The sequence below is a fragment of the Enterobacter sp. 22452 genome (assembly GCF_052045065.1).
Taxonomy (GTDB): domain Bacteria; phylum Pseudomonadota; class Gammaproteobacteria; order Enterobacterales; family Enterobacteriaceae; genus Enterobacter; species Enterobacter mori.
Window position 1 is genome coordinate 55531 of record NZ_JBQEOB010000002.1, and the last position, 56202, is coordinate 111732.

Genomic DNA, 56202 nt, shown 5'->3' on the forward strand with positions numbered 1-56202 from the left:
TTTCCGTTATGAACCAGCTTCATCGAAACCCCCTGACTGCCTATTTCGATAAGGTCTTCCTGATTAATAACCACCTGCGGTTCATCAGGTTTTTCCGGTTCCGAAAAGAATTCCGAGAGCGACAGCCCATAAACTTTCAGCAGCTTTTGCAGCGTACTGATGGCAGGACTGACTTTATCCTGCTCAATGGTGCTGATGGCACTGTGTGTTAACCCAGACAGTTCGGCGGCACGCCGCTGCGAGAGACCCAGCTGCTGGCGGATCTCTGACAGACGTTTCCCTGGCGCCAGTCCGTCATCGCTCATAGTTGCATTTCCTTTACGATAGTGGTCAAAGCCGTTGCTTCTCGGCAACGTGGCTTTGACAGGCGGTGATAAAACCTTCAAACAACATGCGTGACAGGGCGTACTCGCTGCTGTTCCATTCGGGGTGCCATTGCACGCCGAGGGCAAAAGGGTGGTCATGAACGCTAACCGCTTCGACCAGCCCGTCCGTCGAGCGGGCCTCCACGCGGAGCCGTGGTCCTAACGTTCGTGCACCTTGCCCGTGTAACGAGTTTACCCAAAATGTGTTACAGCCTGGTATTAATTGAGACAGCAGTCCTCCCTCCTGAACCTGAACCTCATGAGACGGGGCGTATTGTAGCTCAACCGGCAGTTCAGGATCTTCCCGGTGCTCAAGCAGGTCGTTCTGCTCGAACAGGCGACGATACAGCGTCCCTCCCGTTGCAACAACCAGTTCCTGCAGCCCCCGGCAGATGGCGAAAATGGGGATGCGCCTTTCGAGCGCGGCAGCAATCAGCGCCATGCTCAGAAGATCTCGCCCGGGATCGGCGTTAGGCTCATCGCCGTTTTCACCATACAGGTGCGGCTGCACGTTACTAGGGCTGCCCGGCAGGTAAATCCCGTCCAGAGTTGGCAGCAGAGCGGTAATGAGCTCTGGCTCTGCCAGCGCATGCGGTAAGGCAATAGGTAAGCCCCCCGCGTTAAAAATGGCGTTCAGGTACTTTTCTTGCAGGGTCTGGGTCTCATGACCCTTAAGCCTGTTTCTACACATCACCACGCCAATAACTGGCTTGTTCATTATATTTTCCATGATCGCCCTCACAAAGTGGACTAAATTTAGGCCATTCTCGCCTGTTAAACGGCCTTTTCGTTCAATATTTTCTCAATCTAGCAACGGGATCTGCCTTTTGCAAACTTAATTTAACATTTGACAAACAATTTGTTTGCATACAGATTCGATAGGGTGGACATTATATTTGACAGTCCAGAGCAGCGAACGCAAATCCAAAAACGGTGGTAAATCATGGAAACCAATATCGTAGAAGTTGAGAACTTTGTGCAGCACACGGATGAGAGGCGGGGCAGCGCCTTTACGCAGGAAGTGAAGCGCTATTTAGAAAAGTATCCTGACACCCAGTTTATTGATGTCCTCCTGACCGACCTGAACGGCTGTTTTCGCGGCAAACGCATCCCGGTTGCCGGACTGAGCAAGCTTGAAAAAGGCTGCTATTTCCCGGCATCGGTTTTCGCCATGGACATTTTGGGTAACGTCGTGGAAGAGGCGGGCCTGGGGCAGGAGCTCGGCGAGCCGGACTGTATCTGCGTGCCAGTGCCGGGCACCCTGACGCCGTCCGCCGCCGACCCGGAGTACATTGGTCAGGTGCAGCTCACCATGGTCGATGAAGATGGCGCTCCCTTTGACGTTGAGCCGCGGAACGTACTCAACCGACTCTGGCAGCAGCTGCGCCAGCGCGGTCTGTTCCCCGTGGTAGCGGTAGAGCTGGAGTTCTATTTGCTTGACCGTAAACGCGATGCCGAGGGCTATCTGCAGCCACCCTGCGCGCCGGGCACCGACGTGCGTAACACGCAGAGCCAGGTCTACTCGGTTGATAACCTGAACCACTTTGCTGACGTGCTGAATGACATTGACGAACTGGCGCAGCTGCAGTTGATCCCCGCCGACGGGGCAGTGGCTGAGGCCTCCCCGGGCCAGTTTGAGATTAACCTGCACCATACGGAAAACGTGCTTGATGCCTGCGATGATGCGCTGGCGCTGAAACGACTCGTCAGGCAGATGGCGGAAAAACATAAGATGCACGCCACGTTTATGGCAAAGCCGTATGAAGAGCATGCGGGCAGCGGGATGCATATCCACATCAGCATGCAGAACAACAGAGGCGAAAACGTGCTCGCAGACGCCAGCGGCGAGGATTCCGCGCTGCTGAAACGCGCGTTGGCTGGGATGATCGATCTGATGCCGGCGTCCATGGCGCTGCTGGCACCGAACGTCAACTCCTACCGCCGTTTCCAGCCGGGGATGTACGTGCCGACGCAAGCGTCATGGGGACACAACAATCGCACGGTTGCCCTGCGTATCCCCTGCGGCGATCGCCATAACCATCGGGTCGAGTACCGGGTGGCGGGAGCAGACGCGAATCCGTATCTGGTGATGGCGGCGATTTTTGCCGGCATTTTACATGGGCTGGATAACGATTTACCACTGCAGGAAGAAGTTGAAGGCAATGGTATGGAGCAGGACGGACTGCCATTCCCGATTCGCCAGAGCGATGCGCTGTGGGAATTTATGCAAAACGATCATCTTCGCGAGCGGCTGGGCGAACGTTTCTGCCACGTCTATCACGCCTGCAAGAATGATGAACTGCTGCAGTTTGAACGCCTGATTACCGAAACTGAAATTGAGTGGATGCTGAAAAACGCCTGATGACGTGCCCCGATAAGGGGCCGCTTTTTTTCATCGCATACGTATCACCAAACGGCCTGCGCGGAGCCTGGCCTAACTGTTCGCTGGCACGCCAGCTATCTCCCGGGAGTCGCGTTATGGAGCGCAGGCGGCACAGGGATTTTCTTAACGACACTGTGTGACGAGGTAGGAAATGATGCAGATGTTTAACTATCCGCAGGGCGAAGGGGGCCAGTCAGGCTCCTGCTGTGAGTGCGAGCCAGAGACGGTGCGCTGGTACGATAGCGTGTGTTCTTTACAACTTCCCCCTTTGCTAAGCAGGTTTGCGTTAAGGTCAACGCAAGTGCAAACCACGGTAAGCATGGGGGGGACGGTTTATGGCGACTAATACCTCTCTTGATTCGCCGGGCATGGCCGGAAGAACCCGGCTGCGCAGCTCCCTCAAGCTCTGGCAGGTAGTTATGATGGGGCTGGCTTACCTCACCCCCATGACCGTGTTTGATACCTTCGGCATTGTGTCCGGTATCAGCAATGGCCACGTGCCCGCCTCGTATCTCCTGGCGCTGGCTGGCGTCATGTTTACCGCCATCAGCTACGGCAAACTGGTGCGACAGTTCCCGGAAGCGGGCTCTGCATACACCTACACGCAGAAATCGATCGGACCCCACCTGGGTTTTATGGTCGGCTGGTCATCGCTGCTGGACTATCTCTTCCTGCCGATGATCAACGTGCTGCTGGCGAAGATCTACCTTTCCGCGTTGTTCCCTGAAGTCCCGCCGTGGGTCTGGGTGGTGGGGTTTGTGACGATCATGACGCTGGCGAACCTGAAGAGTGTTAACCTGGTCGCCAACTTTAACACCCTGTTTGTGCTGGTGCAGGTCGCCATCATGGTGGTGTTTGTCATACTCGTGGTGCATGGCCTGCACAAGGGGGAGGGCGTCGGCACGGTTTGGTCGCTCCAGCCGTTTATCAGCGAGAACGCACACCTGCTCCCTATTATTACCGGCGCGACTATCGTTTGCTTCTCTTTCCTCGGCTTTGACGCGGTTACCACGCTGTCGGAAGAGACGCCAAACGCGGCGCGAGTTATTCCCAAGGCCATTTTCCTGACCGCACTGTATGGCGGGCTGATATTCATTGTTGCCTCGTTTTTCATGCAGCTCTTTTTCCCGACAATCGCGCGCTTTAAGAACCCGGACGCCGCGCTGCCGGAAATTGCACTGTACGTGGGCGGCAAACTCTTCCAGTCGGTGTTTCTGTGTACCACGTTTGTGAATACGCTCGCTTCAGGCCTGGCCTCGCACGCCAGCGTCTCACGCTTGTTGTATGTGATGGGGCGTGACAACGTCTTTCCGGAGCGGGTGTTTGGCTACGTGCATCCGAAATGGCGTACTCCGGCCCTGAATGTCATTATGGTTGGGATAGTGGCGCTGTCGGCCCTGTACTTTGATCTCGTGACCGCGACGGCGTTGATCAACTTTGGCGCGCTGGTGGCGTTTACGTTTGTTAATCTCTCGGTGTACAACCATTTTTGGCGGCGTAAGGGGTTGAACAAAACGTGGAAAGATCGGTTCCACTATTTCCTGCTGCCAATCATTGGTGCCGTAACGGTCGGCGTGCTGTGGATAAATCTCGAAGCGACGTCCCTGACGCTTGGCCTCATCTGGGCAGCGCTGGGGATCCTTTACCTGACATGGCTAACGCGTCGTTTCCGAAAACCGCCTCCGCAGTTTAAAGCCGGTAAGATAGAGCAGGCCTGGGATTCCTGAACGTGAAACGGCACCAGTACGCTGGTGCCGTTTATCTGGAGCGCTCTTCTTACCGGGCATCAGCTCGCAAGCTTATTATCTCAAACGTTTGTGAAGACTTCCCCCCACCAGCAGCGCCGCGCACAGCATCAGCGCGATAAACCCGCCCACGCCGTTCCAGCCGTAGTTGTGCCAGAACACGCCGCCGAGCGTCCCGGCAATGCTTGATCCCAGGTAATAGCTAAACAGATACAGCGACGACGCCTGGCCCTTTGCGCGACGGGCGCGCGGGCCAATCCAGCTGCTGGCGACCGAGTGGGCGGCGAAAAAGCCTGCAGAGAAGAGCAGCATTCCGGCAAATATCAGCCACAGAGAGGAGAAGAGCGTCAGCAGAAGGCCGAGCAGCATCACCGACGTGAAGAACAGCATCACCGGGCCACGACCGTAGCGTGCGGTCATCGCTCCGGCTTTTGGCGAACTCCAGGTACCGGTGAGGTACGCGACGGAAAGCAGGCCGACCATCGCCTGGCTGAGATGCCACGGAGATAGCATCAGGCGATAGCCAATGTAATTAAACAGCGTGACAAACGAACCCATCAGCAGAAAACCCATCAGGAACAGGCGCGGCAGCCCTTTATCACGCCAGTGCAGGCGGAAGTTGATGAACAGCGTTTTGGGGCGCAGGGACGCCGGGCGGAAGTGACGTGATTCCGGCAGAATTTTCCAGAACATCAGCGCAGAGGCGAGCGCAAAGCAGCCAATCACCGCCAGCGCAATGCGCCAGTTAAAGAAATCCGTAAACACCCCGCTCAGCAGGCGTCCGCTCATCCCGCCGATGGAGTTCCCGCTGATGTACAGCCCCATAGAGAAGGCGACAAAGCTCGGGTGGATCTCCTCGCTGAGATAGGTCATCCCGACCGCCGCGACGCCGCTCAGCGATAGCCCGATCAGCGCACGCATTATCAGGATACCGTGCCAGCTGGTCATCATCGTCGAAAGCAGCGTACAGACGGAGGCCAGCATCAGTGCGGTGACCATGACCTGCTTTCGGCCAATCGCATCTGAGAGCGGCCCGGTGAACAGCAGACCGACCGCCAGCATACCGGTGGAGAGAGAAAGCGAAATACTGCTACTGGCAGGCGACACGCCAAACTCGTGGGACAACACGGGCAGGATCGGCTGAACGCAATAGAGCAGGGCAAAGGTTGCGAGACCCGCTGAGAAAAGCGCCAGCGTGATGCGCATAAACTGAGGGGTACCACGTTTAATAAACTGCACCGGCTGAGATGCTGCAGGTAAATCATCAATATCATTTGCCGGAGTGATATCAATGGTAGTTGTACGACTCACACATGTTCCTTGCTTAAACATCCCCGTGATTTCTGGTGACGGGTATGACCACAAGATCAGAGTAGGAAAATGTAAATATTCTGTCTAATATATTAATAATCTCAAATGATACTTTAAAAATATGAATATCGAACTGCGTCATTTACGCTACTTCGTGGCGGTAGCCGAGGAGCTGCATTTTGGCCGTGCGGCGGCGAGGCTGAACATCTCTCAACCACCGCTCAGCCAGCAAATTCAGATCCTCGAACAGCAGGTTGGGGCGCGTCTGCTGGCGCGTACGAACCGTAGCGTGAGCCTGACCGCCGCGGGCAAGCAGTTCCTGGCCGACAGCAGGCAAATTCTGAGCATGGTGGATGACGCCGCTGCCAGGGCGGAGCGGCTGTATCTGGGGGAGACCGGTGAACTGCGGATCGGCTTTACCTCGTCGGCGCCCTTCATTAGCGCCGTCTCAGAAACCCTCTCATCGTTCCGCCGCCATTTCCGGGACGTGCATATTCAGACCCGCGAAATAAACACCCGCGAGCAAATTTCGCCGCTCAACGAGGGGGCGCTCGACCTGGGGCTGATGCGTAATACCGCGCTACCGGATACTCTGGCGTGGCAGGTGATCCTGCGCGAACCCCTGATGGCGATGATCCCGCAGGATCACCCTCTGGCGTCGCAAGCTTCCGTGACGCTGGCAGAGCTGGCAAAAGAGCCCTTTGTCTTTTTTGACCCTCAGGTCGGCACCGGTCTGTATGACGATATTTTGGGCCTGATGCGTCGCCACGATCTCGCCCCGGTGATTACTCAGGAAGTGGGGGAGGCCATGACCATTATTGGTCTGGTTGCCGCCGGGCTTGGGGTTTCTATTCTCCCGGCGTCCTTTAAGCGGGTACAATTGCAGGAAATGCGCTGGGTGGCGATTGCCGAAAAAGAGGCGGTTTCCGAGATGTGGCTGGTCTGGTCAAAACATCGCGAACAGAGTCAGGCGGCGCAGCGGTTTAAAAAGCAGCTCATTACAGCCTCGGCAGGGCGATATTTATAGGGAAACTGGGGTAAAAATGTGCGGTAAATCACATGGCTAAGTAAATATTTGACGACGCCTGGTGAAGTGCTTCACCATAGCCAACAGTTTATTTCGAAGCTCGAAAATAAGGGAGTACGAGGTGGTTGCTGATAGCCAGCCAGGGCATATTGATCAGATTAAGCAGACCAATGCAGGCGCAGTGTATCGCCTGATTGATCAGCTCGGTCCGGTTTCGCGTATCGATCTTTCGCGCCTGGCACAACTGGCACCCGCCAGTATCACCAAGATAGTCCGCGAAATGCTGGAAGCCCACCTGGTCCAGGAGACGGAAATACAGGAGCCGGGCAGCCGTGGACGTCCTGCTGTCGGGCTGGTGGTAGAAACGGAAGCATGGCACTACCTGTCACTGCGCATCAGCCGGGGGGAGATCTTCCTTGCACTGCGCGATCTCAGCAGCAAGCTGGTGGTGGAAGACCGGCTGGAGCTCCCGCTCGATGCGGAACAACCGCTTCTTGACGCCATTCTGGCCCATATCGATCACTTCTTTATTCGTCATCAGCAGCGGCTTGAACGATTAACGGCGATTGCTATCACCATGCCGGGTATCATTGATACCGAGAATGGCATCGTGCACCGCATGCCGTTTTATGACAATGTCAAAGAGATGCCGCTGGGTGAGGTGCTGAAAAACCATACCGGCGTACCCGTCTATATTCAGCATGATATCAGCGCCTGGACCATGGCGGAGGCGCTGTTTGGCGCATCTCGCGGCGCGCGCGACGTTATTCAGGTGGTGATTGATCACAACGTGGGAGCGGGGGTGATTACCGACGGTCGCCTGCTGCACGCCGGAAGCAGCAGCCTGGTGGAAATCGGTCACACGCAGGTCGACCCGTACGGTAAACGCTGCTACTGCGGGAACCACGGCTGCCTGGAGACCATTGCCAGCGTCGAAAGCGTGCTGGAGCTGGCGCAGGTGAGGCTCAGCCAGTCGATGAGCTCCTCGCTTCACGGCCAGCCGCTTACCGTGGATTCTCTCTGCGCTGCAGCCCGACAGGGGGATTTACTGGCGAAAGATATCATCACGGGCGTCGGTAACAACGTGGGCCGCATTCTCGCCATTATGGTCAATCTGTTTAACCCACAAAAAATTCTGATTGGTTCACCGCTCAGCCAGGCGGCGGAGATTCTCTTTCCGGCGATTTCTGCCTGCATCAACCAGCAGGCGCTTCCTGCGTACAGTAAAAACATCGCGGTCGAAAGCACCCAATTTTCGAACCAGGGAACCATGGCCGGTGCCGCGCTGGTGAAAGATGCGATGTATAACGGCTCTTTACTGATCCGTTTGTTGCAGGGTTAACTCTTTTCCATAGATGTAAGAAATATTGCGCTATCTCAAGCCGGGTAGCGCACGCATCCCGTAGACTTCCCCCACTGAATTATTTACCTGGTTTATATTTTCGAAGCATACCCAAGAGGTGGAATGAGTCATGCTTAAGCGTTTCTTTGTTACTGGTACTGATACCTCTGTCGGCAAGACCGTCGTATCCCGCGCATTGCTGCAGTCTCTGGCAGCCAGCGGTAAACGCGTGGCAGGGTACAAACCGGTCGCAAAAGGCAGTAAAGAGACGCCAGACGGATTGCGTAATAAAGACGCCCTGGTGCTGCAAAGCGTTTCGTCCATTGAATTACCTTATCACGCGGTAAATCCTATCGCGCTGAGCGAGGATGAGAGCAGCGTGGCGCACAGCGGTCTGATCAACTACAGCCTGCTTTCCGACGGTCTGGCGAGCCTGAGCGAGAAAGTTGACCACGTTGTGGTTGAAGGTACCGGCGGCTGGCGCAGCCTGATGAATGATTTACGCCCGCTTTCCGAGTGGGTGGTGCAGGAACAGCTGCCCGTGGTGATGGTGGTCGGCATTCAGGAAGGGTGCATCAACCATGCCCTCCTGACGGCACAGGCCATTGCCAATGACGGCCTGCCGCTGGTGGGCTGGGTGGCTAACCGTATTAATCCGGGGCTTGCGCACTACGCTGAAATCATCGATGTGCTGAGCAAAAAACTCCCCGGGCCTTTAGTGGGTGAATTGCCCTACCTGCCGCGCGCCGAGCAGCGCGAATTAGCGCAGTACATCGACCTCTCTGCTTTCAGCAGTATGGGGTCCGTAGACAGAGTCGTGGCGTAACGTCCTCGACAGTACCGACGCGACGACGCACGCGACCAGCAAGCCGGGCAGTAAAAAATACTGCCCGGTCATTTCACAGACCATCAGTGCCGACATAATCGGCGCATGCGTCGTGGCAGCCAGCAGCGTTGCCATACCTGCCAGCCCCAGCAAAATTGCCGTCTCAGCACCTGGTAACCACAGCGCGGATAGCTGCGCAAACAGCATTCCTGTCGCCATGCCGACAAATAACGTCGGTGTGAACACCCCGCCAGGCGCGCCCGAGCCGCTGCTTGCCAGGACCGCCAGCAATTTACAGATAAACACGCCTGCAATCACCGACAGTAACGGCGGGGCGAGAAGAAAAGCCTGAACCACACTGTAGCCATTCCCCCACACCTTCGGCGTCAGCAGCGACAGCAGCCCGACGATCAGCCCGCCCAGCGCCAGCTGCCACGGCGGCGAAAGCTTAAGGCGCAGAAACAGAGCGTGGCTGTAGGCCATGAGCCACATCAGCAGCGGACCGCACAGCCCGGCCAGCAGTCCCATGCCGACAATCAGGGAATAATCTAGCGCGGTAAGGCTCTCGCTGAGGTGAACCAAATAAAGGGTGTTTGCGCCGGGGCTGAGCAGGCGTGTCGTAAGCAGCGCGACCACCGCAGCAATCACCACCGGGCCGAGCGAGGCCAGCATCAGCGTGCCAAACAGGATCTCAGCGATGAACAGGCTTCCGGCTAAGGGGGCGTGGTAGGCGCTGGCCATCCCGGCGGCGGCCCCGCAGGCAATCCACAATTTCCATTCTGATTTAGGGGTAAAACGCCGGGCGAACAGGGAAGCAGCGAGGGCGGCAAGCAGGATCATCGCCCCTTCACGCCCGATGGCGCTGCCGCTGGCGACCACCAGCAAAGAAGCGAGTGATTTCACCAGGCTAGCACCGTAATCAAACTGTCCGTCTTCGGTTTCCAGCGCTTCCATATAATCGGTTGGCGCGTGAGGCCGCTGCGCGGTAAAGCGTTGCCATCCCCAGAGCAGCAGCCCGGCAGCCAGACCGCCCAGCGCGGGCGTCAGCACCCGTCGCCAGGGCGATAATGCGGCGGCGGCGTTCACCAGGCTGCCGCTGTCGTTGCTTAGAAACAGCCACTCCAGCAGATACATGCTGTGGCGGAATACCGCAACGGCCAGCGCGGCCAACACGCCGGTGACGGAGGCAATCAGTAATCGGCGAAACATCGCGCGGATGTCGGGGTAGGCGTGAAGACGTTGCATGGGTCGCGATTAAACGGGGACGATACAATATTGTGGCGGGAAATCGTGGGGTTAGCAAAAGGTATGCGTGCGAAAAAGCCGGGCGATGCCCGGCCTGAAAGATTAACTCTCACTATGAATATTCAGCGCCCGGCGCGTACGCCCTGAACTCAGGTACTCGGCAATATAATCCTGAGAAATCTCGCCGTTGTAGCGCCCGTCCTCATCCACAATCGGCATCCAGCTGGTATTGCTCTCATACAGACGTGAAAGCACCACGCGCAGGTTGTCTTCCGCTTTGCCGGTCATGCGGAACGGATGCAGGATGTCGGCGCAGGTACCGCTGGCGTTACGCGCTTCGCGACGCTTCACAAAGCCCAGCGGTTTGCCGTGCTCATCGACCACGGTAATCGCGCGAATGTCATTATCATCCATGGTTGAAAAGGCTTCGGGAAGCGGGGTAGAGCCCCGCACCGTAATGGTCGGCTGCTGGTCGGTCACGTCTCCTGCGGATACCAGCAGCAGACGCTTCAGCGTACGGTCCTGACCGACAAACGAGCCGACAAACTCATTCGCCGGTTTTGCCAGCAGTTCATCCGGGCTGGCGCACTGCACGATTTTCCCCTGACGGAACACCGCAATACGGTCACCGAGCTTCAGGGCTTCGTCGATATCGTGGCTCACCAGCATGACGGTTTTTTTCAGCTTGCGCTGCATCTCCAGGAACTGGTTCTGGATCACCTCGCGGTTGATCGGGTCCACCGCGCCGAAGGGTTCATCCATCAGCAGTACCGGAGGATCCGCCGCCAGGGCGCGGATCACGCCGATACGCTGCTGCTGGCCGCCGGACATCTCGCGCGGGTAGCGGTTGAGGAACTTATGCGGATCCATCGCCACCATATCCATCAGCTCTTCGGCGCGGGTTTTGCAGCGCGCTTTATCCCAGCCCAGCATGCGTGGCACGACGGTGATGTTCTCTTCGATGGTCATGTTCGGAAACAGGCCAATCTGCTGGATCACGTAGCCAATGTTGCGGCGCAGGGTGACGGTGTCCATCCCGCTGGTGTCTTCACCGTTGATCAGGATTGTCCCGCTGCTCGGGGTGATGAGGCGGTTAATCATCTTCAGCGTGGTGGTTTTCCCACAGCCGGACGGGCCGAGCAGGACGCACATTTCCCCTTCGGGCACGTTCAGGTTGACGTTATCAACGGCCTTAAAGGTCTGGCCGTGCTTCTGTGAAAATTGTTTGGTGAGGTTTTCCAGTTTTATCATTATCGAATCCCCTTTGGAGTCAGTACCACCTGCAGACGGTGCAGCAGCCAGTCGAGCACAATCGCTAAAAGACAAATCATCAGCGCGCCCGCAATCAACATGCGAATATCGCTTCCGCCGATGCCATTGAGCAGCAGCAGCCCCAGACCGCCCGCGCCGATCACCGCGGCAATCGCCATCACGCCGATGTTCATCACCACGGCGGTGCGGATCCCGCCGAAAATCACCGGCAGCGCCATCGGGATCTCAACCCAGCGCAGGCGCTGCCAGAAGGTCATGCCGATGCCGCGCCCGGCTTCGCGCAGGCCAGGCGGCAGGCTGTCGAGCGCCGTATGGGTATTGCGCACAATCGGCAGCAATGAGTAGAGAAAAACAGCGGTGATTGCTGGCAGGGCACCGATACCCTGACCGATCAGCGAAAACAGCGGGATCATCAGGCCAAACAGGGCGATGGACGGAATGGTCAGCACGATGGTGGCTATCCCCAGCACCGGCGTTGCCAGCCACTTGTGGCGGACAATCAGAATGCCCAGCGGTACGCCGATGATGATGGCTAAACCTACGGCCAGCGCCACCAGCCACAGATGCTGCAGCGTCAGGGTCAGCAGGTAGTCCCAGTTATCGAGAATGTAGTGAATCGTCTCCATAGCGCCTCCTACAGCAGCTGTTTGCTACGCAGGAAATCGCGGGCGACCTGCTGCGGTGACTGATGGTCGATATCCACCTTCTTGTTCAGTTCGGTGATAACGTCGTTGTTGAGCTGGGCAGAGAGGGTGTTGAGCGCCTCTTCCAGGCCGGGGTTGGCCTCCAGCGTGTCTTTACGCACCACCGGCGTCACCGCGTAGCTCGGGAAGAAGCCTTTATCATCCTTCAGCACTTTCAGGTCGAAACCCTTCACGCGACCGTCCGTGGTGTAAATAAGACCGGCATCGACAAACCCGTCGCGTACGGCGTTGTATACCAGGCCCGGGTCCATCTGGCGGATCTGTGGGCGATCCAGCTCCATGTTGTAGGCCGCCTGTAGCGGCTTCATACCGTCGCTGCGCCCGGCAAACTCCAGGTCTAAGCCCAGCAGCCAGTTTTTGTCCGGGTTGGTTTTACGGATATGCTCAATCTTCGCCACCATCTCCGACATGGTGTTGATATGTTCTGCCTCGGCGCGCTTGCGCTGCATGGCAAAGGCATAGGTGTTGTTCATGTCGGCAGGCTTGAGCCAGACCAGACCGTGCTTCGCGTCCAGGCGTTTCACCGTCTCGTAAGACTCCTGCGGCGACATGCGCTTGTTGATGTGGTTAAAGATGATCAGCGACGTGCCGGTGTACTCCCAGGTCATGTCAATCTGCTTGTTGATCATCGCGTTGCGGGAGATCACCGTGGCAATGTTGGTTTGCGGCTGCACCTGAAAGCCTTTCTTTTGCAGGTACTGCACGGTCATTGCCGAGAGAATGTGCTGCTCGGTAAAGCTCTTGGTCGCCAGAATCAGCGGGGCCGCCATCGCCTGGCTGGTGAACAGCGCCGCGGCACACAGCGCCGTCAGGCCGGAAAACAGTCTCATAAAAGCTCCTTGTTATTGTTATCGAGCGAGATGGGGACTCATCACTCGACCCAGCGCCGCCAGCAGGGTATCGAGGATCAGGGCGAACAGGGCGGTGGCCGCCGCGCCGAGGATCAGGGTTGGGAAATCGTTCAGGTAAATACCGGGGAAAATCAGCTCGCCGTAGCTGCTGGCACCAATCAGGAACGCCAGCGGCGCGGTACCGACGTTAATGGCGGTGGCAATGCGGATCCCCGAAAGCATCACCGGCCAGGCGGCTGGCAGCTCAACCTGACGCAGACGCTGCCATTTGGTCATCCCGATGCCGTTTGCCGCTTCCAGCAGCGACGGCGGAACCGAGCACAGCCCGGCGTAGGTGTTACGCACTATCGGCAGCAGCGAGGCGAGGAACAGGGCGATGATGGCGGGCGTATCGCCAATGCCAATCACCACCATCGCCAGCGCCAGAACGGCCAGAGGCGGCAGCGTGTTGCCGACGTTGAAGATTTGCATGACGTATTCGGCGATACCTCGCGCCGCAGGGCGGCTCAGCAGGATCCCGCTCGGAATACCGACCAGCAGGGCAAAGAACATCGACGAGAAAACCAGAATCATGTGCTGTTGCCCGAGATAGACCAGGTCAACCTGGCGCGCCCTGATCGTCTCCAGCCCGATGCCCCAGACGAGCAGGGCGAGAACCACGATAATGGCGCCGACAAACAGCAGCGAACGTTTGAGTAATGGGTGCATTGCGGTGTGTCTCCCTGTGCGCATGCGTTATAGCAACCACCGGTTGCCTGTTGTTATGCCATGTTTCGGCAGGGGTATTTCACCTATAGCAAGCGTTTGGGAAGGGTTCCAGCGAAGGGGTAAAATCAGTAACCCTATGAAAACAGTGACAACCTCGGGTTAAGCCTTATGGCGTAAGGGCTGATCGTGGTGCAGGCAGAATAGTCCTAAAGCGCTTTTTTAAAAGTGACACCGTCACATTTAAAAAGCGCTTACACCGAATATCGATCATGATCTGCATTGAGAAGCACGGACCCGTCGAACCCGCGTCGAGACGGTGATAATTGAAACGATAGCGACCACGGCGAGCATCAACCCGAGCGCCAGCATGGCGTTAAACCCGATCCACCTGAACAGCAACAGTCCCGCGATACCGCCAGTAATAAACGAGAAAAGGGTGGTTAAGTGGGTTTTCAGCTGGCTTTTTTGTGCCGCCGTATCTTTGGAGTAATCCCTGCGGAGCATTGCCACCAGTACGGAGGCCAGGGATATCCCCGCGTCTGTTAGCGTCCCGGTAATGTGCGTCGATCTTACCCGTCCGCTGGACAGCTGCGTGGAAGTGGAATTATGAATGCCCATCAGGCCGCACAGAAAAAGAATAATTTCGCGGTTGCTCGTGAGGGTATGAAAAAACATTTCGTAGAAGGAGACGCAGGTCAGCAATATCCCTTCAACAAACAGGATCTGGCAAAAAACCAGCCGGACGTTATGGATAATGCCCCATATCACGATCGTGCGCGCAATAATGGCGCCTGCGACAAAGGAGAGAATAATCGACCCGAAGAAAATCATATCGCTCAGGTCGGTGGAAGAGACTTCGCTGGATAATTGTGAGGTGTTGCCGGTCATGTGTGAGGGGAAAAAACCAAATGCGCCGAGGGCAATGGCATTCAGTAAACCTGCCGAGGTCGCCAGCCAGAGAGCAAGCCGGCGATCCTCCTTATGCGTTCGTTCTTTCTTGAGTCTAATCAGCAAGAATACCTCCAGGTTGAGCGTTGCCTGAATTGTCAGGCTAGCAAAGCGGTGCAACGGGCTGTCCAGGATATGGCTTAATTATTATTCCCTCTGACACGTTTCAGGGTTTAGTAATTAAATAAAATATCCTTGCTCAACATGGGGGCGTAAATACTTTACATCATGCCGTTATTGCCGTGACGCAAAAACGCCGGGCGCTGGTTGAGACGTTCAAACCAGGCCTCAATCGCGGGCACGCCGGGCTTATCAAACGGCGTCATCTTCCAGCGATTCACCGACAGCCCAAGCACCACGTCCGCAAGGGTAAACGTCTCGCCCGCCGCAAAGGCGCCGGTGCGCTGCAGCTGGTTTTCCAGAATGGTGATGCAGTGGTTCCACTCTTTTATTCCCGCCGCAATGCGCTCAGGGTCGTTAAAGTCCGGGTTTTTACGCCCCAGCGCCGGGAAGACATAGCGCCAGGCGTTATTGAATTCGGTTGCCTGCCAGTCCATCCAGCGCTCAACGTTGGCGCAGGCCTGCGGCTCTGCGGGCAGCAGCTCGTGACGTCCGGCCTTGCGCACCAGATAACGGCAGATGGCGTTGGACTCCCACAGCACGAAATCACCGTCAATCAGGACCGGCACCATGGCGTTGGGGTTCAGCGCGCGGAAGGCATCCGTTTCCGTTGAGGCAAAACCGCTGCCGTAGTCTTCCTGTTGATACGCGAGGCCTGCTTCTTCGCAGGTCCAGAGCACTTTACGAACATTGATGGAGGTGGTTTTGCCGAGGATATTAATCATGTCGCCGCTTCTCTTCAGAGTGATGAATCGTTTAAAAACAATACACCAGCGGTGAAGAAAAGCGTCAACAAATCATCCGGCGAGTGATTTGTGAAGACGCGAAAGCAGAAGCGTCAACACAACCGCGCCCAGGAGCAATATTCCGCTCAATGCAAACGTGCTCTGCCAGCCGCTATGATCGAACACCATACCGCCCGCCGTTGAGCCGAGCGCAATGGCGAGCTGGATCACTGCGACCATTAACCCGCCACCGGCTTCGGCATCTTGCGGCAGCGTTCGCGCAATCCATGTCCACCATCCCGTGGGAGCCGCCGTCGCCAGCATCCCCCAGAAGCTTAACAGCAGGGCAACGATCCACAGGCTGTGACCGGTCAGTATCAACACGCTGGCAATGACGGCCATCAGCAGGGGAATGGCGATTAACGTCTGGTAAAACGCCGCGTTCAGAACCATGGCAACGAGCAGTGTGCCAACAAAACCCGCGACGCCGATGGTGAGTAAAATCAGCGATAAGCCAGAGGGACTGACCTGCGTGACGGTTTCAAGAAACGGCCGCACATAGGTAAACAGCGCAAACTGTCCCATAAAGAACAGGCCGCAGGCCAGCAGACCCACAGAGACCGCCCGCTGTCGGAACAAACGAAAAACGCTTCCACGCGAGGCATCGTACTGATTCCCTTTCATACCCGGCAGGCTAAAACACTGCCAGATGAAGGCGACTATCGCTACGGGAACCAGGCACAGGAAGGCACCGCGCCAGCCAATGGTGGCGCCGAGATAGCTCCCCAGTGGGGCTGCCACCACTGTCGCCAGCGCGTTCCCTCCGTTGAATATCGCCAGCGCGCGCGATACCTGATGCTGCGGAACAAGGCGAATGGCCGTTGCGGCAGACATGGACCAGAACCCACCTATTGCGATACCAATCAGCGCGCGGCCTGTCATGTAAACCAGATAGTTTGGGGCGAAAGCGATAATCATCCCCGAGAGCGCCATCAGGATCGTCATGCCCAGCAGAAGGTGTTTGCGGTTCATATTCCCGGCAAGCCGGGAAAGGAAGAGGCTGGTCAGAACCGCCAGCGTGCCGGAAATCGCGATCCCCTGGCCAGCGAGCCCCTCTGTAACGCCCAAATCTCTGGCCAGGGGCGTGAGCAGGCTGACGGGCATAAATTCCGAGGCAATCAGGACAAATACGCACAGGGTCATGGCAAAAATACCGCCCCAGTGCGCGCGTTCCTCATTCTGTGAGGTGGCAGGGTTCAGAGTGGACATAGTCATCTTTCACGAAGCACCGCCCGCTCAACACGGGCGGCGGAGAGGTTTATTTCAGGCTGGTTTTGAAGAACTGCTCAAACTGGCCAAACGGGATCTTCCCGGCAACGTTGTCGTACAGATCGACATGGTTTGCGCCCGGAACAATCACCAGTTCCTTCTGCTTGCTGCCGACCGCTTTAAACGCATCTTCAGCAAAGTAGCGGGAGTGTGCCTTTTCACCGGTTACGATAAGCGTCGGGATAGTAATTTCCCCGGCATAGCTCAGCAGCGGCATATTCATAAAGGATAATGGTGTGGTCGCGGTCCATGCGCCGGTGGAGTTGACGGAGCGCGCATGGAAGCCGCGCGGCATGCGGTAGTAGTCATAGAACTCCTTCAGTACCGGGTGCGGGTCTGCTGGCAACGCCTCTGGCAGAATACGCTCAGCCGCCGTCACCTTGCCGTTCTCATCGACATAAATGTCATGACCGCCGTGCGCGAAGGTCCCATTCTCAGCATCTTTCCAGCGCTGTGCGTTCAGATACTGCAGAACGGCACGGCGATCAGACGTTGAGTAGCGATCTTTCCCGTCGCCCACGCCGTGGCCCATCGCCCGGCTCATGTCGTACATCACGCTGGTGGCGACCGCTTTCACGCGGGTGTCCATGGAGGCCGCATTCAGCGCCATACCGCCCCAGCCGCAGATGCCGAGAATACCAATGCGGTTACGATCAACCTCTTTCTGCAACCCCAGGAAGTCCACCGCCGCGCTAAAGTCTTCGGTGTTGATATCCGGAGACGCGACGTTGCGCGGCTGGCCACCGCTTTCGCCCGTATAGGACGGATCGAACGCCAGGGTCACAAACCCATTCTCCGCCAGGGTCTGCGCATACAGTCCGCTGGACTGCTCTTTGACCGCGCCAAACGGCCCACTGACCGCAATCGCCGCCAGCTTGCGGTCGCCGCGGTTTTTGGGAAGATACAGATCGCCCACCAGGGTGATCCCGTATCGGTTCTGGAAGGACACCTTACGGTGATCGACTTTGTCACTTTCGGCGAAGGTTTTATCCCATGTCCTCACCATCGAAACAGGCGCGTTTGGGTTGGTGGTTTCTGCATAACTCATTGTTGTCACTCCACTTAATGATGCACATAGCAGCATCGCAACGGACAGTTTTTGGGTAAATGTTTTCATGGATATGAACCCTGGGTTGTTGTGTTGCGGTCATTATAGTTAGCAGAAAGAGTGCAGATTAGAGGGAGAAAGCTGCTAGGATTCATATCATATTGTTATAAATTGGTGGGTATGATGGCGAAACGGGAAAACTATAATGAGCTGTACCTGTTCATGCAGGTGGTACGGGAGGGGAGCTTCACGGCGGCCGCGCTTCGGCTTGGGCTGGCGCAATCCGGGATCAGCCGCTCGGTTCGCGAGCTGGAAGCGCGATTGGGCGTTCAACTTCTGGTCCGCACCACGCGCAAGCTCTCGCTCACCCATGCCGGGGAACAGCTTTATCAGACCGCCGAGTCTGCATTCGATACGCTCGATACGGGGCTGGCGACCCTGGCACACTATCGTCAGACGCCGTCCGGCACGGTGCGTATTAATGCCAGCCAGCATGCTATCGATAAATGTCTGCTGCCAAAGCTCGCCATTTTTAAACAGCGTTACCCGGACATCAGGCTGGAGCTGATGAATGAAAGCCGCTTCGTCGACATTATCGCCGAGCGGTTCGATGCGGGTGTCAGACTGGGGCCGGAAGTGGGGCAGGGAATGATTGCCGTGCGTATCACGCCTGATATGGAAATGGCCGCAGTGGCTGCCCCGGAACACTTCAGACGCTACGGTTTTCCGCAGACGCCAGCCGATTTAGTGGCGCATCCCTGCATTGCCTACCAGTTTGCCGACGGTAGTGACTATCAGTGGGAACTGGTGCAGGACGGGAAAAAAATCACCCATCGGCCAGAGGGGCAATGGGCGCTGTCTGACAGCTACATGGAAGCCGAAGCCGCCCGGCTGGGGCTTGGGCTGGCCTATGTTCCGGTGGAGCTGGTGGCTGACGATCTGGAGCGTGGCACGCTGATCCGGGTGTTGCAGCGATATAGCCTGCGCATGGACGGGTTGTATCTCTATTATCCGCACCGCAACGTGTCGCCTGCCCTGAGGGTGGTGATCGACACGCTGAAAATATAGGTTTATTTCAGGGATAAAGATAATGGCAGGAACACGCCTTCATTTATTTGGAAGATTTAAAGAGGGTATTGCAAGACGGACAGACAAGTTGAGAGCCTTTCTGAACGCGGCTAAAGCTGTGTTCTGAATCTTTTGCACAGCCTGGACATGTGCATTTCACTAAATAATTACGATGAGTTTGTGTTTTTTTACGTACTGACATAGGGAGCTCCTGCTATAAGGGGACAAAAACAATACACGTTTAAAATGATGATGACTTATTTTTTAAAAATATTTGAAGAGATTAAGACGTCAGGGAGTATAAATAAAAAACCCGCTCGGGGCGGGTTCATTTTATTATCAGTAGCACATAACTGCTCAGGCCAACGCCTTCATCGCTATCGTAAGCGCCACTGATAATGAGCACCTATTACAGTGCAGTGACGTTACCGGCCGCAGGGCCTTTAGCGCCATTTTCAATGGTGAAGGACACTTTCTGACCTTCATCCAGAGTTTTGAAGTTATCGCCCTGGATTGCAGAGAAATGCACGAATACATCTTTGCTGCCGTCGTCAGGAGTGATAAAGCCAAAACCTTTATCTGCGTTGAACCATTTTACTAAACCAGTCATTTTATTAGACATAGATAATTCCTTAATTTATGAGCCACATAGTGCGGCGATGATGGCCTGTATTGAGAGAGTTACTTATTTGGCACTTAGGAGAAGGCTCATGAAGAAGGGATATCTAAGGATAACACCTGAACTGAGGACTGCTTTACTAAAACTGCTTTCATAAGGTCTGTTTTCCAAACCGATGACGCTATTAAGACATAGAATATTTATTACCGCAATGTAAATATTATTTTATTTTAACCATTTAAACACCCGGATGGCTGAACGGCTGATAATATCCTGAATACCCTATTAGCTGCCGCGGCCTGGCGACAACCCAATATCCGCACCGTAGCGTGTCGTGTCGCCTGCGCTGGAGCGGTGATTGATACGCTTAAAATTGAGGGCAGCGTTGTCATTCTGGAAGGCGCCTCGCAAACCGCAAAGTAACCTTATGAAATTAAGTGTTATGTCTTTTTCTCAACGGGTCGCGGTCGTAAAGTGCCTGCGTTGCGGCACATCCGCAATCGGGCGTAGGAACCCGTCAACCATATAGTGACATTACGTATGTCGCAGCAGTGCCGATCTCGTTACAATAGCGGTGGCGCTGACGGAGCAGCCGTAAGGCTAGCCGTTTTTCTATATGGGCGGTATTCCTACCTCTGTCAGCGCTACCCCCCGAGCGTAGGAACTCAAAGGGTGGTTACATAAACTACATATAGAAGGATGCCTTGTATGGCTACTATCCCAACCCTGACTTATCTTCCGTCTGACGAAAACGTCATTCTGCAACTTATCTCCCGACCGCTTCCGGCTGATGCCGATCTATTTGACGTCGCCGACAACTGCGCCGCGCTGGTGAGCGTGCTGGTCGAAACCGATGATGTCACGAGCCGTACTGCGCTGTGCGAGCGTCTTCTTCAGGCCCTGCACAGGCTGCGTAAACTCTGCGATGTCGATCTTCCTCCACACCTGATAGAACAGTTGATCATGGGTGAGAAACTGAACTCCTGCGTGCCGGACTGCTGGCAGGACACCCTGACTCAGGTGGACTATGTTCTGGCGTTGACACAGGCGGTGATGGGTGGAACGCTGCCCGTTCACGTAGCGAAAGAGCTAACGGGCCTGCTGCACGATATGGTGTGGCTGCTGGCTGAGTTTGTTAAGGAGCCACGCATTACTGCGCATTAAGGACGCTGGCGGGGAGGGGCGGCAGCGCCCCTTTGAAATCACGTAATTAATGCGATCAGTTCCCGGTATCCAGAAGCGACGTGCCGTAGGAGTTGTCGATAGTACAAAGCCAGCGACCGTCGCTTTCCTGCCGAAAAACATAGGTCGCGCGACGCGACATTTCTGTGGTCCCACCCTTACCATCAGGAAAACGCAGCACGGTTTCCATGATAACGAGGGCATTGCCGCCACCTTCGATTACCTCCATCTCTCCTTGTTCGACAATCAGCTGGCCCTGAAAATAATCAGAAATGGCTATAAACGCTCTGCGGATATTGTCTTTGCCTTTCACGGTCATGCCGGGCTTGACCACCAGAGCCGCGTCGTCGGCGTAGCACTCCATCAGGGCGTCATAGTTTTTGGTAGTGATGGCGTGGTCACAGGACTCAATGATCTGGCGTAGCGGGTGTGGGGTCATGCGCGATTCCTCGTTAAGGGGTAAACACGTATTAACGTAACAGCCTGGTGCGTTTGTATAGCTACCAGGTTTTATGAAGGGACATTTCAGTTAAAAAACTAAGCATTTAGTCAATATAACTTCATTTTTGAGCGATATGCGAAAGTTCATAGTTATTCGCGTATCACATTAGAGGCAAACTTTATCAACCAACGGTGAGCAAACTTGTTTGTTGGGTTAGCAGTTCCCTTCAAAGGGGGGCGGGTTTAGTACAGTAGTTCCAGTGTGGAGTCGAACCTTGGCAGGCGTACCGAACAACCAAAATTTAGTGTAAGGATATCATAAGCAAAAAGCATGTAAATCTAGGGAGTAGATCAAAATTCGCGAAGATTCTAAGGGTATTTTATATGTCAATAGGCTATATACTTAAAATCGCAATTGGATGGGAATCGTCTCCGAATAGTAGATGCCCCAATTATGCGAATCTAAAGATATTAAGGGATCTCATGACAGCAGCTCCTCAACTTTTTCCACACACAGCCATTTCTACATGGAGTGGGTTTGTCTATCAAGGCAAGCTGGCGCTTTACCATTGTTTGAAGATGATGTTCGCAGATTATGAAGCTAACCGGGATTTGAGACTGCAATTAGAAAGTCAGGACGATTTTGCAATTTTTCGTCAACAGCAATGCATGTCAATGCATCAGGTCAAAGCGTATAAGGATACGCACTTCTCCGCCTATAGAGATGGTATCAGTGCTCAACGGGATAATGCGAGGCAGAGAGGAGTACACTTGGCCTATTTCCATGTGGCTCGAGCAGTAACGAACATCCCGGCAACATTTGAGACCGAATATGGACCAGTAAGGTTTTACACTTATCCTGTTTTGCAGGCTACAGAGGGGAATGGCACACAATCCTTTTGCCCACTGAATGAAGTAGATGCAATGATTCGAAATAAAATTTCCAACCTAATTTCTAACGTCGGAGCTTTCCCTGCATGGAAAATTAATGTTGTTGCAAATATCCAAAACACACTTGAGGCAATAGTTAATGCTAAAGTCATTTTAACTCATAATCTAATACACGATTCTTTGCGCAATCAGAGGGCAATTGCAGCAAACGAATTCATAGAGTTTTCTGAATTGTATGATGTAATTGAAGCAGATGATTATGCTCCGTTTGAAAATGAGTCTTTCTTCCTTAGTCGTTTGCAGATCGATATTGGCACATATTACCAAGAGTTTTGTGAGAGCCAAGATGGTCTTTCCCAAAGTGCATGTCAAAAATTGGATGACTATCTGGCAGCTATCAATGCCTTGGATGTTGAAGGAATGAAGGGATTCCTTCGAGCAACTATGCCGCATAAAACGGGGCGTTTTAAGACCCTTAATGAATTTAAGGATCAATCACTCGATCGTGATGCAATGCGACTAGGGATGTTTACAATTTTCTGGAAACTAATTCATGCTTCACAACAAGAAGGTTCTAGCGTGGCATTTTCTTGGCTTGACAACGGGCGTTTCTACTTTCCAACAGGCATCCATCATGCTACAGAGCATCAGGATACTATATGTCATGACATAATGAAGCAGGCAATTAGCGAAGATGTGGAATGTTTATTTGAGTGCGGTGTACTAATTACCAGTGCTATAGACAGACCCTCAATATCTGATGTGCTCGTAGGTATTGACGCAACTGAGGGAGTTGACACCGATGAAAACGAACTGATGAGGGAACACCGAATCGGAAATTATAAGAGGGTAGCAATGGTTTCTTTAAACAATGTACCTGAGAGTTTGAAAGATGCATAATCTGATTGAGCAATTATTTGAATCGCAAGGACTGACGCGAAAATTCCCCACAGATTTAGCGTTATATGAATATAGTATGTCAGGAAAGAAAAACTACTGGTTAGTAGTCTTTGGTGAACCGATAATTACACCTGAAATACAGGCAAAATGGTTGAATGAATGCAAAGCAATGACATCCGATCCTGCGCTTGAAAAAAATATCAATTTATTAATAGTATGGAACACTGACAGCCCAAATGTACTTTCTAGTAAAAGAATTCATCATGCGGAAGAAGATAGCTTCTTCTTCAAGAAACACGTACTCCCATATACTACTGCAGAGCTTGAAGCTTTATATCAACAGATTGATATTCAGAGAATTGCGGCGGTGTTTCAAGAGTTGATCACTTCACCTAACACATTTGTAGAATATAAATCTCATTACCTACAAGGTGGATGGCAAAGCCTACTATATAGAATTGCAATAAAACTCCCTTTTATCGCTGTTAATAGTTTCGATAACTCTAATTTGGCAAGTCTTGAACGTAGTATTGCTGAAAAAATTCAGCGAACAGATAATCCTTCTCTTGTAATAGCAATCGACAAGGGTATTGACGCTTTAGCTGATTATATTGTGTCGCAGGATGTATTACCAGAAGAGCTATTAGTTCTCTTGGATGACAAATTATCTGAGGCAGGTTATGAAATTGATTGTTAAGCGCTTGGAAGTACGAAATTTTAAAGTCTTTAAGAAATTAGATTTGACTCTTGAAAGTGAGCATCTAGTTGTTCTTGACGGTCCAAATGGTTTCGGGAAATCATCTTTTTTTGATGCTTTGGAGCTTTTGCTGACAGGAAAAATTCGGCGCTATATTGAACTCGAAGAACTTACAGTAGATAGACGCAGTTTGAAAACGGGTTGTCCTTGGCTATTCAAAGAAGCGAATGATGATGATTGGCTCTCAATCCGTGCCGAGATCTTGGTTGATGGGATAAGTTATTTTCTTGAGAGAGCTGTCAGCAAATCAGTGCTTGATGAACATAAAGGTGTTACTGATTTAAAGCTTCCTTTATATGAATTAGCCGACTTTAATTCGGAACGAGGAGAGGCAATTTCAAAAGAGGAATCATATCTCTCTATCTTACTAGGGGAGCAATATCAACGTGATTTTGAATTATTCCATTATGTTGAGCAAGAAGAAAATACTCGCTTACTAAAACAAAAAGAAAAAGATAGACAGGGCCAGATTGCTCATCTATTTGATATTGGCGATATTCAAGATAAAATTAATAACATTAATCTGGCTTCAACCAAGATAGGTAAGCTGTGTAATCCGCAGAGATATGCCGAGCTTGACCAGCTTAAAAATAAATGGGAACTAGCTAAACAACAAATGTTACCGGCAGGTAATTCGGTTGCATATGAAAGGATTATCACCATTACAGAACAACCATGGGACCGTGATGTTGTGGAGGTTGATATACAACAATTCGATCAGTGGTTATCTGCAGATGGAGAGTTATTCCGCATTCAACGTTTTATTGAAAATTTCGAACAATATGAAAATCAATTGTATAACAATACATTGGTGAAAAAGCTCCTTCCTAAAAAGGAGTTGCAACAAAGGTTTTTGATGTATTATCGAGTTCTTGAACAAAGGGAACAATGGCAGGATGATGTTGCTTGTTTTGAATCTGTTTTGACACTCAGTGATGCATTTAAAGATATTATCAAGGCTATTGGTGAAAATCGTTTGATACTCACTGCTCCGCTAGTCACACTCCTAACAGAAATCCTTTCACCGGATGATTTTCACCAACAGGTCGCCATGCTAAAGGCGCAGTTAACCAATTCAGATAAGGTTCAGGAGTGCTATGCGGCTATGCTGCAATCGCGTGAGCAAATGGTAAGTGCTTTCAGAGAGCATCAAGCTCACTATGATTTAACTAATATTTGCCCAACGTGTGGCCATTCTTGGCCAACGGCGGATGCTTTACTGGAAGGAATTGAAATCCAACGTATAACGCTTGAAAATTTAGCCGAACAACAGAATGATCAATTCTCACAAGCATTAACTAATTTCAGGCGTAATTGGCAAGCGCCGATTGAAATTATACTCCAGAAGTATCTTGAGCAAAATAAAGAAAGTATTGAGCGAAAACGTCAATTAATGAACCTGTCAGAGGAGCAAATTTATTGGTTAGAAAACTATCATAAATTATTGCGAGATGAAGGAATTGATTTTCAGGATTTACTATGCGAAAAATTTGAACCTTTAACTCAACAATCACAAGATGATTTCGCTCGACGTATTTATGAAAGATTTAGAGCAGTTGATGATAGTCTTATTCATGATGATTTTGAGAAGATTTATCGCGAAGTTTTCAATAACGATTCTAACGTGGTTAAATATATTTCCATTCCGAAATTTGAACAAAAAAAATTATATTTAACACAACAAAAATCAATTGCATCGTCTAAATATATTTTAGAGTGTGAAGATGCCTATAATAAGTCGGCCTTGTCTTTAAAAAAGGCAGAAAAACTAAGGGTGCATCTTAATAAAATTAAAAAAATTTATGAGGGTGAGAAGAGAGTATATCTTGAATCTATAGTTAAAGAGATTGAAATATTATTTCACATCTATTCCGGCCGCCTAATGCAAAGCTATCAGCAAGGGCTTGGTATCTTCATAGAGAATGATGGCAATTCAATCGCTTTCAATGAAAAACCTGGGCAAGAGCATGATGCCGTCTTTTCCATGAGTTCGGGTCAGCTTTCAGCACTGGTACTTTCCTTTACTCTAGCATTAAATCAGCGATATGCTAAACATTCTCTGTTGCTCATAGATGATCCTGTTCAAACTTTGGACGAAATTAATATAGCTGGCTTCATTGAGTTACTGCGAACAGAATTCGCAGGGCGTCAGATTATTATGTCAACGCATGAAGATCGTATGTCAGCTTATTTTCGTTATAAATACAAAAAATTTGGTATGTCGGCTGGAAGAATCAATTTTATGGAGGAGGCTCGGTCAGCTATTGTTAATAGATAACTGTAAAACGCCACCTTCATTGAAGGTGGTGCTAAATTATTCTCATCCCTACGGATTAATAAAGATTGTTCTGAGCGACATCAGTTCTATGGCAAAATTGGTTCTTCAGCTTTAGCTAATTAATTATGTTTTGGGCAGGAATTGACATAGTAGATGATATAAAAGGTTTTATATAGACAATCGTACTGTGCACTGATAGCGATCATATGTGGATCTCTACAGACCACCAAAAAAGCCGCAAGCAGATGTCTGCTTACGGCTACAGGATCGGTGATGATTTTTCTGACAATCAGGCCGCTTTTACAGCCCTGATTTTTTTCGTGTCAGCCGCATCGGATTCAGTTTTATCCGTTGCAGCTGGGGCAGTGAGATCGGGAAGTTTGCTGGTACGCAGAATATGCTGCACGGTCTCTTTCTGCTCGGCGAGATACAGGCCAAGATTTTCAGCCTGCGTTTCATCCATCTGCATTCCGCTTTGCAACAGCCAGTCGGTGAACGCGTCTGCCATATCAAGCAGCTTGTCGTGAGCGTCAGCTTCTTTCTTACTGGCAAAAGTCATTTTCTCTTCACCTTTTCTTACGACAACAAATTTTGTTTCAACAGCCATCGTGCACCTCGCTATACTGTATTTATATACAGTATAGCAGCTACAGATCGAAGTTGCAGCAAAATATGCATTACTGGCGAAGCTGCTGCGTTTCCGGGCCACCCATACTCCGCCGCCATGCCCCAGGCGCCTGACCATACTGACGCTTAAAGCTGCGGTTGAAGGACTGCTGGGAGTCAAAGCCCAGCGCGATCGCCACGTTCAAAATCGGCTCGTCGCTGTGGGTTAAGCGCTCAACCGATTTTCGCAGCTTTTGCGCGCGAATGTAACCGGCGAGGGGGTAGCCAGTATGTTCCTTAAACAGACGCTGAAGGTGCCATTTTGAGTAGCCGGAACGCCTGGCAACGGACTCAATATCCAGACGGCTATCCAGGTTGTTGTCGATCCAGTCGAGTAAATCTTGCATAAATGCGCCAGTGTTCATCTGGTTATCCTCATGCTGCCTGTATAAAAGTATCTTTATCTGTTGCATTTAAAGGTGGCGCGTTTTTATGTTAATTGCAAGTTTTATTATTGCATTTAAATCCCTGAGCGAAACAGGTGTTTTAACATCGACTCAAATAGCACATAAAGTGCAACAATTATTCTTGCACTTAATTAAGCGCCTTCCTACAATCGCCGGGAATAGTGTATTCGCAACTGTTACAGTTTTGTGGCGATGACCGACACAAATGGCCTTAAGCCAGCCACCGGACAAAGGAAGTGGCGCAGCGCCTCCCGCTGCGTCTTGCCCGGCGGCTACAATTACCGGAATAAAAATAATGAGCCTGCAAAAAAACTGGGGTAACTTTCATCTGAGCGCGCTGGGGGCGATGTTCGCCTCCGTGCTGCTCGTCGGGTGTGATAACAGCGTCGCGCAAAACGCCGCGCCACCTGCGCCCGCCGTCAGTGCCGCTAACGTGGTCGTGAAATCCATCAGCCAGTGGGATAGCTTTAACGGCCGGATCGAAGCGGTGGAGAGCGTTCAGCTACGTCCGCGCGTGTCCGGCTACATTGATAAAGTGAATTACACCGACGGCCAGGAAGTGAAGAAGGGCGAGGTGCTGTTCACCATTGATGACCGAACCTATCGCGCCGCGCTGGAACAGGCGCAGGCGAACCTGGCGAGAGCCAAAACGCAGGCCAGCCTGACGCAAAGTGAGGCTAACCGTACCGATAAGCTGATCAACACCCATCTGGTCTCACGGGAAGAGTGGGAGCAACGTCGCTCGGCCGCCGTTCAGGCGCAGGCCGACATTCGCGCCGCGCAGGCGGCGGTTGACGCGGCGCAGCTCAACCTGGACTTCACCAAAGTGACCGCGCCTATCGACGGCCGCGCCAGCCGGGCGTTGATCACCAGCGGGAATCTGGTCACCGCGGGCGACACTGCCAGCGTCCTCACCACGCTGGTCTCGCAGAAGACGGTTTACGTCTACTTTGACGTGGATGAGTCGACCTACCTTCACTATCAAAATCTGGCCCGCAGCGGGCAGGGGGCGTCCAGCAATCACACGGCGCTACCGGTTGAGATTGGCCTGACGGGCGAGGAGGGGTATCCCCATCAGGGCAAAGTGGATTTTCTGGATAATCAGCTAACGCCGAGTACCGGCACCATCCGCATGCGCGCGCTGTTGGATAACGCGCAGCGTCAGTTCACGCCGGGACTCTTTGCCCGCGTACGCCTGCCGGGCAGCGCGGAATTCAAAGCCACGCTTGTCGACGACAAAGCGGTGCTGACCGATCAGGATCGCAAGTATGTTTACGTGGTTGATAAAGAAGGCAAAGCACAGCGTCGCGATATCACACCGGGACGTCTGGCAGACGGGCTACGCATCGTGCAGCAGGGGCTGAACCCTGGCGATAAAGTCATCGTCGAGGGTTTACAAAAAGTATTTATGCCGGGTATGCCGGTTAACGCCAAAACCGTTGCCATGACCGCCACCAGCGCCCTCAACTGATCCCTTGACCTGAGAATCCAACCCATGGACTTTTCCCGTTTTTTCATCGACAGGCCGATTTTTGCCGCGGTGCTGTCGATTCTGATTTTTATCACAGGGCTAATCGCCATCCCGCTGCTGCCGGTGAGCGAATATCCTGACGTCGTGCCGCCAAGCGTGCAGGTGCGCGCGGAGTACCCGGGTGCCAACCCGAAAGTGATTGCCGAGACCGTGGCGACGCCGCTGGAAGAGGCGATCAACGGCGTTGAGAACATGATGTATATGAAGTCCGTTGCGGGCTCGGACGGTGTGCTGGTGACTACAGTGACCTTCCGTCCGGGGACTGATCCCGATCAGGCGCAGGTTCAGGTGCAAAACCGCGTCGCGCAGGCCGAAGCGCGTCTGCCGGAAGACGTGCGGCGTCTGGGCATTACCACCCAGAAACAGTCGCCGACGCTGACGCTGGTGGTGCATCTGTTTTCGCCCAACGGTAAGTACGACTCACTGTACATGCGTAACTACGCCACGCTGAAGGTGAAGGACGAGCTGGCGCGTCTGCCCGGCGTCGGCCAGATTCAGATCTTTGGCTCCGGCGAATACGCGATGCGCGTCTGGCTGGACCCAAACAAGGTGGCGGCGCGCGGGCTGACGGCCTCGGACGTGGTGACGGCGATGCAGGAGCAGAACGTGCAGGTATCCGCCGGGCAGCTTGGTGCCGAGCCGCTGCCGAAAGAGAGCGATTTCCTGATCTCCATTAACGCCCAGGGCCGTCTGCATACCGAAGAAGAGTTCGGCAATATTGTCCTGAAAACGACGCAGGACGGTACGGTCGTTCGCCTGCGCGACGTGGCGCGTATTGAAATGGGCTCCGGCAGCTATGCGCTGCGCTCCCAGCTCAACAATAAAGACGCGGTCGGGATTGGTATCTTCCAGTCACCGGGGGCGAACGCCATCGATTTGTCTAACGCGGTGCGCGCGAAAATGGACGAACTGTCGACCCGTTTCCCGGCGGATATGAAGTGGGCGGCACCTTACGATCCGACCGTTTTCGTGCGCGACTCCATCCGTGCCGTCGTGCAAACGCTGCTGGAAGCGGTGGTGCTGGTCGTGCTGGTGGTGATTCTGTTCCTGCAAACCTGGCGTGCGTCGATCATTCCGCTGATCGCGGTGCCGGTTTCGGTAGTGGGGACCTTCAGCATTCTCTATCTGCTGGGCTTCTCGCTGAATACCCTGAGTTTGTTCGGGCTAGTATTAGCCATTGGTATCGTGGTGGACGACGCCATCGTGGTGGTGGAAAACGTCGAGCGAAACATTGAAGAGGGGCTTGCTCCGCTCGCGGCGGCGCATCAGGCGATGCGGGAAGTGTCCGGGCCGATTATCGCGATTGCGCTGGTGCTGTGCGCGGTGTTTGTGCCGATGGCGTTCCTCTCGGGCGTGACCGGGCAGTTCTACAAGCAGTTTGCGGTGACGATCGCGATTTCCACGGTTATCTCCGCCATTAACTCGCTGACGCTCTCTCCGGCGCTGGCGGCACTGCTGTTAAAACCGCACGGCGCGCCGAAAGATTTCCCGACCCGGCTTATCGATCGTCTGTTCGGCTGGATTTTCCGTCCGTTTAACCGCTTTTTCCACCGTAGCTCGAACGGCTATCAGGGGCTGGTGGGCAAAACGCTCGGCCGACGCGGGGCGGTATTTGTGGTGTATCTGCTGCTGCTCTGTGCCGCAGGCGTCATGTTTAAAGCGGTACCCGGCGGGTTTATCCCGACGCAGGATAAGCTGTACCTGATTGGCGGCGTGAAGATGCCGGAAGGTTCATCGCTGGCGCGCACCGATGCGGTGATCCGCAAAATGAGCGAAATCGGGATGAATACCGAAGGCGTGGATTACGCGGTCGCGTTCCCGGGGCTGAACGCGCTGCAGTTCACCAACACGCCGAATACGGGGACGGTCTTCTTCGGCCTGAAGCCGTTCGACCAGCGTAAGCATACTGCGGCGGAAATTAACGCGGAGATCAACGCGAAAATCGCGCAAATCCAGCAGGGCTTTGGCTTCTCCATCCTGCCGCCGCCAATTTTAGGGCTGGGTCAGGGGTCGGGGTATTCCTTATACATTCAGGATCGCGGTGGTCTGGGCTATGGTGCGCTGCAAAACGCGGTAAACACCATGTCCGGTGCGATTATGCAGACGCCGGGAATGCACTTCCCGATCTCAACCTACCAGGCTAACGTTCCGCAGCTGGACGTGCAGGTTGACCGTGACAAGGCGAAAGCGCAGGGCGTGTCGCTGACCGATCTTTTCGGTACGCTGCAAACCTATCTGGGCTCGTCGTACGTGAATGACTTCAACCAGTTCGGGCGTACCTGGCGCGTAATGGCGCAGGCCGACGGGCAGTTCCGCGACAGCGTGGAAGACATTGCGAATCTGCGCACCCGCAATAGCCAGGGTGAAATGGTGCCGATTGGCAGCATGGTGAAAATCACGACCACCTACGGGCCGGATCCGGTGATTCGTTACAACGGTTACCCGGCGGCGGATCTGATTGGCGATGCCGACCCACGCGTACTTTCGTCCTCGCAGGCGATGGCGCAACTGGACGGAATGTCGAAGCAGATCCTGCCGAACGGGATGAACATTGAATGGACGGACCTGAGCTTCCAGCAGGCGACGCAGGGCAATACGGCGCTGATCGTCTTCCCGGTTGCGGTGCTGCTGGCGTTCCTGGTGCTGGCAGCGCTGTATGAAAGCTGGACGCTGCCGCTGGCGGTGATCCTTATCGTGCCGATGACGATGCTTTCCGCGCTGTTTGGCGTCTGGTTGACCGGTGGCGATAACAACGTGTTCGTGCAGGTAGGGCTGGTGGTGCTGATGGGGCTGGCGTGTAAAAACGCGATTCTTATCGTGGAGTTTGCCCGCGAGCTGGAAATTCAGGGCAAAGGGATTATGGAGGCCGCGCTGGAGGCGTGCCGCCTGCGTTTACGCCCGATTGTGATGACCTCCATCGCCTTTATTGCCGGGACCATTCCGCTGATCCTCGGCCACGGCGCGGGCGCAGAAGTGCGCGGCGTTACCGGGATCACAGTCTTCTCCGGGATGCTGGGCGTAACGCTGTTTGGTCTTTTCCTGACGCCGGTGTTTTACGTGACGCTGCGTAAGTTTGTGACGCGCGGCAAAAAAGCGGAAAGGGATGTTCTGCCCGCGTAGGGATGTTGCAGATAATAAAAAACCGCCTTCATAGCAAGGCGGTTTTTTTTGCACTCAAGGAAAGTTAAAGGGCTTCTTTATACTTGGCGATAAGTTCAGGCACCGGATCGCAGCCGCTGGTATCGGCTTTTTTCACTTCTTCCAGCGCGCTTGCCACGGTGTGGCGCGCCAGTACCTGTAACGAAGCCTGCTCCGCTTCTTCGGAGATAGACTTGAAGTACCAGCAGGCGTTAGCGCTGACTACGCAGCGGGCCGGTACGTCAGGACGTGATGCCCACAGCTTTTTATCTTCGATGACGGAAAGGTAGATATCGCGCAGGGTGATCTCTTCCGCCGGGCGTCCAAGATGAATAGAGCCGTTACGGCCAAGCGTGGAGACGATAATACCGTCACGCGTGAGAGGGACCATCAATTTGCGGATGAAGCTCGGGTTTGCTTCCAGACCGTAGGCCAGAATCGCACTCGTCGAACGTTCACCCAATTGCTCCGCCATTGCTACGCTGAGAACCATCTGCAAAGCTGTCGGGAAGCGGTAATCTAACATTTTTGTATCCTGGGTTGCGGTGAATCTTGTTCTTTTTGGCACCGCAGAGGTGAATAAGCAATAAACAACAATATAACAAATACGGTAATTTTTTTGAAGCAATCTGCGGCATTTGCGATCGAACACCCTGTTCCTGTTTAGCTATACGTGCGGTTCGGGAAGTCAACCGTCACCATCAGGCCAGCTTCTGCGGAAGTACTCAGGTTTACGCTGCTGTTGTGCTGCTGCGCCACCGCTTTAACGATGGCAAGCCCCAGTCCGCTCCCGCTTTGCAATTGATTGGGATCGCGGAAAAATCGGTCGAACACGCGCTCGCGCAATTCAACCGGAATACCGGGCCCTGCATCGGAAACGCGTAGCCGCGCGGAGCCATCGAATGTGCAGACATCGACCTGAATCCGCCCGCCTTCAGGACTGTACTTCACGGCGTTCTCAATGAGATTATCAATGAGCGACACCAGGCGCTCCCTTACGCCTGAGATCCAGATTTCATCCTCGGCGAAAAATTCCAGCTCAATCCTGCGCGCAGACGCCAGCGGTTCCAGTTCGGCCATTCGCTCTTGAATGAGCGTCGTTAGCGGTACGGGCTCCAGGTCCGTATCAAGGTGTGCTTCACTGTGCATCATCAGCAGCAACTGATTGACGAGACGCGCAGCACGACTATTGCTGCGAACAATCCCCGCAAGCAATTCCTGTTGGCTCTCGCTGAGTACATACGATTGCAACGCTTCCACGTTGATTCGCATCGCCGCCAGCGGCGTTCGCAGTTCGTGAGCCGCATCGGCAATAAAAACCCGCTCCCTTTCCGCGCTTTCTCGCACCCTGGCAAGAAAGTCGTTAATCGCGTCCACCATCTGGCGAAGCTCCCTGTGTTTTGGTACGGCTTTTAAGGGGGAGAGATCGTCTGGCGTGCGCAATGCAATTTCATTGACCACCTTGTGCCAGGGTCGCATGGCAATGCGGATTGACAGCCACGCGGGGAACAGAAGAAAAGGGAAACAGACCAGCAGCGGCATGACGTAGTAACCGCGCGAGTTGAGGTAGATAAAGAAGTTCCAGCCACCGGCCGGGGTGAAAAGGGTGACCTCCACATCGGAATGAGCGGATTTAAGGGTGCGGCTGGTCCAGGTACGACCGTCGCTCTGAACACGCTGCATTTCCCCAAACCGGGTGTTAGTTACCCCCGTTGGTGCATCAGGCGATGAAAAAATAACCGCATTATTTTTGCGCACGATGACGTTGATTGACAGGGCGGGATCTTCACCGCCGCCATAGCCCTCTCGTAACGCTTTGCTGAAGGCTGCCAGCACGGCGGTACGATCCTGCGGGTGTTCGTCCATCCGCTCGACCAGCGTAAAAAGCGTTTCATAGGTATAACTGCCCGTGAGGATGGGAGGGCTGCGCAGGTCCTCCCACAGAATGAAGGTTAAAAAGAGACACCACAGCAGGGTAAGCAGCAGCAACTGGGCGATGATAATTCGGCGTACCAGCGTCGGGCGCCTCAGGTGATACCACAGGTTTCGCATTACGTCGTCACCCTCTGAACAGCAACGGTATCAATAACATACCCGACACCACGCACCGTTCGCACATAGCCGTCGCCGATTTTTCTTCGCAAATTTCCCATATGCACGTCGAGCGCATTACTGAGGTTCTCTTTGTTGCCGAATATCCGTTCTTCCAGAAACCGTCGCGTAATCACGCGGTCCGCACGCAGCATCAGCGTTTCAAGCAGCGCGTATTCACTCGCCGTCAGGTCTATGTGGCGTGCGCTCACCGTCACGCGACGCGTCGGTACATGAAGAGATAAGCCTCGAATCTCTATCGCCTCATTCTCGAAACCGTAACTGCGCCGCGCAAGGGCTCTTACCCGCGCCAGCAGTTCGGCGAGAACAAAAGGTTTAACGAGATAGTCGTCTGCACCTGCATCCAGCCCGCACAGGCGATCCTGCAGCGTGCCTCGCGCCGTCAGGATGATGACCGGGATCCCCTTAAGCTGCTGGCGTAAGCGCGTCATGAGGCTCATGCCGTCGCCGTCGGGCAGCCCCAGGTCGAGCAAAATAAGTTCTGGCACGCAGACGTCAAGCTGATGCAGCGCATCCTCTTTACGGCGAACCCATATAACGTCAAATCCTTGATCGGCAAGGGCGATACGTACGCCATTGCCCAGATCCAGGTCGTCTTCGATGAGTAGAATTTTCACACTGGTAACTGTATCAACCGTGAATGAAGAACATCTTAAGAAAAAACGGTATCAGGAAATCTGTCCGGTTTACAGCACTCGCGCGCGCTTCAGTGTTTCTTCATTTTCGGCTCATAAGAACCTTAGGGTCAGTATTCAAAATGGGCGTTCTGGCGTTTAACCGCTTGCATCGTCACCATTTGAATCCAGAAGGACTTCTTTAATGAGAAACATCGAACTGCGTCATATGTCCCCACACTTGCTCTCGGGCCGCAGCCTGAAAAACATCGTGCCGGGCATCGTTCTGGCGTTACTGACCACGCCAGTACTGGCGGCAGAGCAGAGCCAGGGTAACGTTTTAACCCTGGGGGGCGGCGTGGACGTCGCGCCACGCTACTCGGGTTCGGATAAAAGCCGCGTCAGTGCGGCGCAGGTGGTGGATTACGCCATGGCAAACGGCTTCTTTATCAGCACCACGCGGGGCGTCGGTTATGGCAACAACATCGGCAATCTGGATTACAGCGCAGCTGTGAGCTATCGAACAGGCCGTAAAGATAAAGACGTGAGCAGCGATTCGATCAGCTCCGGCAGCGACTACCTGCGCGGTATGGGCGACATCAAAGGCTCGGCCATCGTTGTGCTTGGGCTGGGGTATAAGGTGACCGACTGGCTTCATCTGCAGCTGCAGGCCGAGGTTCCGGTTTCTGAAAGGGACAACGGTGAGGCGATGCATTTCGGTATTATCAGCCCGCTCTATACCTCACCAAAAAATGAGGTGACGCTGGCGCTGACCGGCAGCTGGGGATCCGACAAGTATATGCAAACGTACTATGGCGTCAGCGCCGCCCAGTCGGCCGCATCGGGGTTTGCCCGACATGACGCCGGTGCCGGAATTTATGCGTATTCGCTGAATCTTGACTGGACACACAGGCTCACCTCGCGCTGGAGCGTGCTTGCCTCAGCGGGCGCAACGCAGTTGGCGGGGGATGCGGCCGATAGCCCAATTGTTCAACGTAAAACATCGCCCACGGGGAGTTTGAAGGTGACGTACAGTTTTTGATGGTTGGTTACTTATGGAGATGAGCGCGGAATAGCGACGAATTCGAGCCGCCCCGTGAATATGATGGGGCGGCAGTGTTTGATGCCAGGAATAATCATTAGCTATCAAAATTCACTGTGCTGAAGAGGATCAGTTGATCCTTCACGGATGTATTTAGAACTCGTCTGTTCGTTAGACGGGTAAGATTTTGCGGGAAGATGGCGGACGGGGGGCGTAGGTCCGCTGTGAGCGAGGAGCGGACATTACACCCCCGATAAAACCACGAATCAATGTTGTCCCATTACTTGTTCCTGGATGATGTTTTTTCAAACAGGGTACTATATTCTGGTTGAACTCCCGTTGCAGGATATAACAATGATAACAGTAGAGAAATCAGACCCATTGTCTTCAGAATCTCATCGCTTAATCGAAGCGCTGTCAGCTGAACTTGCCGCTATTACTGGCGATAATGGCAAAACCAACTTCACCGTAGAAGCTATGAACAATGACAAAGCATTATGGGCATTGGCAAAAAATGCGCGTGGCGATGCGATAGGATGCGGAGCAATCCGCCCATTAACGCAAAACATTGCTGAGCTTAAAAGAATGTTTTCAGATCGAAGTGAGCCTGGCGTGGGTAGCGCATTACTTACTTTTTTGGAAACCTCTGCAAAGCAAATGGGATATCGAGAACTGAAACTGGAAACCCGACATATCAACCACCGGGCCGTCAGCTTTTATGAAAAAAATGGATATGTTCGTATTGATAATTATGGCCCATACATAGGAAGAGAAGAAGCCGTCTGTTTCTCAAAAAAATTGTTCTGATTGCATATATCGGACTGAACGTCCGCTTCTGGCACAAAGCGGATAGACTCGGCAGATCGGTAACAATTGTCCAACAAAAATGCCAGCAATCCGTTGCCCTGAAAAGTAATCCGATAACATCCGCTCCTTCGGATAAAGAAAATATCTGCTACCGGTTCACTTTTTGCTTTTCCTTCGCGGCTAAGCTTGCTCTCAGCACAAGATAAACGGGTGAGGGGGGCGGTCACTGCCGCAACACGCCACTGACCAACAGGGTGAAAACCTCAATCGCTTTGGGCAATGCCTGCTTAGGATCGTCACTCGCGGCCACCCACTGAGCGGCATTCAGTGCGGCACCATTTAATAACCAGGCGGTGGCATCAACGTCTACCGGTTTGATTACGCCACGTTCAATCAGGTCTGACAGGCTTTCGCGAGTGGCGTCGAGGCAGGTATTCTGACTTGGCCATTTTGTCGGATCCCCAAGAAAAGCTGGGCCATCAAGCAGAACGATACGCCGGACTTCTTCATCCAGCGCCATCTTGATATAAGCTATCCCTTCGGCCAGAAGCTTTTGCTGGTCATCACCGGACTGCGCCGCTGCATGTTTGGCGCCTTGCGCCATTTCAGAATCAATCTGAGTCACCACCGCGGCAAGTAACCCTTTTTTATCCCCAAAATTATGGTAGAGGGCGCCACGCGTCAGGCCGACGCTGGCGGTCAAATCATCCATCGAAGCTGCCGCAAACCCTTTTTCAGCGAAGGCTTTTCGTGCAGCCGCAATCAACTTTGTGCGGGTTTCTTCCATCGTTTCGGCGCGGCGTTTGGCTGCCATACGGGTTCCTTATCCTGTACGCCGCGCATGATGTTTGACATACGCGGCGTATGTGTGATTAAGTTGACATACGCTGCGTATCTTAATTCATTTATGGATGCCACGCATCCGCTGTTGCACATCCAAAGAAAGGATATGTTATGAACCAACCGAAACCTGTTTTCCCTGCAAATCGCCACGCACTCTATGAACAGCATGGTTATTCCGCAGCGATCCGCTCTGGTGATTTACTGTTTGTTTCCGGACAGGTGGGTAGCCGGGAGGACGGTACACCCGAGCCCGACTTTACTACGCAGGTAGAGCGTGCTTTCGAGAATCTCAAGGCTACGCTTGCCGCCGCGGGATGCACGTTTGACGATCTTATCGATGTGACCACCTTTCATACCGATCCGGAGAATCAATTTCCAGCCATTATGCAGGTGAAAAGCAGCATTTTCCCGAAGCCCCCGTATCCGAACTGGACAGCTGTGGGGGTTAACTGGCTTGCAGGATTTGATTTTGAGATAAAGGTTATCGCCCGCATTCCAGAACATTAAGAAGGCAAACGATGCACAGAGATATCAAGAGAAACGATATCTCACCGATCCGTAATGGCTACTCTTAACTGTTTTTGGATTCAGTCATTAGCAGCCTGACAATTCTGTCTATCATAAAAGGCGCGGCCTGATTAAGCTCACGATCGCTTAATAGCTTCGCGGCAACGCTTAATGCGAAACAGCGAACGGCATCATTGTTCTCTACGCACGCCGTGCGGCCGCGATCGTCATTCGCGTGAATGACGTTGGATAATTCGCGAATGTTACGCACTGGGGCCGCTGGGCTGTGCCTGTCCGGAAAAGGGATAACTGCCATACACTCTCCACTACAGGGATATGTTTTGAAGTGAAACCATCCTAGTAGTAGGATGGGGTGGTGTCAATGATATCAGGCGGCTTTTTCCCGTTGGCCCTTTGCGGGCCCGGCTATTTGACATTCCTGTTGCCGCTCAGTAGGTTGTCCCGGCGGGACGCGCCTGTCACAGACAGCACATTTTTTCACTGGATTGAACACTGGAGCGTGAAATGATCGAACGTTCGCCGAAAGCGCGCGAAATTATGGCAAATACGAGGCAGTTGCTCACAACGGGTGGGTACAAAAGCTTTAGCTATGCCGATCTTGCGGAGCGCGTGGGTATCCGCAAAGCCAGTATCCACCATCATTTTCCGGGCAAAGAAGATTTAGTCAAAGCTGTAGTGCAGGAATACCGTGCAGAAGCACGGAGTGGCATGGAAGCGATGGATCGCCAAACCAACGATCCCCTGATCAAAGTGAAAGGCTATGCTGATTTCTGGTCGGCCTGTATTAAAGAGGGGGCTTCACCATTTTGTATCTGTGTGATGCTGGCCGTTGAACTTCCGACATTACCTGCGGATATTGCCGCAGAAGTGACCGGCCATTTTAACGATCTCTCTGACTGGCTGACCGCATTACTGAGTGCTGGCGAAGCGCAAGGCGTTTTCACTCTCAGCGAAAGTGCCGAAGTCGAAGCCAGGGCTCTCATGGCGGGCATGCATGGTGCCATGCTGGCAGCGCGGGCGTTTAATAATCCGCACGTCTTTGAGCAGATTGCCTATCCACTGATCGATAAGGTTCTCACCGCAGCCTGAAGGACGCCCGGTTATTGACCGGGCTGTGCCTGTTTTCAAAACGTCTTTCACTTTCCCGCGCCTTGACGATCCTTTTGTAACGGTTAGCGTAAAACATATTGATCTTTTATCTACCTACTAGTAGGTTTGTTGTCGGGTGAGGCATGCTACGCTGCTTCGTTTGTTAAATATGCCAGGTTAAGAGGTCTATATGTCCGACACTATCCACCACGGGAATCAGCAGAACTGGCTACAACAGTATTATTTTATCCGGACGGCTTTCTCCGTTTTATGGGTTATTGCCGTGTTCACCGCTGGCCTGTCTTCGCCTGTTGGCGCATCGATTTTGCTCATTCTTTACCCCGCATGGGATGCAATGGCGAATTATATTGATGCAAGAAAAAGCGGGGGATTTGGCCGCAACCGGATGCAGACCGTTAATATTATCGTTAGCGTTATAACAACGCTGGCCGTCGTGTTGGCTCTTAAAAGCAATATAAATGATGTCATTCGGGTATTCGGCTGCTGGGCGATATTATCCGGTCTGCTGCAGCTGGGCGCGGCAACACAGCGCTGGAAACATTATGGTGCGCAATGGAGCATGATATTAAGTGGCGCACAGTCTGCACTTGCAGGCGCGTTTTTTATCTATCAGGCCCGGACGCCAGAGCCGCCGTCAATAGCAAATATCGCGGGGTATGCTGCGTTTGGTGCCATCTATTTTTGCCTGTCAGCCCTGACGTTAACATTCCGACAAAAAAGAGAAGCGAAACGGTCATGCTGATTTCAGGCACGACGCGTCATCACCCCCTGCACGTTTCGTTTTGAAATATCGTGAGCAGAATGAGTTAACAATATGAAAAATAAAGTACATTTAAAAAGACAAACGGTTGTACGTCTGGCGCTGGTCGGAATTATTCCCCTGATCCTTTTTTTATTATTCCTGTGGACTGGCGGTTGGCTGACGCCTCAACGTCTGACGTCGGATAAGCTCGTTGATGTATTACAGCAGTCGGGTGGAGTACATAAAGGCTATCGCCGTAATCATGCTAAAGGCATGTGTGTGCTGGGCTCGTTTATCTCAAACGGGAATGCCAGTGTGCTTTCACGTGCCTCCCTGTTCAGCAAAGGTGAAACCGCTGTCACAGGACGTTTTGCCATTGCGGGCGGGGATCCGGCTGCACCGGATTATGCCGTGCCCGTTCGGAGTATGGCGCTCTCCTTTAAGCAGTCGAATGGTGAGCAGTGGCGCACCGGTATGAACGCCATGCCATTTTTCCCCGTCAGTTCCGTTGAGAGTTTCTATGAACTCCAGACGGCCACTCTGCCGGATGCCGCAACCGGTAAACCGAACCCGGAAAAATTACGTTCCTTTGTCATGAACCATCCGGAAATAAAACCGTTTTTTGCGTGGGCAAAGCAATACACACCCTCCTCAAGCTGGGCCAGCGATCGCTTTAACAGCCTGAATGCTTTTCGCCTGATTGATAAGGCAGGCCATGAACAACTGGTACGCTGGAGCATGGTGCCTCATGCCGGATTTACTCCCATAAGCGACGCCAATAAACAGAACAGCGATTTCCTGCAACAGGATCTTCAGCATCGTCTGGCGCAGGGCGCGCTGAAATGGGATTTAGTGTTCACGCTTGCTCAGGCAGGTGATAAAGGTGACGACGCCACCAGGGCATGGCCAGCCGACAGGAAAACGATTAATGCCGGAACGTTAGTCTTAAACAAGGCTATCCCTCAACAGGAGGGACCCTGTAATGACATCAACTATGACCCGTTGATTTTACCCGACGGTATGGCACCGTCCGCTGACCCGATACTTAACGCACGCTCATCAGCGTATGCCAAATCCTATAACCTGCGCACCCATGAACAGGCGCAACAGAAGGGAGAGACGTTATGAAACAGGCCGTCTATTTTCATCCGGCTCTGCGCGTCCTGCACTGGCTGATGGCCGCAGCCATTCTCATGATGTTGTTTATCGGTGTTGCGATGGTCTCGACCGTCTCCTCCGCGCACAGCCTGCTGGTGTCGATCCACAAGCCTCTCGGGGTGATGATATTGCTTCTGGTCATCGTGCGATTATGGCTGCGATTCACGACGGCCAAGCCCGCGTTGCCAGCGTCCATTCCGGCCTGGCAGCGCGGTATGGCCCATCTCTCGCACTGGATGCTCTATCTGATGATGGTGGCCCAGCCGCTGATAGGCTGGGCAATGCTCTCAGCAGCAGGGTATCCCGTCACGCTGGGTAACGGCATCGTTCTGCCGCCGATCATGGACATCAGTAATGATCGGTATGCGATACTGCGGCCGCTTCATACCTGGGTTGCCCTGGCGTTATTCGCGATGATAATGCTTCACCTTGCCGCTGCGCTGCTTCACGCTTTCGTGCTGCGTGACGGTGTCTTCAGCAGTATGACTGGCCACCGTAAATCCTAGGCTCATGCTGTCGCCGTGGCGGGGTCGGCAAGCATCGTATCGGCGATATCCATCATGACCCGCAGGCGATCCATATGCCGGAGGTCGGAGTGATACCCTACCCAGATATCTTTGGACGGCGGTGGCTCCGGCATGCTAATGGCCTGCAACCCGGTGATGGCATCACCCAGTGGACGCGGTAATACGGCAATGCCCATCCCCCGACTGCACATCTGCGCCTGCACGGCCCGGCTGGTGCTGGTGAAGACGCACGGGGAATGTGGGAACCTGTCCAGCAGCCAGGCCACGTCAGAAAAGTGGGATTGGGCCGTATTCATCAGAATCAGGCCCACTGCGGCCGGGTCGTGTCGGGCGATATCGGCGATGTCTGGCGTCCCGTAAAGCGCATAGGGAATGCGCATCAGGCGGCGCTGGACTATATCGGGTTCGGTAAAGGGCACGATGCGAAACGCAATGTCGGCATCACGTCGCGACAGATTGAGTAAGCGGTAGCTCGCGATAAGTTCAGGGACAATCGCCGGATGACGACGCGTCAGCTCGCTAAGGACAGGTGCCAGAACATAGTTAGCAAACCACTCTGCTGACGATATCCGTAAGAGGCCTTCAAGACGGTCGTGATTTCCTGCCAGGCGTCGTTCCATCGCCATCGCGGAGTTTTCCACCGCTTCTGCCAGCTTCAGAACCCTGTCGCCCGCGTCGGTCAGGACCAGGCCCTCCTTGGTCCGGCGAAAGAGGGCTTGCTGCGCCTCATCCTCAAGCGCCTTTATGCGGCGACCCACCGTAGGATGGCTCACGCCAAGGCTTCGGGCCGCTTCGCCGAAAGAGCGCTTACGCATAACTGCCAAAAATACCCGGACATCACCCCATTCCATGTCAGTTTCTCACCGTACAAAAATGAACATTGAATATACAAAAGTGGCAGTTCTAAAACAACTTTGTCGATATCAATATGACCTTCTCAACCACACCGCCACGGGCGGCAAATCAGGAAGCTGAAGACATGAACAAATTAAAAGACAAAGTTGCCATCGTCACCGGTGGCTCCAAAGGTATCGGAGCAGGTATTGCTCGTCAGCTGGCGGCTGACGGCGCGAAGGTCATTGTTAATTACGCCTCAAGCAGAAGCGATGCGGATAAGGTCGTTGCCGATATCAAAGCCGCGGGTGGGAAGGCCATGGCGGTCGCAGCGGACATCACCAGCCAGAGCGAGGTTGAGGCGCTGATCAACGCGGCTGTAAGCCATTACGGGCGGCTGGACATTGTGGTGAACAATGCAGGCGTTTATGCCTTCGCGAGGATTGAAGAGAGCACCGAGGCGCTGTTTCGCAGGCAGTTTGATATCAATGTGCTGGGCCCGTTGCTGGTGGCTGGTGCGGCTGCGCCGCATCTGACAAAAGGCAGCAGCATCATCAATATCAGCTCATTCGTCACCCGCGTCTTTATTCCTGAGAGCGCCATCTACAGCGGCACCAAGGGCGCGATTGACGCCATTACCGGCGTGCTCTCACGCGAACTCGGCTCGCGCGGCATTCGCGTCAACGCGGTCAATCCCGGCCTTATCGAAACGGAAGGTAGTCATAGCGCGGGCGCGATGAACTCGGATTTCCAGACATGGAATGAAAGCCAGACGCCGCTTGGCCGCATCGGCCAGGTGCAAGATGTGGCCCCGATTGTTTCATTTCTCGCTTCAGACGATGCGGCCTGGGTGACCGGCGAGGTGATTCTGGCCTCTGGCGGCATGCGTTGAGCTAAGCCACGCATGCCGCCCACAATCCACAATAATGTATCTTAACGGGGCACGGAACCGTTTTCTATGGAGTGTTCTATGTCGACACATACCCTCACGCAAGCCGAGCCCCGTCGCTGGGCAATGTTTATTATCCTGCTGGTTGGCGCATTTTTGCCTCCGCTCGATTTTTTTATTGTCAATGTGGCACTGCCTGCAATTCAGGGCGAACTGAGCGCCACGTCCTCTGCTGAACAGCTCGTCATTTCGTCCTATGCTGCCGTTTACTCGGTAACGTTAATCACCGGCGGACGGCTGGGGGATATTTACGGTCGCGGGAAGATGTTTTTTCTGGGGCTCATCGGTTTTGCTGCGGCATCGCTGTTGTGCGGTTTAGCCTGGTCACCGTGGGTTCTGATAACCGGACGCATATTACAGGGCGCCACGGCCGCGATTATGGCTCCCCAGGCGCTGGCTTCCGTTCAGGCTATTTTTCCGGAGGCGGAAAAACCGCTCGCGCTGAGTATCTATGGCGCGGTGTTTGGTCTGGCTTCCGTTATCGGGCAGGTATTGGGCGGAGCCCTGCTTTCAGCGGATCTGTTTCACCTGGGATGGCGGGTTATTTTTCTGGTTAACCTGCCGGTGGCGATGCTGGTCATTCTTTTTGGACTGCCGCTGCTAAAAGAGACGCGCGCGCAATCTGCACAGCGTCTGGATCCCGTCGGTATGCTGCTGGCAACCGTCACGCTGAGTGCGCTGATTGTACCATTAATTGAAGGCCGCGAGGCGGGATGGCCCTGGTGGACGTGGCTGTCATTTCTTGCTGTGCCTCTGCTGGCCTGGCTGCTGTGGCGTTATGAGCGGCATCTTAGCCAGAGCGGTGGTTCACCGCTACTCGATCCTTCCATGCTCCGCGCGCCGGGGCTGGGGCGGGGGCTCACAGTCGTTTTGCTGTTTTATTCGATTGGTGCCTTCTTTCTGTTATTTTCTGTTTATCTCCAGGATGCGTTGCATATAAACGCCCTGACGGCGGGACTGATTTTTCTGCCCTTTGGCATCGGCTTTCTGATCGGACCGTTGCTGACGCCGTACCTGAGGCGTTTTGTCGGAAATTACTTAAGCGCCATCGGGATGGGCTGCGAGACGGTGGGGCTGGCAGGCCTTGCGTGGCTGATTGCCCACACGCTGACAGGGCGCCCGCCAGCCATGTTGCCGCTCGCGGCACTGCTTTTTGTTACCGGTCTTGGACAGGGGCTGGCGATGCCGACGCTGGTTCGCATGGTGACAGGCCGCGTGGCGCCCGCGTTCTCAGGCACGATCGCCGGCGTGACCAGCTCGACTCTGCAAATCAGCACCGCGCTGAGCGTTGCCATCATCGGCGGCATTTTTTACAGCATGTTAGACGCTGGAAAAAGTGAAGCCACTATCACGCATGCCTTTATCGTCTCCCTTTTGACAATGGCGGTATGCCTTGCCATAGGCGCAGGACTCAGCGTCCGGCTTATCAGGTATGCTTCGTGGGGACATTTTCCTGAGCATAAATCAACGTGTTAAAAGAGACATCATCATGAAAAAATCGATAGTTCCTGACGCATTCCAGCATTACTTCGATGACTGGCACTTTTCCCCCGTCATCGAAGCCGATGGCACAGTCTATCTCTCAGGAGTGACCGCAGCGCGCAGGGACAAACCCATAAGCAAGGAGCCGGAAGAACAGTTTCATGATGCCTTCTATAAGCTTGGTGTGTATCTGAAAGCCGCTGGCTTAGGCTATGAAAACATTCTGGAGATGACCACTTTTCATATTGATCTCAAGAAACATATCGCTGTTTTTTCTAAAGTGAAGGATGAGTATGTCAAGGCGCCATACCCGGCATGGTCTGCCATCGGTGTATCAGAGTTCATTCCGGAAAATGCCCTGGTGGAAATGCGGATCGTGGCAAAAAGATAGTTTCGGTCGTATGGGCTAAGAAGGCTTGCTCGCCATCCACGAGCAAGCCACTTCCTTAGCGGTACAGCGTCTTTTCCGCAACCGGAATAAGTAACGCAGAACGCCAGTCTGCGAGCGTCAGCTGCGCGAGCTGACCCAGTGCGGTATAAAACGGATGCCCTGCGTTGTCGATAAAGACTGACAGGAAGCGGGTGCTCCACGGCAGCAGGTGCCACGCCAGAAGCCGATCGCACTCCGCTTCGCGGCCATTCTCGGCCAGCCACGCCGCCAGCAGCAGCAAGGTGCCGAAATGGTCTTCCGGTTCATTTTGCTGCATCTCAAAAGCGATATTATTATCACGCATCCACTGGCGCAGCGAGAGCGTCGAGTCGCCAAACAGCACGGATTCGCGGTCAAGCCAGACGGAACCCCACGGCGGTGCGGGCAGGGCATAAGGGCCAATAAACAGCCGTTGCCACGCGTCCGTCAGCGTCTCATCGGAAGAGGAGGCAAAGGTATCGGCAACGGGCTGCAGCATTTCCGATGGCAGGGGCCAGTCCTGAACCCATTCGCCAGCGGTAAGCACCCGCACCAGCGGCGCAGCCTGCTCGCTGTTGGGAGAAAAATAAAACAGTGCGCCCAATACCCGAGCACTAAACGCGAACGATTCACGAGGTGAGACATCTTTCATTACAACCTTCCTTTCTCGCGCGGAAGATGTCCGCGCGACTGTGTTAACCGATAATACTGACCATAGAATAACCCACGGTCTTGCGTTTCACCCTCTACACCTTCTCGATCTGCACCAGATTGGTGTGCTGCGGGTTGCCTTTTGCCAACGGTGACGGGCGGTGCGTGGTCAGCGTGTTGATGCATGAACCGTGGTCGATACGATCGCCACTCATATTGGCATCGTGCCACGCTCCCTGGCCCATGGCGCTCACGCCGGGCATGATGCGTGGCGTCACTTTCGCTTCAATTCGCACCTCACCGCGACGATTAAAGACGCGCACCGTATCGCCGTTCTTGATGCCGCGTTTTTCGGCATCGACAGGATTAAGCCAGACCTCCTGGCGGCAGGCCGCTTTCAGCACGTCGACGTTGCCGTAGCTCGAGTGGGTACGGGCTTTGAAGTGGAAGCCAAACAGCTGCAGCGGGAACTGCGCGCGCTCGGGGGCATCCCATCCGTCAAAGGTCGATGCGTAGACGGGAAGGGGGCTGATGGTCTCATCCTTTTCCAGCTCCCAGGTGGCGGCAATGTCTGCCAGCTTGCTGGAGTAGATTTCAATCTTGCCCGATGGCGTTTTCAGCGGATTGGCCTCCGGGTTCTCGCGGAATTTTTTATAGGCCACAAAGTGTCCGTTCGGATCGTTGCGTTTATAAATGCCCATTTTTTTCAGCTCGTCATAGGACGGAAGCTTGGGGTCTTTCTCAAGCATTTTGGCATACAGATACTGCAGCCACTGTTCCTGCGTACGTCCTTCGGTGAATTTCTGATGGATGTCCGGCCCGAGGCGTTTTGCCACTTCGCTCATGATCCAGTAGATAGGCTTACGCTCAAACTTCGGCGCGGTCACGGGCTGGAGGAAAATCAGGTAGCCCATGTTGCCTGCATAATCGTTAGGAATAATGTCTTCCTGCTCGACGGTCATCAGGTCCGGCAGCACGATATCGGCGTACTTCGCTGACGAGGTCATGAAGTTGTCGATGACGACAATCATTTCGCACTTGCTTTCGTCCTGCAGGATCTCGTGAGTTTTATTGATATCAGAGTGCTGGTTAATAATGGTGTTGCCCGCGTAGTTCCAGATGAACTTAATCGGCACGTCCAGTTTATCCTTACCGCGCACGCCGTCGCGCAGGGCGGTCATCTCCGGCCCGCGGGCGATGGCGTCCGTCCAGCTGAAGCAGGAGATTTGCGTTTTGACCGGGTTTTCCGGGAGCGGCATACGTTCGATGGTGATGGTGTAGGTCGACTCACGCGCGCCGCTATTACCGCCGTTAATCCCCACGTTTCCGGTGAGGATTGGCAGCATCGCGATGGCGCGGGACGTCAGCTCGCCGTTCGCCTGGCGCTGTGGTCCCCAGCCCTGACAGATATACGCCGGTTTTACGGAGCCGATTTCGCGGGCAAGCTTAACGATGCGATCCGCTGGAATGCCGGTAATACGGGAAGCCCACTCAGGGGTTTTCGCCGTGTGGTCATCACCCTGGCCGAGAATATAGGCTTTGTAGTGACCGTTAGCAGGAGCGCCTTCCGGCAGCGTTTTTTCGTCATAGCCGACGCAATATTTATCCAGGAACGGCTGGTCCACCAGGTTTTCGTCGATCAATACCCACGCGATGCCCGCAACCAGGGCGGCATCGGTACCCGGACGAATAGGGATCCACTCGTCTTCACGTCCGGCGGCGGTGTCCGTGTAGCGCGGATCGATGACGATCATGCGCGCGTTGGAGCGCTCGCGCGCCTGCTCCAGATACCAGGTAATCCCGCCGCCGCTCATGCGCGTTTCCGCCGGATTATTGCCGAACATCACCACCAGTTTGGTGTTTTCAATGTCAGAGGTGCTGTTCCCGTCGTTGCTGCCGTAGGTGTAAGGCATCGCGCAGGCGATTTGCGCCGTGCTGTAGGTGCCGTAGTGGCTCAGGAAACCGCCGTAGCAGTTCATCAGACGCGCCACCAGCGAAGCGTAAGGGGAGGAGCGGGTGATATTGCCGCCGACAATGCCGGAGGAGTAGTTAATGTAAACCGCTTCGTTGCCGTATTTGTCGACCACGTCTTTCAGGCTGGCGGTGATGGCGTTCAGCGCTTCGTCCCATGTGATGCGCTCAAACTTGCCTTCGCCGCGTTTGCCCACGCGTTTCATCGGGTAGTTCAGACGATCGGGGTGATTGATACGACGGCGAATAGAACGTCCGCGCAGGCAGGCACGCACCTGATGGTTACCGTAAATATCCTCGCCGGTGTTGTCCGTTTCGACCCAGTAGACTTCATCGTCGCGAACGTGCAGGCGCAGTGCGCAGCGGCTGCCGCAGTTGACCGAACAGGCTCCCCACACCACTTTATCTTCCGCAGGCTGAACGGCGTTTTGCACTGCAGCAGCGGCAGTTTTCAAACCAAACGGTAATGAGAGTCCACCCGCGGCAAGCGCCAGTGAACCCATCGCTGTAGATTTAACAAGCGTTCGGCGGCTAATACCGCCGTGATGATCGACCTCAGACATGGCTCACCCCAACATTGAGATTACGTATTATTTTTACCCGTGATTACAACCGGGCTAATGATGGGGTGAGTGTTACTTATTTTGAGGTACTAAATGTTAATCCTTATCAAATCAATGGACATTGAGCGGGAAGTTACTGAGGTTCACTCGGTGCATTGTCCTGGCTGCCAGAGGCAGCGCCACTTCCTGTGCGGGTGTATAAAATTTTAAAGGTGTCGTTGGCACAATGTCCAACCACCTGCGCATCCGGCTGATCTGCCTGATCGTTTGGCACGATGTTCAGCGTAAAGCCAGACTCAGGCACGCCGTTGTTGACGATCTTCTGCTGAATGTCGCTTTTCACGCGCTCGCAGGAATCCGGTGCCGCCAGCGCGGCCGTTGAAGCACTCATTAACAGCAGGGCGGTAATCCAGGGTAACCGTTTCATCTGTAGCTCCTTTCTCTGTGTATTGATTAATTTTAGCAGGGTTCGTGTAAACATCTGTATTTGCTAATATGATTGGGAATAATCTCTCTGAAACGGTAATAAATGTGAAGAAATACGCAGCGATAACGCTACTGGCAGCAACACTGGTGGGGTGCGACAACAACTCCGCGCCGCTGTCGTATACGCCTGAGATGGCGAGCTTTTCTAATGAATTCGACTTCGACCCGCTGCGCGGTCCGGTGAAAGACTTTACCCAGACACTGTTTAACGACAAGGGCGAAGTGTCAAAGCGCGTGACCGGTACCCTGTCGACAGAAGGGTGCTTTGATACGCTGGAACTGCACGATCTTGAGAACAACACCGGCGTGGCGCTGGTGCTGGATGCAAATTACTACCTGGATGCCGAAACCCAACAGCAGAAGGTGAAGCTGCAGGGGAAATGTCAGTTGGCGGAATTACCCTCTGCCGGGGTGACGTGGGAGACCGACGATAATGGATTCGTCGTCGCGGCGCACGGCAAGGAGATGGAAGTGAAGTACCGCTACGATGCGGATGGCTATCCGCTGGGCAAAACCACCGTCTCTGGGGACCAGCACTTATCCGTACAGTCGACACCATCGAAGGATCTGCGCAAAAGAATGGATTTCTCGGCCGTGAGTTTGTTGAATGACAAGCCGCTCGGCAATGTGAAGCAGAGCTGCGACTACGATAGACATAATAACCCGGTGAGTTGCGATCTGACGATCACCGATGACAGCGTTAAGCCCGCCGTTGAGCGCAAGTACACCATTCAGAACAGCATCGACTACTACTGAGCGGTCAGAGCGCTGACAACATGCATTTTGTGCGTTTCGCCCGGCGGCGCTACGCTTGCACGGGCCTACAATGAAACGTGCAATCTATTGATATTTTTGCACTATGTAGGCCGGGTAAGCATAGCGCCACCCGGCAAGAAAGACAATTCAACTGCCTATAACAGGGTTTGTCATTAATATCATTGCGCGGTAGGTTTCAGCAGGCTGGCGCCTGACGGCTTGTGTCCGGCCAGGTGCTGGTGCTGGAAGATGCACATGCGGATGGTGTTGCGGTATTCGCCATTGATAAAGAACTCGTGGATCAGTTCACCTTCCACCATAAAGCCCAGCTTGCGGTAGATATGGATCGCTTTCTCGTTCTCTTTATCCACGATGAGATAAAGCTTGTAGAGGTTAAGGACGTTGAATCCGTAATCCATCGCCAGCTTTGCCGCCCGTGAGGCAAGACCTTTCCCCTGGTGCTCAGGCGAAATGATGATCTGAAACTCCGCCCGGCGGTGAACGTGGTTGATCTCCACCAGCTCGACCAAACCGGCTTTTTCACCTTCACACTCCACCACAAAACGGCGTTCGCTCTGATCGTGAATGTGCTTATCGTAAAGATCCGACAGCTCGACGAAGGCCTCGTAAGGCTCTTCGAACCAGTAGCGCATTACGCTGGCATTGTTGTCGAGCTGGTGGACGAAACGGAGATCTTCACGCTCCAGCGGGCGAAGCTTAATGTCATACAGTGCAGGCATCAGGGTGCAACCGTGCGGCCAGTGCGGCGATCCAGGCAGCGCAAGGTGTTTGGCTCCCAGTAGGCGTTGACGTTGGCACTTTGCTGGCACTTATCACGCGCGTCGAAAGCGACATCTTCTTTGTCCCACTCTTTCTCCACACGTGTGTTCACCTTCTGACGAAGGCTGCGAGTGTCATTCCATTGTTCTTTGTCCATCGCCGCGTTCTGACGGCTTTGTGCGCTATCGCCGGATTCAATAATCAGCTTGCTGGTTTCGGCGGTCGCCGTCGCGGTGAAAGCGAGCGTTGACAGCGCCAGCGCGGCGGTCAGACAAAGGCGTTTGCTTAATGTAGTCATAGCGTTTCCTTTTTAATGGGGGCAGATAATCACGTTACCCTGTTCAGATTCTACACCAAAGCGAGATAGCGTCATACCCGCGGTTATCATCGGATAAGATGGTTAAATCAATCCTCACCAGAAGAGAATTATGTTCAAAACCACGCTGCTTTTTTTTGCCACCGCGCTCTGCGGGATGTTGATCATCATGGCGGGATGGGGGCGCACCTGAGCGCCCTGATTTTGTGATCTCTCGCTGATATTATGATCAATATACTTGTATGGTAGTTGCGTAATTGCGTAAATTTCCTGCATCACAACATGCGATGTAAGGAAATGGATTATGAAGATTGTCGGGGCTGAAGTCTTTGTCACCTGCCCAGGGCGTAACTTTGTCACCCTCAAAATCACCACTGATGAGGGGATCGTGGGTCTTGGCGACGCCACCCTGAACGGACGCGAACTCTCTGTAGCGTCCTATTTGAAAGATCACCTGTGTCCCCAGCTGATTGGCCGTGATGCCCACCGCATCGAAGACATCTGGCAGTTTTTCTATAAAGGGGCTTACTGGCGTCGCGGCCCGGTCACCATGTCGGCCATCTCCGCCGTTGATATGGCGCTCTGGGATATCAAAGCGAAAGCGGCCAACATGCCGCTCTATCAGCTGCTGGGCGGCGCATCCCGTGAAGGGGTAATGGTCTACTGTCACACCACCGGGCACACCATTGACGACGTGCTGGAAGATTACGCCCGTCATAAAGAGATGGGCTTTAAGGCGATCCGCGTGCAGTGCGGCGTGCCGGGCATGAAAACCACTTACGGCATGTCCAAAGGGAAAGGCCTTGCCTACGAGCCTGCCACCAAAGGCGACTGGCCAGAAGAGCAGCTCTGGTCCACTGAGAAATACCTCGATTTCACACCAAAGCTGTTCGACGCGGTGCGCAGTCAATTCGGTTTCAACGAACATCTCCTGCACGACATGCACCATCGGCTGACGCCAATCGAAGCGGCGCGCTTCGGCAAGAGCATTGAAGAGTTCCGCATGTTCTGGATGGAAGACCCAACGCCTGCGGAAAATCAGGAATGCTTCCGCCTGATCCGCCAGCATACCGTCACGCCAATTGCGGTGGGTGAGGTGTTCAACAGCATCTGGGACTGCAAGCAGCTGATTGAAGAGCAGCTTATCGACTATATCCGCACCACCATCACTCACGCGGGCGGGATCACCGGGATGCGCCGCATTGCAGACTTCGCCTCGCTCTACCAGGTGCGCACCGGCTCGCACGGACCGTCCGATCTGTCGCCAATATGTCACGCCGCCGCGCTGCATTTCGACCTGTGGGTGCCGAATTTCGGCGTGCAGGAATACATGGGCTACTCCGAACAGATGCTGGACGTCTTCCCGCACAGCTGGCGCTTTGATAATGGCTACATGCATCCGGGCGACAAACCGGGGCTGGGCATTGAGTTTGATGAAAAACTGGCCGCGAAATACCCCTATGACCCGGCCTATCTGCCGGTGGCCCGTCTTGAAGACGGCACGCTGTGGAACTGGTAACCGAGGAACGAACGATGAAAAGCGTAGTGATTCAACAGCCGAACCAGCTGGTGATTGAAGAGCGTCCACGCCCGGAGCCAGGCGCAGGGGAAGTCCGCGTCAAAATCACGCTGGCAGGGATTTGCGGTTCAGACAGCCACATCTACCGTGGACATAATCCGTTTGCGAAATATCCGCGCGTGATCGGCCACGAATTCTTCGGCGTGATTGACGCTGTGGGCGTGGGCGTCGACAGCACGCGACTGGGTCAGCGCGTCTCGGTTGATCCGGTGATCAGCTGCGGACACTGCTACCCGTGTTCCGTCGGGAAACCGAACGTCTGCACCTCACTGGTGGTACTGGGCGTCCACCGCGACGGCGGCTTCAGCGAATATGCGGCTGTGCCCGCTAAAAATGCCTGGCCCATTCCGGATGCGATCCCGGATAAACACGCCGTCATGGTTGAACCCTTCACCATTGCCGCCAACGTGACGGGGCAGGCGAACCCCACCGAACAGGATGTTGCGCTGATTTACGGCGCGGGCCCGATGGGGCTGGTCACCGTGCAGGCGCTGAAGGGCGTTTATAAGGTGAAGCAGGTTATCGTCGTCGACCGCATTGATGAGCGGCTGGCAATGGCTCAGCGCAGCGGCGCGGACTGGGTCTTTAACAACGGCGAGCAGTCGTTGCAGGCCGTACTGGAAGAAAGGGGCATCAAACCGACGTTAATCATTGATGCCGCCTGTCATCCATCGATTTTACAGGAAGCCATTACCCTGGCCTCCCCGGCGGCGCGCATCGTGCTGATGGGCTTCTCCAGCGAGCCGAGCCAGGTTGTGCAGCAGGGCATCACCGGCAAAGAACTGGCGATCTTCTCTTCGCGCCTCAACGCCAACAAATTCCCGGTCGTGATTGACTGGCTGGAAAAGGGGCTGATCGACCCGGAAAAACTGATCACCCATACCTTTGACTATCACCACGTAACAGACGCCATCGAACTGTTTGAAAAAGACCAGCGGCAGTGCTGCAAAGTCTTGCTCACGTTCGGTCAATTATAAAACACACGGTTAAGAGCCTGCGCAGACAGGCTCTATGTGGTACGCATCTTACCCTTTAGAGATAGCCATTATGACTCAAGCACAACCTCAAAGAACCACCTCCGATCTGGTGAAAGCCGCGGTTTCCGGCTGGCTGGGCACCGCGCTGGAGTTTATGGATTTCCAGCTTTATTCGCTGGGCGCCGCCCTGGTATTCCACGAAATCTTCTTCCCGGAACAGTCTGCCGCGATGGCGCTGATTCTGGCGATGGGGACCTACGGCGCGGGCTATATCGCGCGTATCGTCGGGGCTTTCATCTTCGGCAGAATGGGTGACAGCATTGGCCGTAAAAAGGTGCTGTTCATTACCATCACCATGATGGGGATCTGCACCACGCTGATTGGCGTGCTGCCGACCTACGCGCAGATTGGGATTTTCGCGCCGGTCCTGCTGGTGACGCTGCGCATTATTCAGGGGCTGGGCGCTGGCGCGGAGATATCTGGCGCTGGCACGATGCTCGCGGAATACGCCCCGAAGGGGAAACGCGGTATTATCTCCTCGCTGGTGGCGATGGGGACCAACTGCGGGACGCTGAGCGCAACGGCCATCTGGGCGGTTATGTTCTTTGCCCTCGACCGTGAAGAACTTGTCGCCTGGGGCTGGCGCGTACCCTTCCTCGCCAGCGTCGTGGTGATGATTTTCGCCATCTGGCTGCGTATGAATCTCAAGGAAAGCCCGGTCTTTGAGAAAGTGAACGACGCAGAAACTGTCGCGCCGGTGGCTGCCCAGGAAACCTCCCTGGGGGCGATGTTCAAAAGCAAATCCTTCTGGCTGGCAACCGGGCTGCGCTTCGGGCAGGCGGGTAACTCGGGTCTGATCCAGACGTTCCTTGCGGGCTATCTGGTACAGACGCTGCTGTTCGATAAGGCAATTCCCACCGATGCACTGATGATTAGCTCTGTCCTCGGGTTCATCACCATTCCTCTGCTGGGCTGGCTGTCTGACAAGGTAGGGCGTCGGCTGCCGTACATCATCGTTAACACCTCCGCCATTCTTTTGGCATACCCCATGCTGTCGATTATCGTCGATAAGAGCTACGCGCCGGGGACGATCATGCTTTCCATTATCGTCATTCATAACATTTCGGTACTGGGGCTGTTTGCGCTGGAAAACATCACCATGGCAGAGATGTTTGGCTCACGTAATCGCTTTACCCGCATGGCTATCTCCAAAGAGGCGGGCGGGCTGGTGGCGGTGGGCTTTGGTCCGGTACTGGCGGGGATCTTCTGCAACATGACCGGATCCTGGTGGCCGATTGTCGCCATGCTGGTGGCCTATTCCGTGATTGGGCTGGTCTCGGCAATCCTGATGCCGGAAGTGCGTGACCGTGACTTGAGCGCGGCAGAAGATGCGGCGGAAGCGCCCCGGCGCGAATCAGTTAGCTATGGCGCACTCTCGTCACGACGTTAATGGTTTATATCCTGAGTGACTTATCACACAACTTTTCGATCGTGTCACACCACATGGACAAAAGTTAATATAAATCAATATCTGAAATTGAAGTATCAGTATGGTTGATGGCAGTTATTTTTTTACCCCAACTGCCATTCTAGTTGGTGTAGTCAGCAGGCGCTGCCGCTTCACAAGGAGAGCGGCAGCGGATCGCAGCTTTCATTAATTAACGAGTCTCAATCATGGAAAACCGGTTATTACAGGCGAAAGCGACGCTGCCTCAGTACGATCGCGGCAGCCTCAAGGCGCGCATTGTTCATTTAGGGTTTGGCGCATTTCACCGTGCGCATCAGGCAGTTTATACCGATATTCTTGCGGCTGAACACGGCAGCGACTGGGGATACTGCGAAGTGAATCTGATTGGTGGCGAACAGCAAATTGCCGATCTCAATAGGCAGGATAACCTCTACACCGTCGCGGAGATGTCTGCCGATGCATGGACATCGCGCGTCGTCGGCGTGGTCAAAAAAGCACTGCACGCGCAGGTTGACGGGCTGGAAGCCGTGCTGGCGGCGATGTGTGAACCTCAGGTCGCCATTGTCTCCCTGACCATCACCGAGAAAGGCTACTGCCACTCCCCGGCGACCGGACAACTGATGCTCGATCATCCGTTAATCGCCGCCGACCTGGAAAACCCGCTTCAGCCGAAATCTGCCCCTGGCGTCGTGGTTGAAGCGCTGGCGCGTCGTAAAGCGGCAGGTCTGCCTGCTTTCAGCGTAATGTCCTGCGACAACATGCCGGAGAATGGTCACGTCATGCGTAACGTAACCTGCGCCTACGCGCGCGCCGTAGACGGCGAACTGGCGGACTGGATAGAAGCTAACGTCACCTTCCCGTCAACGATGGTGGATCGCATTGTGCCTGCAGTAACCGCCGATACGTTGGATAAAATCGAGCAGTTGACCGGCGTGCGCGATCCGGCGGGCGTGGCCTGCGAGCCGTTCCGCCAGTGGGTAATCGAAGACAACTTTGTTACTGGCCGTCCGCAGTGGGAAAAAGCAGGTGCCGAGCTGGTTGCAGATGTCATCCCGTTCGAAGAGATGAAGCTGCGTATGCTCAACGGCAGCCACTCGTTCCTGGCCTATCTCGGCTATCTGGCAGGGTATCAGCACATCAACGACTGCATGGAAGACGAAAACTACCGTGTAGCCGCGCACGCGCTGATGCTAAAAGAGCAGGCTCCCACGCTGAAAGTGAAAGGCGTTGATTTAGGCCACTATGCTGACCTGCTGATTGCGCGCTACAGCAACCCGGCACTGCGTCACCGCACCTGGCAGATCGCGATGGACGGCAGCCAGAAGCTCCCGCAGCGTATGCTGGACTCCGTGCGCTGGCATCTGGTGCACCAGAAGCCTTTCCCGCTGTTGGCGCTGGGCGTGGCTGGCTGGATGCGTTACGTCGGCGGTGTGGACGAGCAGGGTAATGCCATTGAGGTGAGCGACCCGCAGTTGGCGGTGATTCAGGCGGCTGTAAAGGGAAGCGCGGAGGGGCAAAGTCGCGTTAAGGCACTGCTGGGCATTGAAGCCATTTTTGGAAACGAACTGCCGCAGGATGCCGTGTTTGTTAATGCGGTGATGGAGGCCTATCAGACGCTGCTGCAGAAGGGGGCGAAAGCCACAGTGGCGCACTACGCGGTACAACCGTAAT

General features: G+C 54.0%; 55 protein-coding genes (1 of these 55 only partly in view). 28 read left to right on the forward strand and 27 right to left on the reverse strand.

Features of this window, described 5'->3' with window-relative positions; genetic code table 11:
• Both puuR and puuD read right to left on the reverse strand, forming a co-directional pair.
• Window positions 1-305: the 5' portion of an HTH-type transcriptional regulator PuuR gene (puuR, locus tag ACTJJA_RS05535; RefSeq protein ID WP_221549863.1), read on the reverse strand. Its footprint begins 253 nt before the window's first position; the window shows 305 of its 558 coding nt (coding positions 1-305); its start codon is at window positions 303-305; the stop codon falls past the left edge of the window.
• A 25-nt stretch (window positions 306-330) separates the two neighbouring features.
• Window positions 331-1095 (reverse strand): gamma-glutamyl-gamma-aminobutyrate hydrolase, encoded by a 765-nt coding sequence (gene puuD / locus ACTJJA_RS05540; RefSeq protein ID WP_440666648.1) that lies wholly within the window; start codon window positions 1093-1095, stop codon window positions 331-333.
• Window positions 1096-1308: 213 nt separating this feature from the next.
• Between puuD and ACTJJA_RS05545 the strand changes: the two genes are divergently transcribed.
• The 3 genes from ACTJJA_RS05545 (at window position 1309) to ACTJJA_RS05555 (ending at window position 4475) form a co-directional block, all read left to right on the forward strand.
• On the forward strand, window positions 1309-2727 hold the full coding sequence (locus tag ACTJJA_RS05545; RefSeq protein WP_440666650.1) for a glutamine synthetase family protein: 1419 nt from the start codon (window positions 1309-1311) through the stop codon (window positions 2725-2727).
• Between the two features lie 181 nt (window positions 2728-2908).
• Complete coding sequence (locus ACTJJA_RS05550; RefSeq protein ID WP_440667698.1) at window positions 2909-3094, forward strand: YmjE family protein; 186 nt, start codon at window positions 2909-2911, stop codon at window positions 3092-3094.
• Window positions 3084-4475: an APC family permease gene (locus ACTJJA_RS05555; protein WP_100166805.1), complete on the forward strand. Its 1392-nt coding sequence runs from the start codon at window positions 3084-3086 to the stop codon at window positions 4473-4475. Before ACTJJA_RS05550 ends, ACTJJA_RS05555 begins: the two co-directional genes overlap by 11 nt.
• A 75-nt stretch (window positions 4476-4550) precedes the next feature.
• On the opposite strand, the gene ACTJJA_RS05560 is transcribed toward ACTJJA_RS05555, so the two are convergent.
• Window positions 4551-5804 carry an MFS transporter gene (locus ACTJJA_RS05560; RefSeq protein ID WP_440666653.1) on the reverse strand — a complete coding sequence of 418 codons (1254 nt, stop codon included), beginning with the start codon at window positions 5802-5804 and terminating at the stop codon, window positions 4551-4553.
• 121 nt (window positions 5805-5925) lie between these two features.
• Here ACTJJA_RS05560 and ACTJJA_RS05565 point away from each other — a divergent pair, with 121 nt between their 5' ends.
• From ACTJJA_RS05565 to bioD, 3 genes are all read left to right on the forward strand, one after another.
• Complete coding sequence (locus ACTJJA_RS05565; protein WP_440666655.1) at window positions 5926-6831, forward strand: LysR family transcriptional regulator; 906 nt, start codon at window positions 5926-5928, stop codon at window positions 6829-6831.
• 121 nt (window positions 6832-6952) lie between these two features.
• The gene (gene mlc / locus ACTJJA_RS05570) at window positions 6953-8173 is read left to right on the forward strand and encodes a sugar metabolism global transcriptional regulator Mlc (RefSeq protein ID WP_440666657.1); all 1221 of its coding nucleotides are present in this window, start codon (window positions 6953-6955) and stop codon (window positions 8171-8173) included.
• A 130-nt stretch (window positions 8174-8303) separates the two neighbouring features.
• Window positions 8304-8999 (forward strand): dethiobiotin synthase, encoded by a 696-nt coding sequence (bioD, locus tag ACTJJA_RS05575; RefSeq protein WP_042714599.1) that lies wholly within the window; start codon window positions 8304-8306, stop codon window positions 8997-8999.
• Here the strand turns inward: bioD and clcB are convergent.
• The 9 genes from clcB to ACTJJA_RS05620 all read right to left on the reverse strand — a co-directional run bounded on the left by clcB (window position 8934) and on the right by ACTJJA_RS05620 (window position 18018).
• The gene (gene clcB / locus ACTJJA_RS05580; RefSeq protein WP_440666659.1) at window positions 8934-10244 is read right to left on the reverse strand and encodes a voltage-gated ClC-type chloride channel ClcB; all 1311 of its coding nucleotides are present in this window, start codon (window positions 10242-10244) and stop codon (window positions 8934-8936) included. The two genes, bioD and clcB, sit on opposite strands and share 66 nt — an antisense overlap.
• 102 nt (window positions 10245-10346) lie before the next feature.
• Entirely contained in the window at window positions 10347-11495 is a 1149-nt protein-coding gene (gene osmV, locus ACTJJA_RS05585; RefSeq protein WP_010430562.1) for an osmoprotectant ABC transporter ATP-binding protein OsmV, read from the reverse strand.
• On the reverse strand, window positions 11495-12142 hold the full coding sequence (gene osmW / locus ACTJJA_RS05590) for an osmoprotectant ABC transporter permease OsmW (RefSeq protein WP_006808875.1): 648 nt from the start codon (window positions 12140-12142) through the stop codon (window positions 11495-11497). The genes osmV and osmW overlap by 1 nt, the downstream gene beginning before the upstream one ends.
• Window positions 12143-12150: 8 nt before the next feature.
• Window positions 12151-13050, reverse strand: a complete 900-nt coding sequence (gene osmX / locus ACTJJA_RS05595; protein WP_440666661.1) for an osmoprotectant ABC transporter substrate-binding protein OsmX — start codon at window positions 13048-13050, stop codon at window positions 12151-12153.
• Window positions 13051-13068: 18 nt separating this feature from the next.
• Window positions 13069-13779, reverse strand: coding sequence for an osmoprotectant ABC transporter permease OsmY (gene osmY / locus ACTJJA_RS05600; protein ID WP_440666662.1), 711 nt, complete (start codon window positions 13777-13779; stop codon window positions 13069-13071).
• A gap of 267 nt (window positions 13780-14046) precedes the next feature.
• Entirely contained in the window at window positions 14047-14793 is a 747-nt protein-coding gene (locus ACTJJA_RS05605) for a YoaK family protein (protein ID WP_440666664.1), read from the reverse strand.
• Window positions 14794-14948: 155 nt separating this feature from the next.
• Entirely contained in the window at window positions 14949-15572 is a 624-nt protein-coding gene (locus ACTJJA_RS05610; protein WP_440666666.1) for a glutathione S-transferase family protein, read from the reverse strand.
• A gap of 72 nt (window positions 15573-15644) precedes the next feature.
• On the reverse strand, window positions 15645-16841 hold the full coding sequence (locus tag ACTJJA_RS05615) for an MFS transporter (protein ID WP_440666668.1): 1197 nt from the start codon (window positions 16839-16841) through the stop codon (window positions 15645-15647).
• Between the two features lie 49 nt (window positions 16842-16890).
• Window positions 16891-18018, reverse strand: coding sequence for an alpha/beta hydrolase (locus ACTJJA_RS05620; protein ID WP_440666670.1), 1128 nt, complete (start codon window positions 18016-18018; stop codon window positions 16891-16893).
• A gap of 114 nt (window positions 18019-18132) precedes the next feature.
• On the opposite strand from ACTJJA_RS05620, the gene ACTJJA_RS05625 reads away from it, so the two are divergent.
• The gene (locus tag ACTJJA_RS05625; RefSeq protein ID WP_440667700.1) at window positions 18133-19017 is read left to right on the forward strand and encodes a LysR family transcriptional regulator; all 885 of its coding nucleotides are present in this window, start codon (window positions 18133-18135) and stop codon (window positions 19015-19017) included.
• 43 nt (window positions 19018-19060) lie between these two features.
• On the opposite strand, the gene ACTJJA_RS05630 is transcribed toward ACTJJA_RS05625, so the two are convergent.
• Window positions 19061-19219 (reverse strand): YnfU family zinc-binding protein, encoded by a 159-nt coding sequence (locus ACTJJA_RS05630; protein WP_213329513.1) that lies wholly within the window; start codon window positions 19217-19219, stop codon window positions 19061-19063.
• Between the two features lie 207 nt (window positions 19220-19426).
• Window positions 19427-19639: a transcription antiterminator/RNA stability regulator CspE gene (cspE, locus tag ACTJJA_RS05635; protein WP_010430585.1), complete on the reverse strand. Its 213-nt coding sequence runs from the start codon at window positions 19637-19639 to the stop codon at window positions 19427-19429.
• 705 nt (window positions 19640-20344) lie between these two features.
• Between cspE and ACTJJA_RS05640 the strand changes: the two genes are divergently transcribed.
• Window positions 20345-20800: a hypothetical protein gene (locus ACTJJA_RS05640; RefSeq protein WP_440666673.1), complete on the forward strand. Its 456-nt coding sequence runs from the start codon at window positions 20345-20347 to the stop codon at window positions 20798-20800.
• Window positions 20801-20855: 55 nt separating this feature from the next.
• Here ACTJJA_RS05640 and ACTJJA_RS05645 read toward each other — a convergent pair whose 3' ends face one another.
• Window positions 20856-21257: a YybH family protein gene (locus tag ACTJJA_RS05645; protein ID WP_440666675.1), complete on the reverse strand. Its 402-nt coding sequence runs from the start codon at window positions 21255-21257 to the stop codon at window positions 20856-20858.
• A 485-nt stretch (window positions 21258-21742) separates the two neighbouring features.
• Here ACTJJA_RS05645 and ACTJJA_RS05650 point away from each other — a divergent pair, with 485 nt between their 5' ends.
• Genes ACTJJA_RS05650 through ACTJJA_RS05660 form a run of 3 tightly spaced genes read left to right on the forward strand, consistent with a single transcriptional unit; the run spans window position 21743 to window position 26085 of the window.
• Window positions 21743-23050, forward strand: a complete 1308-nt coding sequence (locus tag ACTJJA_RS05650) for an ABC-three component system protein (RefSeq protein WP_440666677.1) — start codon at window positions 21743-21745, stop codon at window positions 23048-23050.
• Entirely contained in the window at window positions 23043-23747 is a 705-nt protein-coding gene (locus ACTJJA_RS05655) for an ABC-three component system middle component 1 (protein ID WP_440666679.1), read from the forward strand. Before ACTJJA_RS05650 ends, ACTJJA_RS05655 begins: the two co-directional genes overlap by 8 nt.
• Entirely contained in the window at window positions 23731-26085 is a 2355-nt protein-coding gene (locus tag ACTJJA_RS05660) for an AAA family ATPase (protein WP_440666681.1), read from the forward strand. Before ACTJJA_RS05655 ends, ACTJJA_RS05660 begins: the two co-directional genes overlap by 17 nt.
• A 289-nt stretch (window positions 26086-26374) precedes the next feature.
• On the opposite strand, the gene ACTJJA_RS05665 is transcribed toward ACTJJA_RS05660, so the two are convergent.
• Together ACTJJA_RS05665 and ACTJJA_RS05670 are read right to left on the reverse strand one after the other, a co-directional pair.
• The gene (locus tag ACTJJA_RS05665) at window positions 26375-26692 is read right to left on the reverse strand and encodes a YebG family protein (protein WP_109080919.1); all 318 of its coding nucleotides are present in this window, start codon (window positions 26690-26692) and stop codon (window positions 26375-26377) included.
• A gap of 70 nt (window positions 26693-26762) precedes the next feature.
• A complete protein-coding gene (locus tag ACTJJA_RS05670) occupies window positions 26763-27116 on the reverse strand; it encodes a helix-turn-helix domain-containing protein (RefSeq protein ID WP_440666683.1) in 354 nt (117 codons plus the stop codon).
• A gap of 337 nt (window positions 27117-27453) precedes the next feature.
• On the opposite strand from ACTJJA_RS05670, the gene ACTJJA_RS05675 reads away from it, so the two are divergent.
• Window positions 27454-28629, forward strand: coding sequence for an efflux RND transporter periplasmic adaptor subunit (locus ACTJJA_RS05675; RefSeq protein ID WP_440666685.1), 1176 nt, complete (start codon window positions 27454-27456; stop codon window positions 28627-28629).
• A 24-nt stretch (window positions 28630-28653) separates the two neighbouring features.
• The gene (gene oqxB / locus ACTJJA_RS05680) at window positions 28654-31809 is read left to right on the forward strand and encodes a multidrug efflux RND transporter permease subunit OqxB (protein WP_440666687.1); all 3156 of its coding nucleotides are present in this window, start codon (window positions 28654-28656) and stop codon (window positions 31807-31809) included.
• 64 nt (window positions 31810-31873) lie between these two features.
• Here oqxB and ACTJJA_RS05685 read toward each other — a convergent pair whose 3' ends face one another.
• The 3 genes from ACTJJA_RS05685 to ACTJJA_RS05695 all read right to left on the reverse strand — a co-directional run bounded on the left by ACTJJA_RS05685 (window position 31874) and on the right by ACTJJA_RS05695 (window position 34556).
• A complete protein-coding gene (locus tag ACTJJA_RS05685; protein WP_010430601.1) occupies window positions 31874-32353 on the reverse strand; it encodes an RrF2 family transcriptional regulator in 480 nt (159 codons plus the stop codon).
• 137 nt (window positions 32354-32490) lie between these two features.
• Window positions 32491-33879, reverse strand: coding sequence for a sensor histidine kinase (locus ACTJJA_RS05690; protein WP_440666690.1), 1389 nt, complete (start codon window positions 33877-33879; stop codon window positions 32491-32493).
• Window positions 33879-34556 carry a response regulator gene (locus ACTJJA_RS05695; RefSeq protein WP_100166787.1) on the reverse strand — a complete coding sequence of 226 codons (678 nt, stop codon included), beginning with the start codon at window positions 34554-34556 and terminating at the stop codon, window positions 33879-33881. The genes ACTJJA_RS05690 and ACTJJA_RS05695 overlap by 1 nt, the downstream gene beginning before the upstream one ends.
• A 202-nt stretch (window positions 34557-34758) precedes the next feature.
• Between ACTJJA_RS05695 and ACTJJA_RS05700 the strand changes: the two genes are divergently transcribed.
• The gene (locus tag ACTJJA_RS05700) at window positions 34759-35595 is read left to right on the forward strand and encodes a MipA/OmpV family protein (RefSeq protein ID WP_440666692.1); all 837 of its coding nucleotides are present in this window, start codon (window positions 34759-34761) and stop codon (window positions 35593-35595) included.
• Between the two features lie 354 nt (window positions 35596-35949).
• Window positions 35950-36402: a GNAT family N-acetyltransferase gene (locus tag ACTJJA_RS05705; protein WP_440666694.1), complete on the forward strand. Its 453-nt coding sequence runs from the start codon at window positions 35950-35952 to the stop codon at window positions 36400-36402.
• 223 nt (window positions 36403-36625) lie between these two features.
• On the opposite strand, the gene ACTJJA_RS05710 is transcribed toward ACTJJA_RS05705, so the two are convergent.
• Window positions 36626-37216 (reverse strand): TetR/AcrR family transcriptional regulator, encoded by a 591-nt coding sequence (locus ACTJJA_RS05710; RefSeq protein ID WP_440666696.1) that lies wholly within the window; start codon window positions 37214-37216, stop codon window positions 36626-36628.
• Window positions 37217-37356: 140 nt separating this feature from the next.
• Between ACTJJA_RS05710 and ACTJJA_RS05715 the strand changes: the two genes are divergently transcribed.
• The 5 genes from ACTJJA_RS05715 to ACTJJA_RS05735 all read left to right on the forward strand — a co-directional run bounded on the left by ACTJJA_RS05715 (window position 37357) and on the right by ACTJJA_RS05735 (window position 41289).
• Window positions 37357-37752 (forward strand): RidA family protein, encoded by a 396-nt coding sequence (locus tag ACTJJA_RS05715; RefSeq protein ID WP_010430630.1) that lies wholly within the window; start codon window positions 37357-37359, stop codon window positions 37750-37752.
• A 525-nt stretch (window positions 37753-38277) separates the two neighbouring features.
• Complete coding sequence (locus tag ACTJJA_RS05720; protein WP_042714665.1) at window positions 38278-38862, forward strand: TetR/AcrR family transcriptional regulator; 585 nt, start codon at window positions 38278-38280, stop codon at window positions 38860-38862.
• A 190-nt stretch (window positions 38863-39052) separates the two neighbouring features.
• Complete coding sequence (locus ACTJJA_RS05725; RefSeq protein ID WP_182946840.1) at window positions 39053-39625, forward strand: DUF308 domain-containing protein; 573 nt, start codon at window positions 39053-39055, stop codon at window positions 39623-39625.
• A 72-nt stretch (window positions 39626-39697) separates the two neighbouring features.
• Window positions 39698-40753, forward strand: a complete 1056-nt coding sequence (locus tag ACTJJA_RS05730) for a catalase family peroxidase (protein WP_440666698.1) — start codon at window positions 39698-39700, stop codon at window positions 40751-40753.
• Window positions 40750-41289 carry a cytochrome b gene (locus ACTJJA_RS05735; RefSeq protein ID WP_440666699.1) on the forward strand — a complete coding sequence of 180 codons (540 nt, stop codon included), beginning with the start codon at window positions 40750-40752 and terminating at the stop codon, window positions 41287-41289. The genes ACTJJA_RS05730 and ACTJJA_RS05735 overlap by 4 nt, the downstream gene beginning before the upstream one ends.
• 2 nt (window positions 41290-41291) lie before the next feature.
• Here ACTJJA_RS05735 and ACTJJA_RS05740 read toward each other — a convergent pair whose 3' ends face one another.
• Complete coding sequence (locus ACTJJA_RS05740; protein WP_440666701.1) at window positions 41292-42161, reverse strand: LysR family transcriptional regulator; 870 nt, start codon at window positions 42159-42161, stop codon at window positions 41292-41294.
• A 128-nt stretch (window positions 42162-42289) separates the two neighbouring features.
• On the opposite strand from ACTJJA_RS05740, the gene ACTJJA_RS05745 reads away from it, so the two are divergent.
• The 3 genes from ACTJJA_RS05745 (at window position 42290) to ACTJJA_RS05755 (ending at window position 44966) form a co-directional block, all read left to right on the forward strand.
• Window positions 42290-43036, forward strand: coding sequence for a glucose 1-dehydrogenase (locus tag ACTJJA_RS05745; RefSeq protein ID WP_440666703.1), 747 nt, complete (start codon window positions 42290-42292; stop codon window positions 43034-43036).
• A gap of 78 nt (window positions 43037-43114) precedes the next feature.
• Window positions 43115-44569, forward strand: coding sequence for an MFS transporter (locus tag ACTJJA_RS05750; RefSeq protein ID WP_440666705.1), 1455 nt, complete (start codon window positions 43115-43117; stop codon window positions 44567-44569).
• 13 nt (window positions 44570-44582) lie between these two features.
• The gene (locus tag ACTJJA_RS05755) at window positions 44583-44966 is read left to right on the forward strand and encodes a Rid family hydrolase (RefSeq protein ID WP_108416940.1); all 384 of its coding nucleotides are present in this window, start codon (window positions 44583-44585) and stop codon (window positions 44964-44966) included.
• Window positions 44967-45021: 55 nt separating this feature from the next.
• On the opposite strand, the gene dmsD is transcribed toward ACTJJA_RS05755, so the two are convergent.
• From dmsD to ACTJJA_RS05770, 3 genes are all read right to left on the reverse strand, one after another.
• Window positions 45022-45636, reverse strand: a complete 615-nt coding sequence (gene dmsD / locus ACTJJA_RS05760; protein ID WP_440666707.1) for a Tat proofreading chaperone DmsD — start codon at window positions 45634-45636, stop codon at window positions 45022-45024.
• A 94-nt stretch (window positions 45637-45730) separates the two neighbouring features.
• Window positions 45731-48169: a selenate/tellurate reductase subunit YnfE gene (gene ynfE / locus ACTJJA_RS05765; RefSeq protein WP_440666709.1), complete on the reverse strand. Its 2439-nt coding sequence runs from the start codon at window positions 48167-48169 to the stop codon at window positions 45731-45733.
• Window positions 48170-48302: 133 nt separating this feature from the next.
• The gene (locus ACTJJA_RS05770; RefSeq protein ID WP_100166774.1) at window positions 48303-48596 is read right to left on the reverse strand and encodes a DUF1161 domain-containing protein; all 294 of its coding nucleotides are present in this window, start codon (window positions 48594-48596) and stop codon (window positions 48303-48305) included.
• Window positions 48597-48700: 104 nt separating this feature from the next.
• On the opposite strand from ACTJJA_RS05770, the gene ACTJJA_RS05775 reads away from it, so the two are divergent.
• Window positions 48701-49411, forward strand: a complete 711-nt coding sequence (locus tag ACTJJA_RS05775) for a YnfC family lipoprotein (protein WP_100167084.1) — start codon at window positions 48701-48703, stop codon at window positions 49409-49411.
• Between the two features lie 179 nt (window positions 49412-49590).
• Here ACTJJA_RS05775 and speG read toward each other — a convergent pair whose 3' ends face one another.
• Both speG and ACTJJA_RS05785 read right to left on the reverse strand, forming a co-directional pair.
• Entirely contained in the window at window positions 49591-50151 is a 561-nt protein-coding gene (gene speG, locus ACTJJA_RS05780) for a spermidine N1-acetyltransferase (RefSeq protein WP_042714685.1), read from the reverse strand.
• Window positions 50151-50489: a DUF1283 family protein gene (locus ACTJJA_RS05785; protein WP_440666712.1), complete on the reverse strand. Its 339-nt coding sequence runs from the start codon at window positions 50487-50489 to the stop codon at window positions 50151-50153. The genes speG and ACTJJA_RS05785 overlap by 1 nt, the downstream gene beginning before the upstream one ends.
• Window positions 50490-50811: 322 nt before the next feature.
• Between ACTJJA_RS05785 and manD the strand changes: the two genes are divergently transcribed.
• From manD to ACTJJA_RS05805, 4 genes are all read left to right on the forward strand, one after another.
• Window positions 50812-52026 carry a D-mannonate dehydratase ManD gene (manD, locus tag ACTJJA_RS05790; RefSeq protein WP_089598768.1) on the forward strand — a complete coding sequence of 405 codons (1215 nt, stop codon included), beginning with the start codon at window positions 50812-50814 and terminating at the stop codon, window positions 52024-52026.
• Window positions 52027-52040: 14 nt separating this feature from the next.
• Complete coding sequence (locus ACTJJA_RS05795; protein ID WP_440666714.1) at window positions 52041-53063, forward strand: Zn-dependent oxidoreductase; 1023 nt, start codon at window positions 52041-52043, stop codon at window positions 53061-53063.
• Window positions 53064-53133: 70 nt separating this feature from the next.
• A complete protein-coding gene (locus ACTJJA_RS05800) occupies window positions 53134-54513 on the forward strand; it encodes an MFS transporter (RefSeq protein WP_440666715.1) in 1380 nt (459 codons plus the stop codon).
• Window positions 54514-54737: 224 nt separating this feature from the next.
• Window positions 54738-56201, forward strand: a complete 1464-nt coding sequence (locus tag ACTJJA_RS05805; protein ID WP_440666717.1) for a mannitol dehydrogenase family protein — start codon at window positions 54738-54740, stop codon at window positions 56199-56201.
• The last annotated feature ends 1 nt before the right edge of the window (window position 56202 follow it).

What these genes read in the sequence shown, in the direction of transcription:
- ACTJJA_RS05745 (WP_440666703.1), top strand. Translation starts at nt 42,290, where the DNA reads ATGAACAAATTAAAAGACAAAGTTGCCATCGTCACCGGTGGCTCCAAA.
- ACTJJA_RS05730 (WP_440666698.1), top strand. Translation starts at nt 39,698, where the DNA reads ATGAAAAATAAAGTACATTTAAAAAGACAAACGGTTGTACGTCTGGCG.
- ACTJJA_RS05750 (WP_440666705.1), top strand. Translation starts at nt 43,115, where the DNA reads ATGTCGACACATACCCTCACGCAAGCCGAGCCCCGTCGCTGGGCAATG.
- ACTJJA_RS05795 (WP_440666714.1), top strand. Translation starts at nt 52,041, where the DNA reads ATGAAAAGCGTAGTGATTCAACAGCCGAACCAGCTGGTGATTGAAGAG.
- clcB (WP_440666659.1), bottom strand. Translation starts at nt 10,244, where the DNA reads ATGCAACGTCTTCACGCCTACCCCGACATCCGCGCGATGTTTCGCCGA.
- ACTJJA_RS05710 (WP_440666696.1), bottom strand. Translation starts at nt 37,216, where the DNA reads ATGGCAGCCAAACGCCGCGCCGAAACGATGGAAGAAACCCGCACAAAG.
- osmV (WP_010430562.1), bottom strand. Translation starts at nt 11,495, where the DNA reads ATGATAAAACTGGAAAACCTCACCAAACAATTTTCACAGAAGCACGGC.
- osmW (WP_006808875.1), bottom strand. Translation starts at nt 12,142, where the DNA reads ATGGAGACGATTCACTACATTCTCGATAACTGGGACTACCTGCTGACC.
- manD (WP_089598768.1), top strand. Translation starts at nt 50,812, where the DNA reads ATGAAGATTGTCGGGGCTGAAGTCTTTGTCACCTGCCCAGGGCGTAAC.
- osmY (WP_440666662.1), bottom strand. Translation starts at nt 13,779, where the DNA reads ATGCACCCATTACTCAAACGTTCGCTGCTGTTTGTCGGCGCCATTATC.
- ACTJJA_RS05665 (WP_109080919.1), bottom strand. Translation starts at nt 26,692, where the DNA reads ATGGCTGTTGAAACAAAATTTGTTGTCGTAAGAAAAGGTGAAGAGAAA.
- ACTJJA_RS05630 (WP_213329513.1), bottom strand. Translation starts at nt 19,219, where the DNA reads ATGTCAGTACGTAAAAAAACACAAACTCATCGTAATTATTTAGTGAAA.
- ACTJJA_RS05655 (WP_440666679.1), top strand. Translation starts at nt 23,043, where the DNA reads ATGCATAATCTGATTGAGCAATTATTTGAATCGCAAGGACTGACGCGA.
- ACTJJA_RS05770 (WP_100166774.1), bottom strand. Translation starts at nt 48,596, where the DNA reads ATGAAACGGTTACCCTGGATTACCGCCCTGCTGTTAATGAGTGCTTCA.
- osmX (WP_440666661.1), bottom strand. Translation starts at nt 13,050, where the DNA reads ATGAGACTGTTTTCCGGCCTGACGGCGCTGTGTGCCGCGGCGCTGTTC.
- ACTJJA_RS05610 (WP_440666666.1), bottom strand. Translation starts at nt 15,572, where the DNA reads ATGATTAATATCCTCGGCAAAACCACCTCCATCAATGTTCGTAAAGTG.
- ACTJJA_RS05550 (WP_440667698.1), top strand. Translation starts at nt 2,909, where the DNA reads ATGTTTAACTATCCGCAGGGCGAAGGGGGCCAGTCAGGCTCCTGCTGT.
- ynfE (WP_440666709.1), bottom strand. Translation starts at nt 48,169, where the DNA reads ATGTCTGAGGTCGATCATCACGGCGGTATTAGCCGCCGAACGCTTGTT.
- ACTJJA_RS05805 (WP_440666717.1), top strand. Translation starts at nt 54,738, where the DNA reads ATGGAAAACCGGTTATTACAGGCGAAAGCGACGCTGCCTCAGTACGAT.
- dmsD (WP_440666707.1), bottom strand. Translation starts at nt 45,636, where the DNA reads ATGAAAGATGTCTCACCTCGTGAATCGTTCGCGTTTAGTGCTCGGGTA.
- ACTJJA_RS05800 (WP_440666715.1), top strand. Translation starts at nt 53,134, where the DNA reads ATGACTCAAGCACAACCTCAAAGAACCACCTCCGATCTGGTGAAAGCC.
- ACTJJA_RS05650 (WP_440666677.1), top strand. Translation starts at nt 21,743, where the DNA reads ATGACAGCAGCTCCTCAACTTTTTCCACACACAGCCATTTCTACATGG.
- ACTJJA_RS05645 (WP_440666675.1), bottom strand. Translation starts at nt 21,257, where the DNA reads ATGACCCCACACCCGCTACGCCAGATCATTGAGTCCTGTGACCACGCC.
- ACTJJA_RS05670 (WP_440666683.1), bottom strand. Translation starts at nt 27,116, where the DNA reads ATGAACACTGGCGCATTTATGCAAGATTTACTCGACTGGATCGACAAC.
- ACTJJA_RS05720 (WP_042714665.1), top strand. Translation starts at nt 38,278, where the DNA reads ATGATCGAACGTTCGCCGAAAGCGCGCGAAATTATGGCAAATACGAGG.
- ACTJJA_RS05690 (WP_440666690.1), bottom strand. Translation starts at nt 33,879, where the DNA reads ATGCGAAACCTGTGGTATCACCTGAGGCGCCCGACGCTGGTACGCCGA.
- ACTJJA_RS05740 (WP_440666701.1), bottom strand. Translation starts at nt 42,161, where the DNA reads ATGGAATGGGGTGATGTCCGGGTATTTTTGGCAGTTATGCGTAAGCGC.
- ACTJJA_RS05715 (WP_010430630.1), top strand. Translation starts at nt 37,357, where the DNA reads ATGAACCAACCGAAACCTGTTTTCCCTGCAAATCGCCACGCACTCTAT.
- ACTJJA_RS05555 (WP_100166805.1), top strand. Translation starts at nt 3,084, where the DNA reads ATGGCGACTAATACCTCTCTTGATTCGCCGGGCATGGCCGGAAGAACC.
- ACTJJA_RS05565 (WP_440666655.1), top strand. Translation starts at nt 5,926, where the DNA reads ATGAATATCGAACTGCGTCATTTACGCTACTTCGTGGCGGTAGCCGAG.
- ACTJJA_RS05785 (WP_440666712.1), bottom strand. Translation starts at nt 50,489, where the DNA reads ATGACTACATTAAGCAAACGCCTTTGTCTGACCGCCGCGCTGGCGCTG.
- ACTJJA_RS05625 (WP_440667700.1), top strand. Translation starts at nt 18,133, where the DNA reads ATGGCGAAACGGGAAAACTATAATGAGCTGTACCTGTTCATGCAGGTG.
- ACTJJA_RS05685 (WP_010430601.1), bottom strand. Translation starts at nt 32,353, where the DNA reads ATGTTAGATTACCGCTTCCCGACAGCTTTGCAGATGGTTCTCAGCGTA.
- ACTJJA_RS05620 (WP_440666670.1), bottom strand. Translation starts at nt 18,018, where the DNA reads ATGAAAACATTTACCCAAAAACTGTCCGTTGCGATGCTGCTATGTGCA.
- puuD (WP_440666648.1), bottom strand. Translation starts at nt 1,095, where the DNA reads ATGGAAAATATAATGAACAAGCCAGTTATTGGCGTGGTGATGTGTAGA.
- bioD (WP_042714599.1), top strand. Translation starts at nt 8,304, where the DNA reads ATGCTTAAGCGTTTCTTTGTTACTGGTACTGATACCTCTGTCGGCAAG.
- ACTJJA_RS05700 (WP_440666692.1), top strand. Translation starts at nt 34,759, where the DNA reads ATGAGAAACATCGAACTGCGTCATATGTCCCCACACTTGCTCTCGGGC.
- ACTJJA_RS05660 (WP_440666681.1), top strand. Translation starts at nt 23,731, where the DNA reads ATGAAATTGATTGTTAAGCGCTTGGAAGTACGAAATTTTAAAGTCTTT.
- speG (WP_042714685.1), bottom strand. Translation starts at nt 50,151, where the DNA reads ATGCCTGCACTGTATGACATTAAGCTTCGCCCGCTGGAGCGTGAAGAT.
- ACTJJA_RS05725 (WP_182946840.1), top strand. Translation starts at nt 39,053, where the DNA reads ATGTCCGACACTATCCACCACGGGAATCAGCAGAACTGGCTACAACAG.
- ACTJJA_RS05705 (WP_440666694.1), top strand. Translation starts at nt 35,950, where the DNA reads ATGATAACAGTAGAGAAATCAGACCCATTGTCTTCAGAATCTCATCGC.
- ACTJJA_RS05615 (WP_440666668.1), bottom strand. Translation starts at nt 16,841, where the DNA reads ATGTCCACTCTGAACCCTGCCACCTCACAGAATGAGGAACGCGCGCAC.
- ACTJJA_RS05755 (WP_108416940.1), top strand. Translation starts at nt 44,583, where the DNA reads ATGAAAAAATCGATAGTTCCTGACGCATTCCAGCATTACTTCGATGAC.
- ACTJJA_RS05675 (WP_440666685.1), top strand. Translation starts at nt 27,454, where the DNA reads ATGAGCCTGCAAAAAAACTGGGGTAACTTTCATCTGAGCGCGCTGGGG.
- ACTJJA_RS05640 (WP_440666673.1), top strand. Translation starts at nt 20,345, where the DNA reads ATGGCTACTATCCCAACCCTGACTTATCTTCCGTCTGACGAAAACGTC.
- ACTJJA_RS05735 (WP_440666699.1), top strand. Translation starts at nt 40,750, where the DNA reads ATGAAACAGGCCGTCTATTTTCATCCGGCTCTGCGCGTCCTGCACTGG.
- oqxB (WP_440666687.1), top strand. Translation starts at nt 28,654, where the DNA reads ATGGACTTTTCCCGTTTTTTCATCGACAGGCCGATTTTTGCCGCGGTG.
- cspE (WP_010430585.1), bottom strand. Translation starts at nt 19,639, where the DNA reads ATGTCTAATAAAATGACTGGTTTAGTAAAATGGTTCAACGCAGATAAA.
- ACTJJA_RS05545 (WP_440666650.1), top strand. Translation starts at nt 1,309, where the DNA reads ATGGAAACCAATATCGTAGAAGTTGAGAACTTTGTGCAGCACACGGAT.